This window comes from Labilibaculum euxinicum, from assembly GCF_963678175.1.
Taxonomy (GTDB): Bacteria; Bacteroidota; Bacteroidia; order Bacteroidales; family Marinifilaceae; genus Labilibaculum; species Labilibaculum euxinus.
Map to the genome: position 1 here is coordinate 3056586 of NZ_OY782756.1, position 57671 is coordinate 3114256.

Annotated in this window: 48 protein-coding genes (2 of these 48 cut by a window edge); 24 read left to right on the top strand and 24 right to left on the bottom strand. The window is 35.7% G+C overall.

The genetic code is table 11. The annotated features are described in order from the left end of the window. The 7 genes from ACY0M5_RS12115 to ACY0M5_RS12145 all read left to right on the top strand — a co-directional run. On the top strand, positions 1–179 hold the final stretch of the coding sequence (locus tag ACY0M5_RS12115; protein WP_461629308.1) for a TolC family protein. Its footprint begins 1156 nt before the window's first position; the window shows 179 of its 1335 coding nt (coding positions 1157–1335); its start codon lies beyond the left edge, outside the window; its stop codon occupies positions 177–179. Between the two features lie 26 nt (positions 180–205). Then, positions 206–1291, top strand: a complete 1086-nt coding sequence (locus ACY0M5_RS12120; protein ID WP_461629309.1) for an efflux RND transporter periplasmic adaptor subunit — start codon at positions 206–208, stop codon at positions 1289–1291. Positions 1292–1325: 34 nt separating this feature from the next. Continuing rightward, entirely contained in the window at positions 1326–4556 is a 3231-nt protein-coding gene (locus ACY0M5_RS12125; RefSeq protein ID WP_124991592.1) for an efflux RND transporter permease subunit, read from the top strand. Between the two features lie 22 nt (positions 4557–4578). Next, positions 4579–4887, top strand: a complete 309-nt coding sequence (locus ACY0M5_RS12130; protein ID WP_101309494.1) for a hypothetical protein — start codon at positions 4579–4581, stop codon at positions 4885–4887. A 19-nt stretch (positions 4888–4906) separates the two neighbouring features. After that, entirely contained in the window at positions 4907–5095 is a 189-nt protein-coding gene (locus tag ACY0M5_RS12135; protein ID WP_124991593.1) for a YgaP family membrane protein, read from the top strand. A 139-nt stretch (positions 5096–5234) separates the two neighbouring features. Further along, positions 5235–6065, top strand: a complete 831-nt coding sequence (locus tag ACY0M5_RS12140) for a YecA family protein (RefSeq protein WP_461629310.1) — start codon at positions 5235–5237, stop codon at positions 6063–6065. 15 nt (positions 6066–6080) lie between these two features. Next, positions 6081–6542: a hypothetical protein gene (locus ACY0M5_RS12145; RefSeq protein WP_461629311.1), complete on the top strand. Its 462-nt coding sequence runs from the start codon at positions 6081–6083 to the stop codon at positions 6540–6542. A 26-nt stretch (positions 6543–6568) separates the two neighbouring features. On the opposite strand, the gene ACY0M5_RS12150 is transcribed toward ACY0M5_RS12145, so the two are convergent. The 8 genes from ACY0M5_RS12150 to ACY0M5_RS12185 all read right to left on the bottom strand — a co-directional run bounded on the left by ACY0M5_RS12150 (position 6569) and on the right by ACY0M5_RS12185 (position 15849). Then, a complete protein-coding gene (locus tag ACY0M5_RS12150) occupies positions 6569–6967 on the bottom strand; it encodes a hypothetical protein (RefSeq protein ID WP_461629312.1) in 399 nt (132 codons plus the stop codon). 45 nt (positions 6968–7012) lie between these two features. Beyond that, positions 7013–7414 (bottom strand): hypothetical protein, encoded by a 402-nt coding sequence (locus tag ACY0M5_RS12155; RefSeq protein ID WP_461629313.1) that lies wholly within the window; start codon positions 7412–7414, stop codon positions 7013–7015. A gap of 228 nt (positions 7415–7642) precedes the next feature. Next, complete coding sequence (locus ACY0M5_RS12160; RefSeq protein WP_461629314.1) at positions 7643–8815, bottom strand: DUF418 domain-containing protein; 1173 nt, start codon at positions 8813–8815, stop codon at positions 7643–7645. A 177-nt stretch (positions 8816–8992) separates the two neighbouring features. Next, positions 8993–9568: a porin family protein gene (locus tag ACY0M5_RS12165; protein ID WP_156195994.1), complete on the bottom strand. Its 576-nt coding sequence runs from the start codon at positions 9566–9568 to the stop codon at positions 8993–8995. A 221-nt stretch (positions 9569–9789) separates the two neighbouring features. Then, positions 9790–11823: a tetratricopeptide repeat-containing sensor histidine kinase gene (locus ACY0M5_RS12170; protein WP_461629315.1), complete on the bottom strand. Its 2034-nt coding sequence runs from the start codon at positions 11821–11823 to the stop codon at positions 9790–9792. A gap of 526 nt (positions 11824–12349) precedes the next feature. Further along, the gene (locus ACY0M5_RS12175) at positions 12350–12922 is read right to left on the bottom strand and encodes a hypothetical protein (protein ID WP_461629316.1); all 573 of its coding nucleotides are present in this window, start codon (positions 12920–12922) and stop codon (positions 12350–12352) included. Between the two features lie 88 nt (positions 12923–13010). Further along, a complete protein-coding gene (locus ACY0M5_RS12180; protein WP_461629317.1) occupies positions 13011–13832 on the bottom strand; it encodes a metallophosphoesterase family protein in 822 nt (273 codons plus the stop codon). Between the two features lie 424 nt (positions 13833–14256). After that, a complete protein-coding gene (locus ACY0M5_RS12185; RefSeq protein WP_461629318.1) occupies positions 14257–15849 on the bottom strand; it encodes a hypothetical protein in 1593 nt (530 codons plus the stop codon). Positions 15850–16094: 245 nt separating this feature from the next. Between ACY0M5_RS12185 and ACY0M5_RS12190 the strand changes: the two genes are divergently transcribed. Together ACY0M5_RS12190 and ACY0M5_RS12195 are read left to right on the top strand one after the other, a co-directional pair. Continuing rightward, complete coding sequence (locus ACY0M5_RS12190) at positions 16095–16430, top strand: hypothetical protein (RefSeq protein WP_461629319.1); 336 nt, start codon at positions 16095–16097, stop codon at positions 16428–16430. Between the two features lie 86 nt (positions 16431–16516). Continuing rightward, positions 16517–17245 (top strand): hypothetical protein, encoded by a 729-nt coding sequence (locus ACY0M5_RS12195; protein ID WP_461629320.1) that lies wholly within the window; start codon positions 16517–16519, stop codon positions 17243–17245. 471 nt (positions 17246–17716) lie between these two features. On the opposite strand, the gene ACY0M5_RS12200 is transcribed toward ACY0M5_RS12195, so the two are convergent. Both ACY0M5_RS12200 and ACY0M5_RS12205 read right to left on the bottom strand, forming a co-directional pair. After that, entirely contained in the window at positions 17717–18421 is a 705-nt protein-coding gene (locus ACY0M5_RS12200; RefSeq protein WP_101309506.1) for a peroxiredoxin, read from the bottom strand. A 461-nt stretch (positions 18422–18882) separates the two neighbouring features. Beyond that, positions 18883–19626 (bottom strand): metallophosphoesterase family protein, encoded by a 744-nt coding sequence (locus ACY0M5_RS12205; RefSeq protein WP_461629321.1) that lies wholly within the window; start codon positions 19624–19626, stop codon positions 18883–18885. A gap of 130 nt (positions 19627–19756) precedes the next feature. On the opposite strand from ACY0M5_RS12205, the gene ACY0M5_RS12210 reads away from it, so the two are divergent. Continuing rightward, positions 19757–19903, top strand: coding sequence for a hypothetical protein (locus ACY0M5_RS12210; protein WP_461629322.1), 147 nt, complete (start codon positions 19757–19759; stop codon positions 19901–19903). Between the two features lie 101 nt (positions 19904–20004). Here the strand turns inward: ACY0M5_RS12210 and rsgA are convergent, their stop codons facing one another. The 10 genes from rsgA to ACY0M5_RS12260 all read right to left on the bottom strand — a co-directional run bounded on the left by rsgA (position 20005) and on the right by ACY0M5_RS12260 (position 32805). Continuing rightward, on the bottom strand, positions 20005–21072 hold the full coding sequence (rsgA, locus tag ACY0M5_RS12215) for a ribosome small subunit-dependent GTPase A (RefSeq protein ID WP_124991605.1): 1068 nt from the start codon (positions 21070–21072) through the stop codon (positions 20005–20007). A 77-nt stretch (positions 21073–21149) separates the two neighbouring features. Further along, positions 21150–22616, bottom strand: coding sequence for a hybrid sensor histidine kinase/response regulator (locus ACY0M5_RS12220; RefSeq protein WP_461629323.1), 1467 nt, complete (start codon positions 22614–22616; stop codon positions 21150–21152). Positions 22617–23069: 453 nt separating this feature from the next. Further along, positions 23070–23876 carry a rhamnogalacturonan acetylesterase gene (locus tag ACY0M5_RS12225; protein WP_461629324.1) on the bottom strand — a complete coding sequence of 269 codons (807 nt, stop codon included), beginning with the start codon at positions 23874–23876 and terminating at the stop codon, positions 23070–23072. Positions 23877–23936: 60 nt separating this feature from the next. Further along, positions 23937–25325, bottom strand: a complete 1389-nt coding sequence (locus ACY0M5_RS12230) for a glycoside hydrolase family 140 protein (RefSeq protein WP_461629325.1) — start codon at positions 25323–25325, stop codon at positions 23937–23939. A 74-nt stretch (positions 25326–25399) separates the two neighbouring features. Next, positions 25400–26149 carry a rhamnogalacturonan acetylesterase gene (locus tag ACY0M5_RS12235; RefSeq protein WP_461629326.1) on the bottom strand — a complete coding sequence of 250 codons (750 nt, stop codon included), beginning with the start codon at positions 26147–26149 and terminating at the stop codon, positions 25400–25402. Between the two features lie 44 nt (positions 26150–26193). Continuing rightward, positions 26194–27408 carry a pectinesterase family protein gene (locus ACY0M5_RS12240; protein WP_461629327.1) on the bottom strand — a complete coding sequence of 405 codons (1215 nt, stop codon included), beginning with the start codon at positions 27406–27408 and terminating at the stop codon, positions 26194–26196. A gap of 38 nt (positions 27409–27446) precedes the next feature. Continuing rightward, positions 27447–28412, bottom strand: coding sequence for a family 43 glycosylhydrolase (locus tag ACY0M5_RS12245; RefSeq protein WP_461629328.1), 966 nt, complete (start codon positions 28410–28412; stop codon positions 27447–27449). An 81-nt stretch (positions 28413–28493) separates the two neighbouring features. Continuing rightward, the gene (locus ACY0M5_RS12250) at positions 28494–29690 is read right to left on the bottom strand and encodes a sialidase family protein (protein ID WP_461629329.1); all 1197 of its coding nucleotides are present in this window, start codon (positions 29688–29690) and stop codon (positions 28494–28496) included. Between the two features lie 50 nt (positions 29691–29740). Beyond that, the gene (gene pelA / locus ACY0M5_RS12255; protein WP_461629330.1) at positions 29741–30844 is read right to left on the bottom strand and encodes a pectate lyase; all 1104 of its coding nucleotides are present in this window, start codon (positions 30842–30844) and stop codon (positions 29741–29743) included. A 101-nt stretch (positions 30845–30945) separates the two neighbouring features. Continuing rightward, on the bottom strand, positions 30946–32805 hold the full coding sequence (locus ACY0M5_RS12260) for a glycoside hydrolase family 28 protein (RefSeq protein WP_461629331.1): 1860 nt from the start codon (positions 32803–32805) through the stop codon (positions 30946–30948). 145 nt (positions 32806–32950) lie between these two features. On the opposite strand from ACY0M5_RS12260, the gene ACY0M5_RS12265 reads away from it, so the two are divergent. Continuing rightward, positions 32951–34165, top strand: a complete 1215-nt coding sequence (locus ACY0M5_RS12265; RefSeq protein WP_461629332.1) for a hypothetical protein — start codon at positions 32951–32953, stop codon at positions 34163–34165. 217 nt (positions 34166–34382) lie between these two features. Here the strand turns inward: ACY0M5_RS12265 and ACY0M5_RS12270 are convergent, their stop codons facing one another. The 4 genes from ACY0M5_RS12270 to ACY0M5_RS12285 all read right to left on the bottom strand — a co-directional run bounded on the left by ACY0M5_RS12270 (position 34383) and on the right by ACY0M5_RS12285 (position 40784). Continuing rightward, on the bottom strand, positions 34383–35798 hold the full coding sequence (locus tag ACY0M5_RS12270) for a TolC family protein (RefSeq protein WP_461629333.1): 1416 nt from the start codon (positions 35796–35798) through the stop codon (positions 34383–34385). Positions 35799–35811: 13 nt separating this feature from the next. After that, complete coding sequence (locus ACY0M5_RS12275; protein WP_124991616.1) at positions 35812–38964, bottom strand: efflux RND transporter permease subunit; 3153 nt, start codon at positions 38962–38964, stop codon at positions 35812–35814. Positions 38965–39001: 37 nt separating this feature from the next. Continuing rightward, positions 39002–40159, bottom strand: coding sequence for an efflux RND transporter periplasmic adaptor subunit (locus ACY0M5_RS12280; RefSeq protein WP_461629334.1), 1158 nt, complete (start codon positions 40157–40159; stop codon positions 39002–39004). Positions 40160–40274: 115 nt separating this feature from the next. Then, positions 40275–40784, bottom strand: coding sequence for a GbsR/MarR family transcriptional regulator (locus ACY0M5_RS12285; protein WP_156196013.1), 510 nt, complete (start codon positions 40782–40784; stop codon positions 40275–40277). A 1064-nt stretch (positions 40785–41848) separates the two neighbouring features. On the opposite strand from ACY0M5_RS12285, the gene ACY0M5_RS12290 reads away from it, so the two are divergent. The 13 genes from ACY0M5_RS12290 to ACY0M5_RS12350 form a co-directional block, all read left to right on the top strand. Beyond that, positions 41849–43006, top strand: a complete 1158-nt coding sequence (locus ACY0M5_RS12290) for a right-handed parallel beta-helix repeat-containing protein (protein WP_461629335.1) — start codon at positions 41849–41851, stop codon at positions 43004–43006. A 438-nt stretch (positions 43007–43444) separates the two neighbouring features. Next, the gene (locus tag ACY0M5_RS12295) at positions 43445–44659 is read left to right on the top strand and encodes a sulfatase-like hydrolase/transferase (protein ID WP_461629336.1); all 1215 of its coding nucleotides are present in this window, start codon (positions 43445–43447) and stop codon (positions 44657–44659) included. 514 nt (positions 44660–45173) lie between these two features. Further along, positions 45174–46400: a DegT/DnrJ/EryC1/StrS family aminotransferase gene (locus tag ACY0M5_RS12300; protein WP_461629337.1), complete on the top strand. Its 1227-nt coding sequence runs from the start codon at positions 45174–45176 to the stop codon at positions 46398–46400. Beyond that, entirely contained in the window at positions 46364–46942 is a 579-nt protein-coding gene (locus tag ACY0M5_RS12305) for an acyltransferase (protein WP_461629338.1), read from the top strand. Before ACY0M5_RS12300 ends, ACY0M5_RS12305 begins: the two co-directional genes overlap by 37 nt. A 118-nt stretch (positions 46943–47060) precedes the next feature. Continuing rightward, complete coding sequence (locus ACY0M5_RS12310) at positions 47061–48152, top strand: Gfo/Idh/MocA family protein (RefSeq protein WP_461629339.1); 1092 nt, start codon at positions 47061–47063, stop codon at positions 48150–48152. A 251-nt stretch (positions 48153–48403) separates the two neighbouring features. Further along, positions 48404–49666 (top strand): nucleotide sugar dehydrogenase, encoded by a 1263-nt coding sequence (locus ACY0M5_RS12315; RefSeq protein ID WP_461629340.1) that lies wholly within the window; start codon positions 48404–48406, stop codon positions 49664–49666. 94 nt (positions 49667–49760) lie between these two features. Next, positions 49761–51065 (top strand): lipopolysaccharide biosynthesis protein, encoded by a 1305-nt coding sequence (locus ACY0M5_RS12320; RefSeq protein WP_156196018.1) that lies wholly within the window; start codon positions 49761–49763, stop codon positions 51063–51065. Positions 51066–51103: 38 nt separating this feature from the next. After that, on the top strand, positions 51104–52216 hold the full coding sequence (locus ACY0M5_RS12325) for a glycosyltransferase (RefSeq protein WP_461629341.1): 1113 nt from the start codon (positions 51104–51106) through the stop codon (positions 52214–52216). A 34-nt stretch (positions 52217–52250) separates the two neighbouring features. Next, the gene (locus tag ACY0M5_RS12330) at positions 52251–53333 is read left to right on the top strand and encodes a glycosyltransferase (RefSeq protein WP_461629342.1); all 1083 of its coding nucleotides are present in this window, start codon (positions 52251–52253) and stop codon (positions 53331–53333) included. 37 nt (positions 53334–53370) lie between these two features. Further along, positions 53371–54606, top strand: a complete 1236-nt coding sequence (locus tag ACY0M5_RS12335) for a hypothetical protein (protein ID WP_461629343.1) — start codon at positions 53371–53373, stop codon at positions 54604–54606. A gap of 15 nt (positions 54607–54621) precedes the next feature. Then, the gene (locus tag ACY0M5_RS12340; RefSeq protein WP_461629344.1) at positions 54622–55776 is read left to right on the top strand and encodes a glycosyltransferase family 4 protein; all 1155 of its coding nucleotides are present in this window, start codon (positions 54622–54624) and stop codon (positions 55774–55776) included. A 24-nt stretch (positions 55777–55800) separates the two neighbouring features. After that, complete coding sequence (locus ACY0M5_RS12345; protein ID WP_461629345.1) at positions 55801–56892, top strand: glycosyltransferase family 4 protein; 1092 nt, start codon at positions 55801–55803, stop codon at positions 56890–56892. Further along, on the top strand, positions 56893–57671 hold the 5' portion of the coding sequence (locus ACY0M5_RS12350; RefSeq protein WP_461629346.1) for a lipid II:glycine glycyltransferase FemX. It continues 283 nt past the right edge of the window; 779 of the gene's 1062 nt are visible here — the first part of the coding sequence; its start codon is at positions 56893–56895; its stop codon lies off the right edge, out of view.

Sequence of the window (57671 nt, forward strand, 5' to 3'; positions counted from 1 at the left end):
CAGAAGAAGCACTTCGAATACGTACTAACAGATACAAGCAAGGATTGGAAAAAACTACTGATATTTTATATTCTGAAACGGTTTCGATGGCACGGAATCTTGATTATATAAACAGTTTATACAACTATCATGTTGCAGTTTTCCAATTGGAATTATTACTGGAAAAAGAATTACAATAAACAATCATACTAAAGAATCTACAGATATGAACTCAAGGAATTTTTTAATTATAGCACTGATCACTTTAGGTGGATTATCATTACAATCCTGTGGAAGTGAAAGCAAGGTAAAGGAGACAGAGAAAGCTGATGTTAGCGTGACGGTAGGAACAGCTAAATTAACAAATCAAGCTGAAACAATGAGTTTTTCGGGTAAACTGGAAGCTGAAACACATTCGAATCTTAGTACACGAATTATGGGTCAAATTGCTAAGATTAATGTAGAAACAGGTCAAAAAGTAAATAAAGGTCAGGTTTTGGTTGAAATTCATGCAAAAGATATTCAAGCGAAAAAAGCTCAGGTGAAAGCTAATGAACTGGAAGCAAAAGCTGCTTTTAAAAATGCAAAGAAAGATTACGATCGTTTTACTGTATTGTTTGAGCAAAAGAGTGCTTCACAGAAAGAGTTGGATGATGTAACAACACAATATAATATGGCAAAAGCCAGATTGGAAGCTGTTAAAGAAATGGGTATTGAGGTAGAGGAAATGCTTAGATACACCACTATCAAGGCTCCTTACAATGGTGTAATTACCAGAAAATATATGAACGAAGGTGATTTGGCATCTCCGGGAATGCCATTGGTTGCGATTGAAAAACAAGGCGAATTTATGGTGATGGCCCGAATTCCTGAATCTGAAATTTCGAAAATCAAACAAAATGATCCGGTATTGGTTCAAATTAGTGCATTGGGTGATGTTAAAATACCTGGTTTTGTTTCGGAAGTCAATCCATCTTCTCAGTATACAGGAAATCAGTTTGAAGCAAAAATAGTTTTGAAGCCTGCCAACGAACAAAAAAATAATTTGTACAGTGGTATGTATGCAAATGTTTTGATTGAAAAAGGGGGCATGCCATCTATAATGATTCCTGCAAGTGTTTTGATTCACAAAGGACAATTGACAGGTATATATACTGTTAGTCAGGGTGGAACAGCAATATTGCGATGGCTAAGACTGGGAAAAACTATTGGTGATCAGGTTGAAATTCTATCGGGCTTAAACGATGGTGAGAAATACATCGTCTCCTTTAAAGGAAAAATTTGGGATGGAGCAAAACTTACTATTCAATAATTACAGCTGGTAGTTACAATCAAAATACAATCATATGAAAACAGGATTTGCAGGCCAAATGGCCAAACTATTCATAAATTCTAAATTAACTCCGCTCTTGATGGTTGCCTTCATGGTGATTGGCGTGTACAGTGCTTATTTAACGCCAAGAGAAGAAGAACCACAAATTGATGTACCCATTGCTGATATTTTTTTAAGATATCCGGGTGCAAGTCCGGCTGAAATTGAGTCGAGAGTTATGCAGCCACTTGAAAAAGTAGTGGCAAATATTCCTGGTGTTGAATATGTTTATTCTACATCAATGCCGGGACAGGCGATGCTAATTGTTCAGTTTTATGTAGGTGAAGACATTGAAAGATCTTTGGTAAAGATGTACAATGAGATTATGAAACACATGGATGAAATGCCAAAAGGCACTTCCATGCCCCTAATTAAAACACGTGCAATTGATGATGTTCCGGTATTGGGATTAACATTTTGGAGTGAGAACTATGATGATTTTCAGTTAAAGAGAATAGCACAGGAAGTAAACAACGAAATAGAAAAAGTTAATGATGTTTCGGAAACCAAAATAATTGGCGGACGTTCCCGTCAAGTAAGAGTTATTCTGAATCGGGCACAAATGGCTGGCTATAATATTGATGCTTTGAGTATTGCCCGGCAAATTGAAATATCTAATCAACAAATAGGATCAGGAGCATTTAATAATCATGACACAGAATATTTAGTTGAAACAGGTCGGTTTCTTGAAAATTCAGAAGATGTTGCAAACCTGGTTGTAGGTGTATACAATGGTAGTCCAATTTATTTGAAACAAGTTGCAGAGGTTGTTGATGGTCCGGAAGTGCCTTCACAATATGTGAGTTTTGGTTATGGAAAAATAAATGAGGCTAAGGAACTTGTAAAAGGAAATTACCCTGCTGTTACCATTTCAGTGGCCAAACGACGGGGTGCTGATGCAATGAAAGTTGCGGAACAAATTTTAACAAAAACAGCCGTTTTGGAACAGGAATTAATTCCTGCCGATGTTCATGTTGAGGTTAGCAGGAACTATGGTGAAACTGCTTCAGACAAAGTCTCCGAGCTGTTGATGCACCTTTTAGGAGCAATTATTGCAGTTACATTTGTTGTGATGCTGGCCATGGGATGGCGTGGTGGATTGGTTGTGTTTTTATCAGTACCAATCACATTTGCTTTAACCATGTTTAGTTACTATTTTCTGGATTATACATTGAACCGGATTACCTTGTTTGCTTTGGTCTTTGTTACCGGAATTGTGGTTGACGACTCCATTATTATTGCGGAGAATATGCACAGGCATTTTAAAATGAAACAGTTGCCGTTTATGCAGGCGGCCTTGCGTTCAATTGATGAAGTGGGGAATCCAACAATTTTGGCAACTTTCACTGTAATTGCAGCAGTTTTGCCAATGGTATTTGTGTCTGGTTTAATGGGACCTTATATGAGCCCGATGCCGATTGGAGCATCCATTGCAATGATTTTCTCCTTACTGGTAGCTCTTACCATCACTCCTTATCTGGCTTATCGTTTGTTACGATTTAAAGAAAAAGATGATGCTGATGAGAAGGCTTTTAAGCTGGAAGACTCGATGGTGTACAAACTTTATTCAGCTACGATTTCGCCCATGCTGGAATCAAAATGGAAGAGGTGGAGTTTTATTGGTACAGTGGTTGTTCTTTTACTGGCTTCAACTACATTGGTTTATTTTAAACAGGTTGCTGTTAAAATGCTTCCCTTCGATAATAAGAACGAATTTCAGGTAGTTATTGATATGCCGGAAGGAACAACCCTTGAGCGTACCGCTGTGGTTGCTAAAGAATTGGCGGCTTACATTTCTCAGCAAGAAAATGTAGTTGACTATCAGACTTATGTGGGGACAGCCGCACCAATGAATTTTAATGGTTTGGTTCGTCATTACGATTTGCGTCGTGGTTCGAATGTTGCTGATATTCAGGTGAATTTAACTCATAAAGATGAGCGTGACGAGCAAAGTCACGATATTGCTAAGTTAATGAGACCTGCGTTGCAGGAGATTGGAAAGAAATTTAATGCCAATGTAAAGGTTGTTGAAGTTCCACCGGGACCACCGGTAATGTCGACTTTGGTGGCAGAAATTTATGGTCCTAATTTGGAGGAACAACGAAATATTGCAGCTCAGGTAAAAACTCTTTTTGAAAAAACGGATGATGTTGTTGATGTTGACTGGTTGGTTGAAGATGATCAAACCGAGTTTCAGTTTAATGTGAACAAAGAAAAGGCAATGTTGGCCGGAGTTTCGACTCAGCAAGTGGTTCATACTTTAAATATGGCATTGCAGGGACAGGAAGTTTCCCAATTGTACCAAGAGTCTGAACACAATCAGGTTGGGATTGATTTGCGGTTGCAGGAGAAAGACAGAAGTAGTGTTGCCGATCTGAAGAGAATCAATATTCTGTCACAATCGGGGCAGTTAGTTTCTTTGGGCGATATTGTTGATGTTCATGAGAGAATTAAGGAGAAAAGTATCTACCGTAAAAATCAGAAAAGGGTGGTTTACGTTACTGCGGATGTAGCCGGAAAATTGGAAAGTCCGGTTTACGGAATCATGAACATAGCTAAAAACCTAAGTGATATTAAGCTTCCTGAAGGTTATGATTTAAAAGAGGAATATACTCAACAACCGTTTTTAGAAGATAATTACAGTTTGAAGTGGGATGGGGAATGGCAAATTACATATGAAGTATTCCGCGATTTAGGAACTGCCTTTGCTGTGGTGTTGCTGGTTATCTATTTGTTGATTATTGGATGGTTTCAGAATTTTAAAGTTCCTTTTGTGATGATGATTTCAATTCCATTATCTCTTGTTGGAATTTTGGTTGGACACTGGTTGATGGGCGCTTTCTTTACCGCTACATCTATGATTGGATTGATTGCCCTTGCGGGGATCATGGTGAGGAATGCCATTTTATTGATTGACTTTATTAATCTTCGTTTGGAGGATGGTATTCCGTTAAAGGAGGCTGTTATTGAAGCTGGAGCCGTGCGTACAACACCAATTCTACTTACTGCAGGAACTGTTGTAATTGGAGCTGTTGTAATCCTGTTCGATCCCATTTTTCAAGGTTTAGCCATATCACTGATGGGAGGTTCTATTGCTTCAACATTTCTGACTTTGGTAATTGTACCACTTATCTATTATATGACTGAAAAGAAAAAATATCCTGTAATTGACCCTAAATCGAGTGAGATTAAGGACGAGGAATAAATCTTAAACTAATTTAAAACTTATGAAAGTTGTAATCATATTTTGTGTGAGTTCCTTTTATGATGATTTGAAGAAAATCTATCGAACTGCGGGTGTTGGGGCTTATAGTGAGTTTGATGTAAAAGGGTATACTCAAAAACATATTAAAGATGGTCAGGTACCAAACTGGTTTGCCTCTAATAAGGACTATTATGATTCTATCGCTTCTTTTTCCTTTTTAACTGACGAAAAAGGTTCTGAATTACTGAATCAAATTACTCTGTTCAACAATGATATAGATTGTTGCAATCCAATGCATGCTTATATGTTGGATGTTGAAAAATTTATTTAAATAATTAGTATAAAATAAGATGAGAGAGAGAATTATTAGAGGCATTGCAGGAACATTAGTTTTGGTAAGCATTTTATTGGCATTTTACGTAAATATGAACTGGTTGCTGCTGACTGCTTTTGTTGGTTTAAATCTGTTGCAATCATCAATCACCAAATGGTGCCTGATGGATGATATTTTAAAGAAAGTTTTTAAAATGGATAATTAATTCATTTTAATTCTAGTTTGGGTATAAAGCTCTGAATGTAAATTCAGGGCTTTATTTTTTTTTGAATTCTGCTGTAAAGAATAGTCTAAATTCCTGAAAAGCCTTAATATTCTATATCTTTGCCGGATAATACAGAATTATGATACGATCTACTGAACACGCATTCGAAATAATCGATACCCAGCTTAAGGGAATTCCATACGAAGCAATTGATTTCTTGAGAAATCAGGAAAATAGCGAAGAGTTAAGAAAGAAATTAGTTTTCGCCTTTACAAATGCCTACAATGGTGAAGCATACTATTCTGACGAGTACAGAGTGATGCTGCCGGCACCATTATGGTATTGTATTGTTGCAGAGAAACATTTGTCGGAGGAATTGTTTGAGCCATTATTGGAACTGTTTACTGTTGAGGAAGATTGGGATTTAATGAACGAACAGGCTGTATATTTGGCAGGACTGCTTGCCAGAAAATATCCGGAACAATTCGTAGGGAAAGTACTCGATTTTATTGAAGAAAATATTAAATCAGATAATAAAAAACCTTATCTCTATTGTTTTGAGGCATTGTATTACGCAACAGATGAACAGTTTGACCGAATTCATTCCATATTGGACAGAGATAACTTTCATTGGGTAGATCATTACATTCGTGTATTGGGTGATTTACAGCGCAATGATACTCTTCAAAAATTCAAAGAGATTCTACCAAAATTCGAAGGTAAGCACACTGCGATTGAGTTACAATATTATATTGATGTGATGGAAGGTAAAGTTTCTGATTTTCAGAAAGGAACAGCTTTTTGCGAAATGCGCGATGCGGAATGGAAGAACCATTATCAGCAGATGGAGCATATTTTTGCTTCTTCGGAATCGCCGGTTGAGCAAGGCACAAAAATCAATAGAAACGATCCATGTCCATGTGGTTCAGGGAAGAAATACAAACAGTGTTGTTTAAAGAATATGTCGTAATCAGATGTTAATTCTATGAGCAAATACTTAGAAATAAAAAAAGAGTTGTATCTGTATGTATATCAGACAATAGAAGAGAAGTTGCAGCACAATAAGATGGCTTTGCAGGAATTAAAGGAATCAGCTGGAAGCGAAACCAAAAGCAGTGCGGGTGATAAGCATGAAACCGGACGGGCAATGGTTCATTTGGAACAGGAGAAAATGGCTCAGCAATTTGCAGGCAATCAAAACATGCAAAGCGTACTGGCTAAAATTGATCCTGAAATTTTAAATTCTTCGATTTCTCTTGGATCTCTTGTAATTACTGATAAACTTCGATTTTTTGTGTCTGTTGCTTTGGGAAAAGTTGAATTAGACAAAAAGGAATACTATTTGGTTTCTCTTACATCTCCGCTTGCAAAACAATTTATTGGCAAACAAAAAGGAGATACCGTTCAATTTAATAATCAAGACTATGCAATTGAAGAGATTGTATAACTGTTTTAATGCGCATAGTAAAGTGATTATACGCTTTCTATGCATGTTTCATGTGCAATTTTGCTTATTTCCTGAATTGCTCCAAATAAGTCAACTAAATCTTCGTCGGTAGGTTCCGACCGATGATACTTTTCCAAAGAACAAATAGATTGGATGTTTTCGTATTTTAAGATGCGTTTTTTAAGCGTTGCATCAATTGACATCACCTCTTCCAGACCATAAATAAGATCACTGTAAGTGTGATTTTGAGGCATATTTTGATGATAATCCAGTATCGCCATGATGTATCCTTCTAAAGACATCGATAACATATTGTATCGAACGGTATTTCCCAAGATGCTTTTTTTACCTTTTGGAGTTGCTCCTTTTAGAAATTGATCACCATCCTGCATCCATCGGTTCCAGTTTAATTTTCTTGTTGTCATATCAGGTTATTTACGTGTAACGATTAGTGATAGAAACTAATATAACTAGCATCCGGAATTGCATGAACCACAAGATGTACTGCAATTTGAAAGGCTTACATGTGTCACATTGCCATTTACGATTGTGAGAGGATGCAATTCTTCTTTGTCGAACAGTTTAATGTTTTCTTCTAAATTATTTCCCTGAGCGGGATACAAGGCAATTCCCATTTCGGTAAATAAATGAATGGCCATAACTGGCATTTCTCTTATGATCACCGAAAGGATACCCTTACGTTTTAATGCAAAACTGATGTTGCCAATTTTGCTTGTTAATGCATTCGTAGGGAGCCATTCATAAGTTTTACTCAAGCTATCATATATGCAGTAAGAGGCAGCATCATCAAATTCTTTAGTAATCTTATTTTTTTCATTTTCATGATCAACCACTGGTATCAATACTTTCATAATCCATTTGTTTGTTAGTCGTTCTAAAAAAGATACTAGCTAACAATCAAAATAAGTACCTAAAACGGATAGGTGTTCAATTTCAGAGAATTAAGGAATTGTAAGGACATGAAAAATTTCATTTTTGTAGGGATTCATATTTAAAATCTACAAAAATGTATGATTGTAAACATGCCCAGTAAATTATGTTGGAAATTACCGTGGAATTGATCTTGCAAAGAGTAAAGCCTATTTTGCTCCCAACCAGGTTGCTTTGTGCCAGATAGCCTCCAATGGGCCGTGAGAATGTTTCTTATCCCACCAGGTGCAAAACAGACCTAGAATTAGAGCAAGGCCGATACCGATTAACAAGCTGTAAGTCGCACCTGTGTATCGATACATTCCCAAACCAAATCCGTAATAGATGCCGGCACCTAACATGGATTGAAATACATAGTTGGAAAGACTCATTTTACCTATTGCTGAAAATGGTGTCAGAACATTTCGAAATGCATTGGTGTTGAAGAGTAAAACAAATCCTGATACCAAAAATACCATGAATGAAAGGTTAGTCCATGAGGTTTCGATGGTTTGCACTGAGCGGCGAATGGCTTCACTGCCAATTAATCCGCTAAGGTTTTTTTGAAGTATAAACAGGGGAATAAATGCGATGATTGAAATGATAAAAGTCTTTGTCCAAAATTTGGTGTTTTTATCTGATTTAGTAAAAAGATTCATACGACCGGCCAGCATCCCGAATAGAAAAGTTGAAAGAATATGAAAAAAACGACCATTCTCCCAGCTCCAGGCAATAACGGCTCTTTTCCCATTTGTTAAATTACCGTATACAGTACCTAAAAATGAATCTGCTTTTACGTATTCATCCATTTTGCCGAAATAGGTCCATGATATTGGATTGGCTATTTTAATATCAGGATTTTGTATGGCTTTAAAAAGGCTAAATAATTCGTAAGGCTGAATAAACAGGAGTAAAGCTATAGCCAATATCCACTTGTTGTTTAGTTTCACCAAGGGGATCAAAAACAAACCTACAAAAGCATAAAGAGTAAGTATATCACCTTGGTAAAATGCTGAGTTTATAATCCCAAAAATGAAAAGAAGCAGCAAACGCCAGGCAAAGCGTGCTCTAAAATCATTGCCTCGTTTGTTTTGATTATTAGTCTGAATAAAAAATGTTAAGCCAAATAGTAAGGCGAATATCGCGTAGGATTTACCTCCGAAAAGGAAAAACAATGAATCCCAGATTATTTTATCTAAAGAAACCATCCATTCAGGAAGGTTTGCCGGCGAAAAATAAACATCGAAATGCTCAATATTGTGAAGGAGCATAATAGAGACAAGGGCAAAACCTCTTAAAGCATCTACAACGTGCAGGCGGTTTTTAATTGCAGGGGTATTCATTTGTACTTAGATTGGTTAAACAGAAGTTGCTAATTTAACTAAGTTTTTTGTTTATGGCAAGTAGAAAATAATGTTCGGTTGGTTGAATAACCAGCCTGAATTAGAATGTTATAAACACTAAAAAATCCGATCAATTTGGATCGGATTTTGTTTTGTATTTTAGAAAATCAGGATGAATTAGAACGATGCAGCTATTCCAATTTGAAAAACTGAATTTTTAGCATCTATTTCATAATAGTCATTATCGAATATTTTTGTTAATCCAAAATTGTAGCGGGCTTCGATGCTAAATTGTTTATTGAGGTCATATTGAAGTCCAAGAGCGACTGAGAAATCCAAAACGCTCATTGCTTTATCTAAATCAGCAGTGTCTCCGTCTTCCTCATATTCAGAACTTAAATGAATGCCTATCTGAGGTCCTGCAATTGCATATAACTTGTCTGAACCAATCATCTTTGCACGCATTAAAAGTGGAATGTTTAAGAAGTTTGTTTTAAATTTTGCATCAATTCCTTCACTATCATTAGATGATCCTTGACGGGAATAAACCAGTTCTGGCTGAAAGTCTAACCATTCAGTAAGAGTCATTCTCATAAAACCGCCAAAGTAAATGTCTGCTTTTGAATCGCCTTTCATATCATCGCCACTAAAGTTTGCAAGATTTAATCCTCCTTTTATTCCGTATTTTACATCCTGAGCAAATGAAGATGTGCCAATTGCAATAATGGCAAATAGTAGTACAATTTTTTTCATGTGATTTAGTTTAAAAAAATTAAGACATGCAAACGTACTAAAAGATATTGTTTTTGATATATGTCAAGTTTGCCAAGTCTGTTGATGTTGATCAGAGAATCTTTTTATGTTGTCAAGTTGTTCTGTTTGTTGATTAAGGGGAATGGTATACACTGCAGCGTTAAGCTTTAATAACCTGCGTGAAATAGTAAATTAATAGCTTCGGGATAGCATTGCTGAATTTATTTATTTTTGATAACAGGCAAAGAAAAATACATTTCTGTACCCACGCCAACCTTGCTTTTTACCCATATTTGGCCATCGTTTTTATGAACAAATTCCTGACAAAGAATCAAACCCAATCCGGTCCCTTTTTCTTCGTTGGTTCCTACGCGTTGAGCGTTCTTTTCAATCATAAAAAGATTATTCATTATTTGTTCACTCATGCCAATACCGGTGTCGCGTACACAAATTTCAAACACGTCATGATTCAATTTTCCGGTGAGCTTAATTACACCTCCTGCATTACAGAATTTAATGGCGTTATTAAATAAATTGGAAACGACTATTTTTATGGTTTCCTTATCGGCCCAAACTATTTGTGCATCATCAATATTATTTAGGACATTAATTTTTTTAATTTCAGCAGCAGCCATGTTTGGTAAGATGCCTTCTTCTGCCAGATTCTTTATAAGATGTACCTCTTTATTCAATTGAATAAACCCACTTTGTGATCTGGACCATGTTAATAAATTTTCAAGCAGGGAATAGGTCGATTTTGAGGCATCTCCAACGTGATTGATCATTTCCAAACGCTCATCATCGCTGTACTCATTATAATGATTGGTTAATTCATTATTAAAACCCAGAATTGCAGTAAAAGGACTTTTTAAATCATGAGCAATAATGGAGAAAAACTTGTCTTTAGTCGCATTTAGCTTTTGAAGGTTTTCTTCACTTACTTCTAATTTTTTGATATTGTCCTCCAGAAGTAATTTTTGTTCATTAATAAGTTTATGCTGTGATTTTAAAATGATATTGTTTTTTTTGGATCTTAAAAAGTAAAATGCCACAATTGAAATCGAGAGAATGAGTAGAACAATAGCAAGCAAAGCCAGTGTGTACTTGTTTTTCATGATAATAGCAGCATTTTTTGCCTGCTGATTTTTAAGTGCCAATTCAAGCTGTTGCTTCTCTATTTCATTCTTAGCCTTTTGTTCTTCAAATTCAACCAAATATTCAGCTACTTTCTCACTTTTTAAAGAATCGATGGCATTATTTGCCTTTTGCAGTGATTTGTAGGCTTGTTTATGATTTCCAATTTGTGAATAGGCTTTGGCTCTCATCTTATAAATCTCAGGATATTCTTCCTGTACACCAATAGAATCGGATAATTTTAAGCATTTATCGAGAAAATGAATGCTTTCGGAGTACCTTTTTTGTTTGAAAAGCATTTCTCCTTGTTTGCGGTATACACGCGCCAAGATGTGCCGATAATTATTTTTGATACAAATTTCGCTGGCTTTATTAATATAGTATTTTGTTGAATCAAAATTGTTGATGCCATTATAGTATCCCGATAAGGACAGGTACAAATAGGCTCGAACGTAATGACTGTCAATTGCAGGCAATAGGCTCATTATTTTTTGATAATCAGATTCGGCTTCACTAAACTTATGATGTTTGACTTTTAAAACCCCAACATTGGCATAGGAAATGGCTAAATTTCCTGCGTTAGCGGAATTTTGTTCCAAAGCAATGGATCTTTGAAAATAATTCAAAGCCAATTCGTAATTATCGAGTCGTTTGTAAATTGCACCAATGTTGTTGTAGCGAATGGACAAACTGGTTGTATCCTTTAATTTTTCTGCAATTTTAAGTGCTTTTAAATTGTAGTTAAGACTTTTTAATTGATTTGACTCATAGGAAGCCAAATAACTCATGCCACTGTAACAATCCAATAGGTTGACAGAATCTCTTTCCTGAATAAATTGACTGAGAGCCTTATTGAAATTTTCCATTGCCGGCTTTAATTTTCCGTCTTGAATTAATGCGCGTGCAGTGTATAAATGGGATACAGCCAAACCATGATCGTAATTAATTTTCTGAGCCAGCAGCATTCCTTTTTGGCTGTAATGCAGAGAGCTGTCAATACTTATATCTCCAAATAAATAGGCTATTTGGTTGTAATTATCTACAAGCTGTTCTTGATTTGCTTCAATTCGGTTCTGCTTCTGTAAAGAATCAATTTGAAATTGCTCGCTGTTTTGAGCCATTGAAGGGGATGTAATGCAAAAAAAGCAGAGACAGAACAGGGCTATTTTGAATAGAAGTACTTTTTTCATCATCAATTCTTTGGTAGGATGCGAAAATAACCAAAAAAATAAAATATATCTGATTTACAGAATATCTTTTGATCTTATATTGAGGAAACAAGCCGTTAATTCACGTATCCAGACCAAGGGGAATTTTTCATTCACAAATAATGGCTTTTCTTGTGAAAACAGTCTGCTAAAATTCCCAATCATTGGTTCATTTTAGTTCGGAAGAATTCTATATGGATGAACATTTTTTATTCATAAGAAATGGTTAAGAACTGCACTCATTGCGGAAAAAAAGAAAGAGAGTGTCTAAAAAGTATTGTTCCATTGTCATTCTGAGCCTGATGAAGAATCTTTCACTTTGAAAAACAGATGTTTCGTCCTGATAGCCATCGGAACCGCTCAACATGACAATCCAATACAAAATATTCCTTTTTGGACACCCTTTTGGTAATCAGGGGTTTATTTTAACTGAAAGGTTTTATTGTTTTTTCTTTCCGCCTCCAATTTCAATGCCCAGCTGTACGCTTAGGTAATCGCTGATGTTATTTCCTGTAAAGTTGTAAATCATTGCCAGCCTCATGTGGCCAACATTAAGACCGATTCGTGGGGCAAATCCAAAATTATTTTCAGAACCTGTGTTTATATTTACCGACCAAATATCAGTATCAATACTTTGATCGTTTCTTTTGTAAAGCCCTAGTCCAAGACCAACAAATGGGCGTGTTTTTTGGTTGTTGAAGAAGTAATCACAAGTAAACAGAACTGGTGTAACAGTAGAAGCATCTATATTTACACGACCAATTCCAACAGAAATTTCACCTGAACTAAGTCTGACCCCTTCTAAACGCAATCCAAAGGTGAAATTATCATTTAGACTGTACCTGGGTTCAATGTATGATCCGCCACCCAATCCAGATTCTTTATCAAGTGGAAATGCTAAAATTCCACCTACTTCTACTTTAAAAGGCTTAAAGGTTTGTTTCTGCGCGAAGCCCTGTTTGCCGGCAATTATTACCAACAGAAAGGCAGCGCAATAAATAAGTCGTTTCATATCTGTTTGTGTTATCAGTTAGTAATCAATTGAATAAGTTAAGGAAAAAATAATTTTCCGGTTTTTATTTAGATATCAAAACATTGGCTTACAATTTAAAGTTTCCAAATACTGTATGCCGGAGAGTGTGAAGGATTTCATTTTCATCGAGTTCAATTATAGCAGCGTAAAGTTGTTTGGCATTGCGGCCAGGATTTATGCAGTAAGATTCTCCTATTTTATCAACCCAACTGCCACTAAGCATCGGTGCTTCGTGAATGTGTCCATGCAAGCTTAAAATGGGTTGTTGCTTCCAAATTTGGTTTGTCAGCGCTTTACTGCCCAGATGATTTTGTTCCCAGCTAATATCTAGTTTACCTCCATAAGGTGGAGTATGGCAAAGCCATATTCTGCTCTTAGGATCGATATTCCGGACTTGTTCCTCTATACTTGGTTTTTTTAGAAAGTAGTTTGGAGGAATCGGTTTGATAGTACCGGAGGCAGAGGAGAGGTAATCGCCTTCCTGAGGTTGAATAGCATCAGATTCAAGATCTCGGGCTTCGTAATCTTTTCGATGAAAAGGAGTGTGGGGTACCATGGGGTAGCCCGATAGATTCATGTTTTTGTAGCGATAGCTTTTCAAGTGAAGTTGCTGGATGATGTTTGGAAGAGCCAACTGTTCCATTTTCATTATACTTGCCGGCCAGTCGTTGTTGCCCGGAATGAAAAGAATATCAAGCTTAATTTCCTTTGCGAATTGTAAAAAACAGTTATCTATAAATTGAAGCTGATCGGTGACTATCCGGGTATGGGCAAATAGGTCTCCGCCCAACAAAAGAGCATCAACATCCTTTTCCTGGTCGAGAATTGTAATCAGCTCATTGTACAGGTGATCATCTCCATGAAGATCTGAGGCATAGATCAGTTTCATGTGTGTTTCATTTCTGTTAGATCTCATTAGTTTGAGATATAAATATATCGCTTTGACATGCTAAAGTCAACCTATTCTGTAGTAGAGAATTGGTAAAAATAAGGCCACCGCGGGGTGGCTTTATTGTCAATTTGTGTTTTGATAATCATCTTTCCCATTTGCAGCAAAAAATCATAAGAAAGATATGGGCAGCTATTTTAGGTGTGGGTGAAGTGGGAGAGAACAGACACCTCAACCCCGGCTGATCCTTCTTTTAAAATTGTGTAGATATGAGGAACTGTATTCTCCTCTCCTTAAAGGAGAGGGATAGGGTGAGGTTTTTGATGTGGTATTTCGGTTTTTGATGGCAAATGAAGAAAGTGCAATTGCCTGCCTATGGTCAAACCATTTACAGCGACCTGGTACATGAAACGAATTGACCTGTCTATTCGCTTATTTTCAAACTCATAAAACGTTGGTTTTTTACATTTCCAGGAATCTGTGAAAACAGTAGAACTTCGTTTTCGTTTATCCAGGAACTTAAACTTGGACGAATGCGGTACCCCTCCGTTTCAGTAGTACTTGCAATCTCTTTTTTCATTATTTCTCCTGATTTATTTAATTCTACAAGACGAATGGATTTCCATAGATATTTGGAAAAATTAGAGTTGCGATCGATATCATCCTTCGTTTCACCGGTTTTGTCATTGAAAATCAAAATGCAGTTATCATTACTTTTTACTGATATAAAGCTGGAATATATCCAGTTACCTGTTTTTGAATTGTCTTTTTTTATCAGTTTGGACCATTGCATATTTCCTTCATTGTCAACCATTAGTGCGATAAGGTTTTCGTAGTAATATGTGGTAACATATTGTGTAAAAGTATGAACTTGCTCGGCAATCATTAGAATTGAACCATCATCATATTTTAGAATACTTTGCGGAATGTAATATGGCAATTCTTTGAATTCTTTGAATTTTTTGATTTTTCTCTTGTAACCAATTTCAGATCTTGAAATTTCAGTATGCTGATCTAATAATTCCTGATTGAATGGATTTAGTTTGTGAGTGATTATTTTCCCGTTTTTTCGATCTATTTGATGAAAAAAGATGCCATATGCATCGAATCGTCCTGTATAGGAGTACAAACCCACAAATTTCACTGATGATTTGGTAATAACCATTTTAAGATTGTTAAGCCATATATTGTCATTCGGTATTTTACCAACTAAAGTAGATTTTCCTTGTTGAAGAGAATAGAGAGAATAGTCGTAATCGGGAATGCGCTTGCTGCTCGGATTAACAGGCATTTTACTTAAATTTGCCGATAAAATCAGCATTTCGTCTTTATTCACCAAAATACCATTCATCATTGCAAATTCATCAGCCTCAAACGGAAATTCATAATTGTCATGACTGATCTCATTAAATTCTTTGTCGAATACCAGTAAACTAAATTTTCGGTTTTCCTTCTTTTTAGTTGGTATGGTGTAAAAAAGGCCCACAGAACTACTGTCCCGCGACATAACAAAAGACATGTGCGATTTGTTTACGTTACAGTCCTCTAATTCAATTGTGGCAATTTCTTTTTGGCTGGTAATTGTAAAGCTTTTTAAATCAATCGATTTTGCAAAGAATTTTCGATACTCTTTGGTTGAAATAGAAGTGATATTTAAAAGCTGGTCATCTAACTTTAGTACACCTAATGATTGTTCTCTATTCTCTGTAGGATTATAATACAAATCATCTTGCTTACTATCATTGTCTTTTGTAAGTACTATTTCCTCATTTGTAGGTAGAAAGTTCAAATCGAATTTTACAATAGAGGATACACCTTGTCCGTATTTACCTTTCGAATATAAAAAATAATGACCGTTCTCGTTACTACCAATGTATTGTTCAGGAATTTCCCGTTCATCTGTTTTAAATTCGGGATGCATTTCTACTGAATAATTCTTTGAGCTTTGAGCTAAGGAGCTTAATGCTGAGAATAGAAAAATAAATAGCAGGCTTAGTACTGAGTTTTTTGTTTTCATGTATTGTTAAAAACTATAGTCATTAGTATTAAAATTTCACGCCAATTTACAAATCTTCTCCTACTCAAACAAAAAATCATAAAAAAATATATTGTTGTGTTTCAGGTGAATAGTGTATTGTGCGTTTGAATTAAACAGTTAATGTGGGATATTGTTTTGTAGTTGTCTCTATTAATGTTAACTTGGAATTTCGATAAAAAAAACTTTGTTGAGTAGAGGGGAAGGGCAATTCCAAATTAACTTACATGTTTCATCAGGCCTGTTTTTTGGTTAAAAACAGCTGTTTCGTTTGCCATAAACGGGCATCTAATTCAGTTGATGCAGGTTTTAGCAATGCACAAACCCCTCGGAGTTTTGCAGATGCCCGTTTTAGCGGCACGCAATGCTCCCGGAGTTTCAAGAATGCCGGTTGCAGCAATACACAATCCCTTGGGAGTTTTGCAGATGCCGGTTTTATTCACACTCAAGCCTCATTTTTTTTCGTGGATGCTCATTTAAAAGACACACAAGCCTTCGGGAGTTTCAGAGATGCCACCCTTGTGTACTCTGAAAGGCTTGTAAAGAAAGAAAAGTTGCTATAATTGCATGTTAAATCATTTTAGAATTATCCGGATCAAGCGAAGACGATATTCGTTGATCCATTTGTATAACTATAATTGAAGATTAAATGGCTTATTTAGTATTTCCAACATCCGATATTAATCGGTTAAAAGTGTTGGATCGTTCCATTGCAACTGCACAGAAAGATGCAGAATTAGGAACCAGTTTTATTCCTGCTGAGTTGCTGCTCGAGGCAGAAGAGCTGAAGTTGAAATTTCAGACGGTTTACGATCTGAGCAATGCCAGCTTATCGGTCAGGCAGAAAGAGGTTCGCGAGAAAAATGAAAGTTTTGGCAAACTTGCTGTTGTAGTACGCGATTTTTTTGATGGGTTAAGAAGAAGAACCTACCGGATGGATCATCCTGCTGAAGTGCTGCGTTACTACAACATTACTGCGGGTGGCGAATTACCTACTTTCAGTAAGGATATGGATTTGGTAAGTGCTGCTGAAAACATTCTTTTGGGAGAGCAAAAAGCGGTTGAAGCTACCTATCCAGCCATGAGTAATCCCTCGGTAGAGGAGGTGGCATTGGCTTTGGAGTCTGCAAAAAAGGAATTCGACGAAATTGCTCCGGCCGATCGTGCTGTAAATAAGGTGCAGAAAGATTTGGCCGGGGTTCGCGAGCCCGTTGATGCAATGATTAAGGAGATTGCTGCTTACATTCAATTTTCGATGAGAAACCAGCCAATATCGAATGTGCGCAGATTTATGAGAACCTATGGTTTCGAATACCGATACCTGCAGGGAGAGGCAGTGGATGAAGAGCTGGTAGTTAATGAGACTGCTGAAAATTAGTTGAGACTATATGGTCTGGAGAAAAAGAAAGCCACCGAGAGGTGGCTTTTCTTGTTTTTAAAGGGGTTAGTATATGCAACGTAAATAGTTATAAATGGTTTTTGAAAAGTATTGGTGAAGTGGGAGGGAACAGACACCTCAACCCCGGCCCTTCTCCTCGAGGAGAAGGGAGCCTTCTTTCAAAAAAAATGTGCAGATACTAGGAGCTGTATTCTCCTCTCCTTAAAGGAGAGGGATAGGGTGAGGTTTTTGAAAAGTTGCGGATTCCTTAAGGTAGTTTGTGTTGGAAATTGTTTGTTTTTGTTGGTGTTCGGAAGCGCTGATGGGAAAGACATACCACTCGAAAATTTTTGGAAGAGTTGCTGGATTATTTGCTTGTTGAGATTGTGGAATTTTTGAAATAGTACAACTTGATAAAGTAAAAAGAAAAGGCATCTCTATGGAGCTGCCTTTTTCGGTATTGATTAAGAATTAATCGAGAATTTCTTCAATTGTAATGTAATCACCAACACGTCCAGTCATTTTTTCTGCATCAGTATTAACAGGAAGCGTTTTTTTGCCTGGTCTCCATCCGGCAGGACAAACTTCTCCTGTTTTAGTTGCATGTTGCCATGCCTGCACCTGACGTAGAAATTCATTTACATTTCTACCTACAGAATCAGCTTGCACTTCCTGTGCTACACAAATTCCATCAGGGTTAAATAAGAATCTACCACGCAGTGCTACACCTTCTTCTTCGATAAGTACACCAAATGCACGGCTTACTTCCTGATTTCCATCAGCACCTATGGTTAGTCTTAAACCTTTAAGGATTGGTTCAGTTTCAACAAATCTTTTGTGCGAAAATTTAGAATCAACTGATACAGCAAGGATTTCAGTATTTAATTTCTGAAATTCATCATATTTAGCATTCATTGCCGCAATTTCAGTTGGGCAAACAAAGGTAAAGTCAGCAGGATAGAAGCATATTACAGCCCATTTTCCTTTGTAATTATCACTCGATACTGTTGTGAAATGACCTGTGGCAGCATCATAAGCATCCATTGTGAAATTTGGCATTTCTTGTCTTACCATTGTTGAACTCATCGTTTTTTCCTCCTTTACTAATTGATTACTATTTTTTGCATTTTCTACTTGAACTTTTTTTCTGGGTTTTAAACCTGTGTCGCATCCCATAATTTAGCCTCCTGTTTTAAATTTTATTTATCCATTTCTTATTTGATAAAGTTATTTATTATTCTCCTCAAAAGAGAATATTCTCAATTGAAAATGTATATTTCATGATAGGGAAAATTTATAAGAATGATTTTAATTAGAAAAATGCTTCTAGATTTGTGTAGTCATTTTGTTTGTTATCAGTCGGTTGTGTTTTGATAACCATCTTTTCCATTTGCAGCAAAAAATCATAAGAAAGATATGAGCAGCTATTTTAGGTGTTGGTGTGGTGGGAGGGAACAGATACCTCAACCCCGGCCCGTTTCCTCGAGGAGAAGGGAGCCTTCTTTCAAAAAAAATGTGCAGATATTAGGAGCTGTATTTTCCTCTCCTTAAAGGTGAGGGATAGGGTTAGGTTTTTGAAAAGTTGCGGATTCCTTAAGGTGGTTTGTGTTGTTGATGTTCGTGTTGGTAAAGGAACACTATACAATTCCAGTTCTAATCCATGTTGCCCAATCATCCCGGTTGTTTAACTCAGCAAGTTTTGCAGCACTTTCAGAATCATATTTAATAGCAATTTTGTCCACTTTTATTGAATTGTCATAGAAACTCAAAATAGCATAATTGGCATAAGGATTATAATTCTCCATCTTATGGTAGATTGGCAAATCATCATCATATGCTGGTAATCCAACACTACCAGAATTGACAATTAATTTATTGTCAGTTTCAACAATCTTTGACACATGGCTATGACCGCAAATAACAATACTTTGTTTTACATGAGTAAGCAAAGCATCTATCTCATTTTTGTCCTTTATGGCTACGTAATCTTTCTCAAGACTTTCCAGTAAATAAATCGAATCATTTTGCGGGCTGGCATGACAGCAATAGATCTTGTCATCATAAATTGTATTGAATGGTAACGAATTTAGCCACTCTATTACTTTATCATCAATTTGGGACTTAACATACTCAAGAGTTATAAAATCTGTTTTCTCACTTAAATTCTCACGAATAAATCTGTCTTGATTGCCAGAAATGCTTATCACATTATGTTTCTGTAATAGTTCAAAAGTACCTTTGGGATCTAATGGGCCATATAAACTATCGCCTAAATTTATTATTGTCTTAATACCTCTATTATTGATATCTTCTAAAACTTTCTTTAATGCTAATGAGTTTCCGTGAATATCTGATATTATCGCAATTTCTTGTTTAATCATCTTAATGCTATCTGTTTTGAAGGGGTTTATACGTAGGTGTGTTTATCTTTTCGTTTTTAAAAGTAAAAAAATATTATTTAGGAACACTGAGTTTAATTGTGATAATAGTTCCATATAAAGGATAAATAGAATGGCAGCTATTTTAGATGTTGGTGAAGCGGGAGGGAATAAATACCTCAACCCCGGCCCTTCTCCCCGAGTAGAAGAGAGCCTTCTTTCAAAAAAAATGTGCAGATATCAGGAGCTGTGTTCTCCTCTCCTTAAAGGAGAGGGATAGGGTGAGGTTTTTGAAAAGTATTGGGGCGAAAAGAAACGCTGACAGGCTGGAAGAGATGATAAAAGCCACTGAGAGGTGGCTTTTCTTATTCATATTACTGTTTAGAACTTATTGTCTTTTCTTTGTTTTTTTACATTTTTCACCATCTTGCCAAAGCTTTTATCCTTGTTTTTCTTTTCCTGCACTGTCGATTCAAAATGTGTCTTTTCCCGCTGCATTTTCTGAAAGTTTGCATACGAGTTGGCATCAATTTCACCATTTTCAACAGCTTCTAAAATGGCACAGCCTTTTTCGTGTTGGTGGGTGCAGTCTTTAAACCGGCAATTTTCGGCGTATTGCATAATGCCATCGAATGTCATTTCTAAACCACTGGCCGTGTTTGCAATTCCAACTTCCCGCATTCCGGGATTATCGATTAAAATTCCGCCATTTTCAAGCACAATTAATTCTCTGTGGCTGGTAATGTGTTTCCCTCGGTCGATACTTTCGCTGATAGCGCCTGTACTCATCAGTTGCTTACCGCTTAACTTGTTGATCAGTGTTGATTTTCCAACACCAGAAGAACCAAGCAAACAATAGGTTTTCCCCGTATTTATGAGTGATGTTAATTGATCCAATCCGGCATCCGATTCATTACTAACGGCAATTACACGTACATCTTTAATGCGTTCTGCAATCAGATTAAGAAGAGTTTCCAACTCGGCAGCAGTAATTAAATCAATTTTGCTAAGAAGTATAATTGGTTCCACATTAGAAGCATAACAAATGGTTAAATACCGTTCTAATCGGTTGATATTAAAATCGCGGTTAACAGATTGTACAATCATGCCGTAATCGATATTTACTGCAATTATTTGTACCTGTCCTGATTTGCCAACCGCTTGCCGTTCAATTACTGAACTGCGGGGATAGATGGCATGAATCAGAGCTTTTTTTTCATCGTATTCGGAAAAAGCGACCCAGTCGCCAACGGCCGGAAAGTCGTATCTGCTTTCTGCCGTAAAGCGTAAATTTCCTATCAATTCAGAATCAAACTCCTTTGTTGGTGTTTTCACAACATACCTTTCCTTGTGTTCCGATATAACACGACCTACAGCAAATGAATCTAAATTTTGTTCGATTCTATAGCTTTCAAGTATGTGGTTGTATCCCAAATCTTCGTAAGTCATTATTTTTGTGTTTATTAGTGATTGTGTTTTTTTAAGGCACGAAAAAGAATAGTGCTGTGCGATTTATTACTTGTTGGTTAGTTGTCAACTAATTCAGAATTATTATTGGAATATTTTTGAATTAAAGAAAGCAGTTTCGCTTTTTTAATTGGTTTTGAAATGTATTCATCGCATCCTGCTTCTTTTATTTTAAATGCATCTCCACTTTGTGCATGAGCAGTAACCGCAACGATTGGCAAATCCTTTCGGAATGATTTAATCAGATGAGTTGCTTCAATACCATCCATTACCGGCATTTTAATATCCATTAAAACAAGAGTGATATCCGGATGCATCTTGCATAAATCAACAGCTTTTTGTCCATTGCTGGCTCTTACAATTTTGTTGTCGTTTTTCAATAAAATCTCTTCATAATAATAACAGGAATTGTCGTCTTCAGCGATTAATATGAATGGAGTTTTCTTTTCTTTGATTGGTTTTGTTATTTTCTTTGGTTTTGAAGAAACTGCTGGTGCAATGTTTGGAATGGATAAAAAAACTGTTGTTCCAATATCTTTTGTGGATTCAAGACGTATTTTCCCACCAAGCAATTGTATTATGCCTTTGGAAATAGATAAACCCAATCCACTGCCTTCATGACCACGGGTGTCAGAAATATTTTCCTGCATAAAACTCTTGTATATAATCTTTTGCGAATCTTTTTCAATCCCTGTTCCTGTATCTTTTACAAAGATTTCTATTTCATTGTTTATTAGTTCAAAGCCCAGAGTAATACTTCCTTTTGTTGTAAATTTTACCGCATTAGATACTAGTTTAGATACAGCTTTTTGCAGTAATTCTCCATCCGTATTAAGGATGAAATTATCAACATTATCGGGGAATTGCATTTTAACAGCCACATTCTTTTTCATACAGGACTCTTGAAAATTATGATAGGTGTTTGTCAGCAATGAGGAAATATTAATTGGTTGAGGGTGTACTTCCATATTTCCGGAAATTATCAGTGATATATCCATTATGGCGTTAATAGTATTAAGCAGGCGGTCGCTGCTGGAATTTAGAATTTCCAAAAATTCCTCTTTTTCTTCCATTGTAATATCCGATTGTATTATAAGGGGGGCAAACCCAAGAATACCATTGAGGGGGGTTCTTATTTCATGCGAAATATTGTTCATAAAGGCCGTTTTTAGATGATCGCTTGCTTCGGCTTTGTTTTTGGCATTCACTAATTCTACAGCCCGTTTTTCTTTTAATTTGTTTTGATAGGCAAGTTCTTCGTTGGCAACGATTAGCTCAGCAGCCCGTTTTTCTTTCAATTCATTTTGATAGACAAGTTCTTTGTTCGCAAGAACCAGCTCAGCAGCCCGTTTTTCTTTCAATTCGTTTTGATAGACAAGTTCTTTGTTGGCAAGGAGTAATTCTTGTTTCGCGAGTTTCTGTTCGGCGATATTTTTATCGTATAGTATTGTTAAGGAATTAAACTCTTGCTGCAATTTATGCAACTCTTTTATGAAATCACTTTTTGATTTTTCTTGAGTATCCATAATATGGTTGTTTTGGACGATAAATTTTTATAAATGCATCAGCATTGATCATAGTAAACGTAATTTACACTTTTATCTTCTAAAATTAACAAAACATTATTCAGAAGATTGAGTTTCGATTCTCAGAATAATTCCAAATAAAGGATGAAATAAACTTGGCCACTATTTTAGGCGTTGGCTAGATGGGAGGGAACAGACACCTCAACCCCGGCCCTTCTCCTCGAGGAGAAGGGAGCCTTCTTTCAAAAAAAAACGTGCAGATATTAGGAGCTGTATTCTCCTCTCCTTAAGGGAGATAGATAGGGTGAGGTTTTAAAGGCAGGAGTATGGTAAGAACAAAAAAATAAGGGGCTAGGGGCATGAAAAAAGCCACATTAGTGGCTTTTTGTATCTGCTAAATGAATGTCAAAAGTTTTTAATTCAGTTATGATGGAGAATTCGGATGAAATGGTTTCATTTCTTTACAGTTTTCATTGCATCAAAAACCAATTTAGCAACAACTTTTGCTCCTTCAGGTTGAAAATGTGTATTGTCTGATTGTCCTTCCGGGTATGCTTCATATATGCCGGCGGGTAAATTCATAAAATAATTATTAGTTACATATTCCTGACCTTTCCCGCTAAAAGTATCCATGGATAATTGATTTAAATCAATAAAACAGACCTGCATTTCGACAGCAACATCCAAGGCTGCTTTTGGGTATTCACCATGAACATTTTCTAAATGACTGTCTTTCCATGGGTAATTTCTGCATACAGGGGTAAGAATAATTGGAACTGCGTTCTTTTCTCTTGTTTGAGATACAAATAATCTTAGGAACTCCTTGTAACTTTCAATATCAGTATAACGCTCCGGTTTGTTCTGTGCTGCATCATTATGACCAAACTGCATGACTACAACATCGCCTTTTTTCAGGGTTTTACATACCGATCTCCATCTTCCTTCCTGAAAAAAGGTTCGCGTACTTCTACCTCCCCGTGCACGATCATCAATAACAACACTGTCTGAATCGAAAATGTTTTTGAAATCAGTTAAATCAGTTCCTGTAAATTGTTCCTGAAATACCTGTCCCCAGCCTGTTACAGGATATCTGGTTTTGTAATAATCTTTACCTTCTTCGTAATTATCAGCATAATCAGCCACGGTGGAATCTCCGATTAGATAAATAACCACTGGTTTTTCTTGTAATGAAGAGCAGCCGAACAAAAACAAAATCAATAATAAGAGATTTCGTTGATGAAAAATCAAATTCTTTTTCATTTCCTTTTAAGTTTTATTTGTTAATTATTTACCCTGTTTCAATAAACGAATCAATTCTGATCAATCATTTTCCAATACCAGTACCCAATCATTTCCATTTGTTTTATCTCCGGGAGGATCAAAGGATTTTATGCCTTTGGCCTCGAATGTTCCTATTTCAGTATAGGAACCGTTTCGGGGATTGTACCATGAGGCTTTCACTTCGCTTACATCCATTTTTTCCAGATTGATATTCATTATCCGACCAGTATAGGTGTAAACAAATGCATAATCGCTGCCTTTTGCGGCAGATAGATAATCGTATTTTTCGCCTTGCTCATCTGCAATAAGATCTTGTGCAGGAATTCGGTCGAAATAAGATTTTGATAAAATCAATTGCTTCAGGTATTTCATCTGGATGGCTCCCGGAGCATTTAGTGCCGGTTCCCAATACTCTTTCGAACCATAAGCCGGATTTTCATCACCTTTCTTATGAAATTGCATAATGGCATTATTGCCGTAGGTAAAACCGCAGCCACCTGCAAAAACCGACCAGTAAGCATATCTTCGGCAATCAGAGTCGGTCCACAAGGGTTGAGTGGTATCGTGAAGCCCCTGAGGAATGCCTTCGTAAGAAGGTTCACCGTCAAGAGTTGGTTTTACCGGAATTTTTGCATAATCATCAGCAGCATATTTCCAGTTGTCTTCACCATGATAGGGAACGTCCGTGTCCTGATCGTATCTTCGGTGTCCCGATTGAAACATGTTAAAATCAAGCCAGTCTTCGTTATGGAACCATTCTGAAGACTGCATCCGGCCAAAAGGGTGGAAGGTAATAAGCTGTTTCGGACTGTTTTGCCGAATGGCTGATCCAATAGCCTGCCAGGTTGATGTGGAGTCACAGCCCTTTGTATCACCGCCATTCATCCAAATTACATTCGAACAGTTTTTATACCTAAGGGCTAACCATGCCGCGTACTTTTGCGCCTCTTGCTCAGACACGTTACCGCTTTTTACATTCGATCCCCAAACCGGTACCAGTGCCATGTACAATCCTTTTTGATTCGCTAGATTTATCAGGTAATCGATGTGATCCCAATAGTCGTACTGTTCTGAATTTTCGGCTGAATTTCCCAAGGTGGTATCCGGTTGATCAACATGACAGTTTATCAGGGCAGAATCTCCGTAAACATTCACTGCTTTTGTAACATCATGCAATACCATTGCCTGTATTATATTAAATCCTTTTTGACGTCTGTCTTCAAAATATTTTTCTGCTTCTTCGCACGTAAGTTTTGTGAAAAGCAACCATCCGGTATCACCCAACCAAAAAAAAGGTTCCCCATTTTCAGTAGTCAGAAATCTTTTGTTTTCAGATATCTTCAGATAGGTAAGTGAGTCTGATTTTGAATTGCAGGACAAACACAATAGTAAAAATGAAAATAAAGTGAACAGTGTGGTTTTTTGCATAAATTGAGTGTTTACAATCTGGATGTGAAAAAAAGGTTTGCAAATAATTTCGAAGGATATATTCTTCCTGTTACCTACTTTTTAAAATACACGCTAAGTTCAGGCACTTTTTGTGTGATTTCACTTTTGGCAAGATCACAAATCCGAAAAGCTCCGCTTGCCGATAGATGTGTGTCGTCATTTCTACCATCAGGCAAAGACTCATATTCACCGGCATTGATATGTAAGTATAATTTTTTTGAAGCATCTTCTCCATAATTGATAAGAAGTTCTTTGGTTAATTGTTGTAAATCAAGCAGTGGAATCTGTTCTGATTCTGCAACTTCCCTAACTACCTGTGGATACATGCCATGGCTCTCTTGAAATACACCCTTCTCATCAAATTTTCGACGTACGATAGAGGTGGCTAAAACAGGAATGCCGCCTTTTTGCCGTGCTTCGCTTACAAAACGAATCAAATTTTGTCTGTAATCGGTATCTGCATTGGTATATCTGGTGCTGTCCTTTATTTTTTCATCGTTATGCCCAAACTGAATAATCACATAGTCTCCGGTTTGCATATTTTCCAAAACCTTGGCCCATTTTCCTTCATCCCGAAAGCTTTTTGAACTGCGTCCGTTTACAGCATGATTTTCTACATGTATGCCTTCATTTAAATACAGAGGGAAGATTTGACCCCAGCCTCTTTCCGGATTTCCATTTGCGAATGGTTTATTGGCCATTGTTGAGTCACCAACAAGAAAAATGGTAGTTTCTTTTTTCTGTGTGCAAGAAGATGCAAACAGAATCAGCAATAAAATGATTGTTTTGGATAGGTACTTCATTTTGAATGTTTTTAATTTTTATATGGTGTTTGGAAATAATTTATCTATTTGTCAATTTGTATTTGATTCATTTTTCGTTCGGTAAGGCTTGCCTGGCTTGCCAGTAGTTCTCCGCTTGCAACTGCAAACGATTTGGATTTTAATGCTTGTCCGTTTTTACTGAAAATGATGGTTTTCGCATCTTTTTTGTTTTTAAGAGAATAGACAGTTCCGTCGGTGGCTTTTATTTGCAAATCGCCGCGTATGGTCATTTCTTCTGCAAAAGTCAATACGAATTCGTCTCTACTTTCGTCAATTTTCAGACATTTGGGAGGAATTGCATTCTCAGGATCCCACCGACCATCAAAAGTCCATTTTGCAGAAATTGTATCCGCGTTTTGAATGTTGTCGGTTAACCAGTTAAAAGCTTGGCCTTCTTTTTTAGAGTTCGAAAAATATTTTCGCTCTCCCCAAATGTAGGGTTGATTCTTTTCAGGCTTATCGGGATATGTTACCCGATAGATTGGTTTGTCAGCCATATGTTTGGAATAGATGCAATTAATCAAATAGAATCTGGCCTCATAATGATGCCGTCCCAGATGGAATCCTTCTATACCATCAAAAAAAGAATTTTTGATTACAAATTTTTGATTTTTATCGATCGATCCGGCATGCCAGATCGCGGCTGTTTGTTTTACTTCATAAAAAGAAGAGTTGGATATAAAACACCAGCCCCGGGGACACACAAAATCCACGGCGCCTTCAAAATGGCAATTGGTATGATAGTACATTCCGTTTTCCGAATCCCAAAGAGAAACCGTATCAGCTCCCTTGCTTGTAATGGTGCAGTTGTCAATAATTGTTCTCGTGCCTCTGCCGTAAACGGCAAATGCATGAGGGCCAATTTCGGGTTGACTGTTTGCAATGGTCAGATTCTTTAGGATTACATCATCTGCATGTATATTGACAACGGCTTCGCCAATTGCATCTTTGTTTTTCATCCAATCGGTTCGTAACAGGCTGTATTTAATGATAGTAGAATCTCTGTTTTCGCCAATCAGGCTCAAATTATCATACTCAATTCTGAATTTTTCATGGTAAATGCCATTTTTAATAAAAATTACAACACGTCCGTATGTTGTGTCGGGCAGTTGTTCAATTGCCTCAGTAATTGTTTTGCAGTCTCCGCTTCCATCTTGTGCAACCGTAATATCGACATGCTGCGCCATGGAAACATTGACTAAACAAACAAAAATAAATAGAATAAAAGTTCTTGACATTGTTGTATTGGTTTAGATTTTTTAATAATCTTATATTGTTAGTCAGCCGAGGTTTCCCAAACACCTGTATCAGTTCTTTTTACTTCCTGAATGGTTCCGTCTTCGTTAAAATAAAGGTATTCAGCACAACACTGACGTTGTGTTTTATCGCAGGTTGATTTTGTTTTAAGCCAGCGGTGGTAGAATAAAATCCATTGTCCTTTAAATTCAACAATTGAATGGTGATTATTACTTTCCCCTTCCTGCTGCATAATAACGCCCTGATATTTCCAAGGGCCGATAGGCGATTTGGACATATAATAAGTAAGGATTCTGTTGTTTTCAGGCATGGTATAATAGTAATTTCCATTTCTTTTAAATACCCACGGGCCTTCTCTTTTTGGATTGTATCCGCCCATATCCATTTTAATCAGATCACCTTTAACGCTAAGCATATCGTCAGCCATTTCTGCAGCAAAATAGTCGCCTCCACCATTAAAATAGATGTAGGCTTTGTCATCATCATCTACAAAAAGACAAGGATCGTTGGCGTAAGGTTTTTTCCATAAAGGGGCTCCAATTGCATCAACAAAAGGACCTGTTGGAGAATCACTTACTGCAATTCCTAATCCCATCCATTTTGTGCTGTTTTTAGAATTTACACGATCTTTAAAACCGGTGCCGGCAGGGAAACAGAAATAATATTTGCCATTTTTATAGGCGCAATCAGGTGCCCAGGCGAAATTATCGGCCCACGAAAGATCATCAACCGATAAACAGGCACCATGATCGGTCCAATTTACCAAATCGGAGGAGGAAAACACGTGCCAGTCTTTCATGAAAAAATCAGGCTGACATTCTTCATCATGGGAAGTATAAAGGTACATTTTCCCATCTTTCCATACATGGCCTGAAGGATCTGCAGTTTTAATGCTGCTGCCAAAATTGAGTGGGTTTTGAGCAAATGATATTGATGTATTTACCAGTAAAAATATCAATGCTATTTGTATTGCAAACTGTTTCATCCTATTCTTGTTATTATTTAATAATGGTTGGTATTATTTTTTAATGCGTTTTTTTATTGAAAGTAAGTGTCGGGCATGCAGCTACTCATTAAGCAGCAGATCCTGTTGCCAGAGCAAACTGTCAATCGGAATTCTGGTTAACTCTGCATCTTCTTTATTGGTTGCATAGGATACGTAGAGGTAATCACCCCAAATCACACTTTTGGGATAACTATATCCAATTCGTTTGTATTTTCCCTTACATCTCATGGGCTGAAGATCTTCGTTACCGTTGCGCAGTAGGTAAGCATGATCAAATGTGAAACCATCTTTACTTAAAGTGATTGCAAGAGGAAACCGACTTTTGTTTCCCGAAGGATTATTAACCATAAAGGCTGTGCCGTCGGGTAAATTTCCTGCACTCTGCTTCGCCCTTGAGTCTGGTGTGTCAACAATTACAGGAGTAGTCCAGCTTAAACCATTGTCCTTGCTAATTGAAGCAAGTTTTTTAAAACTATTGTCCTGATCCCGGAAAATCATGACAATGGTGCTGTCTTTTCTGTAAAACCAACTGGGTTCAATTTCCCTGCTTATATTTTTATTGTTTGCCGGCATGTTAATCATTTTTCCGGATGTCCAACCCGATATGCCAAGCGGATCATCAGTATAAAATGGTGTAACTATCAATCCGGGCTGCATATGAAAAGCCGTAATGATCCGGCCGGTTTTTAATGCATGAACATCCTGTTCAATAATTCCTAAAACAGGTTGTCCATTACTATTTGTAAGAGGTTTTGGCGATTTCCAGTGTATCCCATCGGTTGATGTAATGTATTCGGTATAACCTTCTTTAGCTCCTTCGTTTTTATCGGGCCAATTACAAATATAAGCCACAAGGGTATTTCCGTCACTCCACCATCCGCCGTTTGTTTTTATTCCGAACTTCCATTTTTTGGTTAATGCAGAAGGTTTACTCCAATCTTTTCCATTTTTACTTCTGCTGTAAAAAACCTGAGTATCTTCACCATCTTCATCAACCGATGAACTTTGCCATTGTGCATAAAGCATTCCTTTAAACGGAAACAGTACTACTCCGTGATTGTATTTATTATCGCCGTTTTGCGGTGCAAATATTGTTATTGTTTCAAGCCCCTTGGCGAAAGGGAGTCCCAGAGTTTCGGGCTGATCAAACTTAAAGAGAGAATGTACCTTAAAAGGAACATCACATTCCTGAGCATGCAAGGACAGTACCAGAAAAAATTGAGGTAAAAGTTTAATGATATTTTTAAGTGAAATCATAATTCTCTATAAAAAGTTATTATCTGCAGAATCTGGTACTGGCTTGGTAGTTATTTTGCATTTACTTTTTTTCTCCAGTCAGGATATTCTTTCAAGAGTTTGGCAGGAGCATTTGTATACCAGCCGTAACCATTTCGGCGTTCGTAGCTAATCTCAGCCAGAGAGTTTCTTTTAATTCCATCGCGGCTGCAGAAATAAGGCTTGCCTGTTTCTAAATCGTAAAAACGGGCCCATAATGGGGAAGCATTTTTATCTTTAACAATAATTCGATTATTCTTCCCGTTTTTATCTGTTTCCTGCGTTAATTTCACTCCTTCTATTTTGTTGGCCTCGAACCATTTTACAGCTCCATTTACAGCAGCAATAATTTCCTTGGAAGGCTTATCTATCTTCATTAATAAAAGTGCTATATTGACCGATTCGCCACCACTAAACGATGCCAATTCGTATGCACGTGCATTAGCCGGAGCGAATGTTTTTTCATCGTGTTGAGCACACCATACTGTTGGTTGACCATTTACAACAATCTGGGTTTTAAGAATGCATTGAATTCCTTTGTCGAATGCTTTTTGGGCTTTGTCCTTTCGGTTTTTATTTATTTGTAAGGACGAAAATTCTTTACTGTCATCTAGTATTTGAAACAAAAATTTCATGGTATTTACCATCGCATCATCATTATAGGTAATATGGTCTGCATAATCACCTTTGTAAGGATAAAACTGTGGCCATCCGCCATTTTCGTATTGCGAAATAAAAATATAGTCAAGTCCTTTTTCAAATGCCTGTTTGTATCGGTCGTCACGAAAATGGGAGTATACTTTAGCCAGAAACCGTAGTTCTGATATTGTTGCACCGTTATCGAATGTGGCACCAATTTCAGACTTAGTCTGAATATAATGAGCTTTCTCTGATTCAGAAAATGCATGATGATAAGGCTTGTTTTTTTCCCATCCTCCAATTTCTTTTTGACTAAGCAGTACGTTTTCTGCCACCAATTTCGCATCCTTAGTTCCATACCATTCGGCAGGCATTTTGGTTGATACCTGTTTCCATTTCAGACTCAAATAATCCTGAGTTATTGTTTGCTTGTTTTTTGCTGAAACAGAAGTTATTGTCAGAACCATGATCATTGAGATCAAATAAATATTTTTCATATGTTTATGATTTGTTTTTTGTTGCCATATAAAACGCCCAAATTACACTCATTCTCCTGTGTGTAACACTTTTTACAGGGGTGTTTCATAGATTTTTGTTTTTACTTTATTTGACTAGGCGAAAAATAAGTGGTGATTATTTTCTGTTTTTCTTCAATTATATCTCCGTTATTATTGATTCCAACGGCGAATAATTTTCGGTTGTACTCTCCTTTAATTTCGAAATATGCGAAATCCTGAAAAGCAATTTTCTTTATTTCATTGATCATGAGGGGGGCAGGAGTGATCTTTAAATAGCTTTGCAAAGCTGATATAACTGCTTTTGGTAGTTCACCAAATGTAATATCTGATTTGGATCGCATGATCTTCCCGTCGGCCAGTACTAAGAGCTTTAGTTCTTTTGACGATTCGAGTTTCAAATTAATGTTGTAGATAATATTTGACTGGGTTATCATTTGGTCAATATTATTGACAGGAATCTGAGGATAATTAGCCGCAAGTGTATTTTTCACAGATTTTGGAAGATCATTGAATTTTATATTGTTGGAATTTAAAATGTCATCTTCGTTATGTTCCAGATTGATTTTTGGAATTTGAATGTTCCCAACCGTATTTGTTCCCGAATAATTTTTCTCATTTTCCCGAACATTTGAAAAGCTCATGTTTTGCAGGTTCTTTACAAATGAACCTTTAAAGGTTGAAAACTTAGAATCACGGACATTTACATTATAAATCAAATTTTTACTATGTCCGTTAAGAAGAAAAGCCCTGCCACAATTCTCGGCATTAATTTTATCGAGATGAATATTATATAACAATGGACTGGAACCGGATAGGTTTGAACTGTTGTTAATATTGCTAAGTAAAAATGAACCGGTAATATGGTTTGCCTGAATATTTTTTAAAAATATCTCGTGGAGCTTTCCCTTTAGTCTGGCATTGGCGAAAATACGCAAAGCAGTTTCGCTTGTGTCAATTTTTAAATCAGACAGGAAAATATGATTGGCTCCGGCTTGTGTTTGAGAGCTGATAATCACTGCCGAATAAAGAACATTTTCGAAAATTGAATTTTGGATTACGATATTCTTTGAAGCACGATTGTTTGGGATTTTAACCCGCCCTGAAAGAATCTTTACTCCATCGTCAACAAATTGAAATTTTGTACTGTCAACAAGAATATTTTCACTGCTTTCCAATCCAATTCCAATCTGGTCATATCCATGACTGCTGATCAAACAATTTTTAATTGTTACATGTTTGCATAAAATAGGGTGAATAACCCAAAAAGGGGCATTTTTAATTTTTACTCCCGAAATATTTATTCGGGAACATTCCAAAAAAGTAATCAAATCCGGGCGGATAGAGTGGCCATTCCCAAATTTACGGTTGATGGGTTTCACATTAGTATTTTCCAGCTCTTTCAATAATTCCCAATCCTTTCTTTCATGAAATTTCATGCTTTTCCAAACAGGATCATTTCCCTGACCGTCGATAATACCTTTGCCGCTTATCTGTATGTCGCTTGCATCTTTTGCATAAATCATGGATGAATAGTTCATGCATGGAATGCCGTTAAACCAGTTATAAGCTAACGGATATATTTCTGGTTTCGCTATAAATTTGAGTTCAGCACCTTCTTCCAAATACAAATTTATTTTACTCTTCAGAACAATAGGTCCGGTATAGTAGATTCCAGGAGGAATTAGAATTGTACCACCACCCAGTTCATAAACATGGTCGATTGCTTTCTGGATTCTTTGAGAATCATCTTCAGATCCAAAATCGATCAGACGTAAAGTATCTGTTGGGATTTTTGCAGACTGTATTTCATTTCTGACAGAATCGGCATATTCCCAGCCATTGGAACTTTCAGGAACCGATTCATTGGATGCATTTTCTTTTTGCCTGTTACAAGCCAGCAATGCCATAATAAGAGCAATACATGAAATAGGAAGTCGCATAACTTTTTTTTGCTAATATAAGCGAAAGTCTTATAAACAGGCTGTTATTTTCTGTCATTAACTGTTATTGACCTATTCGTTTTTTGTTTTTATGTGTTATTTAAAATGATTTAGTAACTTTCGCAGGACAACCGTAATATCTACCATGAGTAACAATTTCGATGACAATTTCTGGCTGAATAAAATTGCCGGCAGCAAGTATTTTACATCTGCAAACGATGTTCGATTGCTTCGTTATTTGGTAAGCGCTACACGCGAAGGTAAAATTCTGAAAGAAACGGTTATTGCCATTGACGTTTTCGGACGTGATGCTTCATTCGATCCCGGATCGGATTCTATTGTGCGTTCCAATATTTACAATCTGCGTAAAAAGCTCAATTCTTACTATCTGGATGAAGGAAATAATGATGCTGTGCGGTTTGTAATTCCGAAGGGGAGTTATCGTGTTGTATTTGAGGTGACAGAAACAAAAAAAAATGAGCAAAAACCAGAATTGAAAGAAGTAAAACCAAATTCGATTAGTCTCAAATTCTTGTTTCCGGTTTCTTTTATTCTGATGTTGATTTTTGCATTCCTTTATTTCTCAGGCAATAGAAACTTCAACACTCAAAAAATAGAAAATGAAAATCCGGTTTGGGATTACTATTTGCAATCGGAAAACCCGCTGATGATCGTTTTGGGAGATTATTTTATGATGCAAAAAACGCAATTCCCGGATAGCAGCTTCAATTATGTTCGTAATCCGGAAATAAACAGCCAAAACGACTTTATGGCATATCTGGATAAAAATCCGGAGCAAAAAGCCAGTATGAAAAAATTGGGGCAAAGTTATTTTGGTGAAGAAATCCCCAACTGTTTTTTTCAGTTGATACAAATTTTCCAAAAAGCACACAAACCATTCAGTATGAAATATGCTTCGGAATTATCATTGAGTGATGTTCGGATGAATGACCTGATTTTTGTAGGCGATTTTGGCACTTTGGGAGTACTTAATCCTTTTTTCGCAAAAACCGGGTTTCATTATTCCAACTTACCCCCGGCTATTTTTATTTTAAATGAACAACAAGATACTACAGAGTATATTTCTCTAAACAATCCTGATCGATCGGTATTCCAGAATGATTATGCAATAGTCTCCAACATTTCGGCTTACGACGGAAAAAAAATCATGTTTTTTGTTTCTTTTCTGCCATTTGGCAAATCGGAAGCATTGTATAAGTTGAGCGAAACATCATTTCTGAATGAACTGACAGATAGTGTCGCTTCTTTTCCTGATGACTGGAACCTGATAATGAAAATTTCAGGTTTGCAATCTACAGGATTCTACTATGAAATTGTAAAGTTTGGAAGTATTGAATGAACAACATTCAAGGGATGAAAACAGACTGACATCAAAAGTGAAACCAACCGTATAACTAAAAACAGCAGCATGCCAGCTTTGAGCTAAGTATACTGCTGTTTAATTGATATGCTAAATCAAATATAAAATAAGATTTGACTGGATTACTAAATTGAAGAACTAACTTCAAAATCATCCTACCGATGCAATCCAGTCAAAATCTACCCACTATTAAATCTTACTTACGATTCCATCCACCACCTAACGAAAGGTATAATTTAACGATGGCATTCAATTGTTGGAATTTTGTGTCGATGGTATTAATCTCCGAAGAAAGGGCATTGCTGCGAGCTGTCAACACTTCAATATAAGTCGTGTTTTGGTAGCCGTTGTTTAGCAATTCTTCAGAATACTCAACAGCCTTTTTTAAAGCTTCCAATTCCATTTTCTGGATCTCGTATTTCTTTTGTTCAGACTGATAGCTGTACAATGCATCCGATACTTCTTTTCCGGCATTTAGTATCGATTTTTGAAAATTGTAACGTGCTTCGGCTTGTTGTGCTTTGGCAACTTCATATCGGGTTCTGATGTTTCGTTTGTTAAAAAGTGGTTGGGTCAGATTCCCAATCACATTGCTAAATAAAGAGGACGTACTGAACCAATCATCAAAATTGATACTTTCCAAACCCGCACTTGCACTAATACTCAAACTAGGGTAGAAGTTGCTGCGGGCAACATTGGTCAGCTCAAAAGCATTCATCAAGCCATATTCAGCAACCATCACATCTGGTCGGTTTCTTAAAAGCTGTGCAGGAAAACCAGTTTGCAATTCAGCCGTAATCTTTTGATCGTCGAGTTTTCCACGAACAATAGTTCCTGCATTTTGTCCCAGCAAAAGAGAAATAGTGTTCTCTAATAGATTTACATTTTCTTCTAGATTTAAAAGAAGAATTTGAGTGCTGTACAACTGTGCTTCGGTTTGCTTCACAGCAGCTTGGGTAACTTGTCCGGCTTCTTTCAGGCTTTTCATTGTTGCCAAACTCTCAGTTCTGTTTGTTACTGTTTGTTTTGCAACATCAACCTGAGCATCTAAGGCAATTAATTGAAAATAAGCAGATGCCAAATTGCCAACTAACGAACTTTCTACAGCTCTTCGCGAAGCTTCGCTTTGTAAATAACCTGCTTGACTTGCTCTTTTGTTGCTTCTGATTTTTCCCCAGATATCGGCTTCCCATGAAATTGTACCTGTTAACTGGTAATTTTCGTATTCGGCACCATTTCCACCTGCCGCAATTCCTGTCAGGCTGTTGTCTGATGCTTCGTAATGCCCCCCATTAGCACTCATGCTAAGACTAGGCAGATAACCCATTTTTCCTTGTTTGTAATAGGCTTCGGCCGCATTTACGCGCTCAATTGCCATCAAGTAATCCAAATTGTTATCCAAAGCTTTATTAATTAAACTTTGCAGGTTCGCATCGGTAAACAATTCTTCCCAAGGCATGCTGGCAAGAGTCGCTGAATCAGTAGTTGAAACGTTGCGGTACTGATCTGAATTCTCTAGCTCCGGTTGCTGATATTTTTTGGCAACAAAACAGGATTGCAGACTGAATGCTGTTACAACCAGACTAAGTATTATATATCTTTTCTTCATCATTTCTTTCTCTATATTATTCTGCAGTTTCCAATTCGTTGTCTTCCGGTTTTGGAGCTCCTGTAATTTTTTCCTGAATTGTCTGGAAAATAACGAAGAAGGCAGGAATCACAAACACACCAAACAGGGTTCCAATTAACATTCCTCCAACTGCACCTGTACCTATTGAGCGGTTACCAACTGCACCGGCTCCATTTGCGAGCATCAATGGTACAATTCCCAGAATAAATGCGAACGAAGTCATTAAAATAGGACGTAAACGTGCTTTTGCTCCCTCAACGGCTGCCTGCATCAATTCCATTCCCTGACGTCGACGCTGTAAGGCAAATTCCACAATCAGAATCGCATTTTTTGCCAGCAAACCAATCAACATGATCAAGGCCACCTGGAAATAAATGTTGTTTTCTAATCCAATCATCTTTACAAAAAAGATGGCTCCAAATATCCCGATAGGAAGTGATAGAATAATGGAGAAGGGTAGTATGTAACTTTCATACTGCGCTGCAAGTAAGAAATACACGAATATCAAACTCAGTGCAAAAACTAAAATGGCTTGATTTCCTGCTTTTTGTTCCTCACGTGTCATTCCAGAGAATTCATACCCGTAGGTTGATGGTAATGTTTCTGCTGCAACTTCCTGAATGGCTTTAATGGCATCTCCGGTACTGTAACCCGGATTCACATTGCCGTTAATGGTTGCTGAATTGAAAAGGTTGAAACGGTTAACAACATCAGGACCACTTACTTTTTTCATGTTTACAAACTGACTTACCGAAACCAATTCACCTTGAGCATTTTTAACAAACACATTATTCATTGACTCAATTGTTTCACGATCTTCGGGAGCAGCCTGAATCATCACACGGTACTGTTTTCCGAACCGGTTAAAGTCGGCAGCATACCAACTTCCATAATATCCCTGAAGGGTTGAAAACAATGAATTTACTGAAATGCCAGCTTCTTTTACTTTCTCTACATTTATTTCCATCTCATATTGAGGAAATCCTGTATTAAAAGAAGTTCTCGCATATTTAATTTCCGGTCGTTGGTTTAATGCACCCAGAAACAGACCACTTTTGGCCATCAAGTCGTCAAATTCTCCATTCGACTTATCCTGCAAACGCATTTCAAAACCATCAGAATTACCAAAACCTCTGACTGTTGGAGGAGCAAAAAATAATATTGTTGCTTCATTTATTCCTGCTGTCATTCCAAATAATTGCCCAACTATTGCATCTACTTTTTGATTGTCCTGTTTTCGTTCTTTCCAGTTTTTTAATTTAATTACAGCGAAAGCTTTTGAGCCACCTCTGGAGCCACTTAACATACTAAAGCCAACTACAAACATTTTTTCCTGAACAACATCAATACGATTGATAATTGCTTCTACCTTGGTAACAACTTCACCTGTTCTATCCAAAGTACTTCCGGCAGGTAATGAGATGTCACAGAAAATAACTCCTTGGTCTTCGTTTGGTATAAATCCTGTTGCAGTAGTTTTGAAAAACCATCCAGCTAAGGAGATGAAAACGACTAATATTACACCAGTTAACCACTTTCTCTGAATTAAATAGCGGACCGAGTTAGCGTATCGATTAGTCATTACTTCGAATCCCGTATTGAATGAAGTGTAAAATCTTTTTTGTAAATTTTGTTTGTGCTCTTCACTTGGTTTATGTGGCTTAAGTAAAAGAGCACACAATGCAGGACTTAAGGTTAATGCATTGATTGCTGAAATTACAATAGCAACTGCAAGCGTGATTGCAAACTGTTGGTAGAAAGCTCCTGTTGATCCTTTTAAAAAGGATACCGGAATAAAGACTGCCGACATAACCAAAGTAATGGAAATAATTGCGCCGGTAATTTCGCTCATGGCCGATATAGTAGCTTTTTTAGCACTCTTCGCACCATGATCAAGCTTAGCGTGAACCGCCTCAACTACAACAATGGCATCATCTACAACTATACCAATTGCGAGTACTAAAGCAAATAGTGTCAGCATATTAACAGAGAAGCCAAAGAGGTTCAGAAAGAAGAATGTTCCAACAATTGCCACTGGTACTGCTATTGCAGGAATCAAGGTTGATCTAAAATCCTGAAGGAAAAGAAAAACCACTAAAAATACCAAAAGGAATGCTTCGATTAAGGTAGTAATTACTTTACTGATTGATGCATCTAAGAATTCATTGGTATTGAAAGGAATCACATAGTCAATACCTTTAGGAAAATTCTTTTTAGCAGATTGCAGTGTGCGTTCTACTTCTTTGATAATTTCCTGAGCATTCGATCCTGAAGTTTGATATACCGCAACTGCTACCGATGGATGACCATTGGTAATATTATTGGTAGCATAACTAAAGGCACCCAACTCAACTTTTGCAACATCTTTCAGACGAAGGAAATTACTGTTACCTTCCGAACGAAGAATAATATTATCGTATTCTTCTTTTGTGGAAAGTTTTCCTTTGTAGCGAATAACATATTCGAATGACTGAGATGAATTCTCTCCAAATTTACCTGGAGAAGCTTCCAAATTCTGCTCATTCAAGGCACTGACTACATCCTGAGGAGTAAGACCATAAGCGGCCATTTTTTCAGGTTTCAACCAAATTCTCATCGAATAATCACGTGAGCCAAAAACGTTGGCATCACCAACACCATTAACCCTTTTGATCATAGGGATTAGGTTGATACGAGCATAATTCTCAATAAATGTTGCATCTAAATCTTCGTTTTCGGTAAAAACGGAAAAGAACATCAAAACACTATTCTGAACTTTTTTTGTGGTTACTCCAGTTTGAATTACCTGTTGCGGCAATTTGCTGTTTACTGTTGCTACTTTATTTTGAACATTAACTGCTGCAATATCAGCATTGGTTCCTAATTCAAAGTAAACACTTATGGTTGCACTTCCATCGTTACTGGCAGTAGAGGACATGTAGGTCATATTTTCTACACCATTAACGGCTTCTTCTATAGGAACGACAACACTTTTTAGCAGAGTTTCTGCATTGGCACCAGGGTAAGTAGCAGAAATCTGCACGGTTGGAGGTGCAATATCAGGAAATTGCTCTCTTGGTAAAGTAGAGAGTCCTAAAACTCCCAAAATTACAATGAGTATGGATATTACAGTCGACAATACCGGCCGTTCAATAAATTTTCTTAACATGAAATGTGATTTTTATTTACAGTTTAAAAACCTGATATTATTTTTTGGAAAATGCTCTGTTGTCTGGTTGAGTTGAGGAGCCGGTTTGTGGAAGTATTTGCATTCCTTCTCTAAGTTTGATTAATCCCCCGGCAACAAATACTTGTCCTTCAGTAAGTCCTTCTTCAATAATAAAATCATTACCAAGAGTTTCTGAAACAAATACTTCTTTAGACTCTATTTTGTTTTCATTACCAAGAAGATAAATAAAATGTTTTCCCTGCAATTCGAAGGTCGATTTTTGCGGTAAAATAATTGCCTGATCTATGTTAGATGGCAGTTTTATTTTTCCACTAATACCACTTCGTAATAAATTGTCTGGATTTGAGAAAATTGCACGATAGCTAACACTTCCTGTTCTTGGGTTTACCATTCCGTTAATGGTCTCAATTTTCCCTTTTTGATTGTAAATTGATCCATCTGCAAGGATTAACTCAACTTCAGGTAATGCCTTAATCATATCTTTAACGCTATTGCCATTCAATTGTCGATTGAATTGTAATAATTGCTTCTCGTTTAAAGAGAAGTAAGCATATACATTACTAATATTGGACACTGTAGTAAGTGGTTGAGATTCTGTACGACCAACTAAGCTTCCAATTCTATAAGGTATACTTCCAACAATTCCGTCAACCGGACTCTTGATAATAGTATAGTCTAAATTTTCTTTGGCATTCATATAATCTGCTCTAGCAGCTATCAACTGAGCTTTTGCAGCATTTAAATTGCTTTCTGATGTTTCTAATTGTACCGCGCTAATGATATTTTTCTCTACCAAAGGTTTTATTTTATTCACATCAACTTGTGCTGATACCACCTGAGCTTTTGCTACTTCAACATTTGCTTCGGCAGCTTTAACTTGCTGATTTAAAGTTTTGGCAGATAATTTAAACAGAATCTGTCCTTCTTTAACCTGGCTGCCTTCATCAATATATATTTTTTCAATAAAACCATCCACTTTAGGACGAATTTCTATGTTTTGTTCTCCTTCTATATTTGCAGCATATTCTGTGTAAATAGTAATGTTTTCTTTTTTCACTGATTGTACAGGGAATGGCATTGGTCCACGAGCCATTTGTGGTTGCGATGAATCCTTACAAGATGATAAACCAAGTAGGATAATGGCCATACTTGCTAAGATGTAATTTCTTTTCATGATTTGAATAAATGTATAAATTGTTTTTAATTAGTTCCTTTAGTTCTATATATAGCGAACTTGCTGATTGTGCAAGTCCAAATATGTTTAGGTGTCAGTGTTATTTATTTCATATTTAATTAGTTATTGGACATTTCGCTTTTATTTGATCACGAAGCTGTTCCAGAAGTCTTACAGTATTTGATAAGTAGTCTAAATAGGGCGTTTCTTGATTAGAGCCATATTGCTGGTCTTCTTCCTTAATAATCCCATTGGCTGTTTTTTTGTACTCTAATATCTGTTCAACCAAAAGGTGTTCTGTTTTATAGTCAGCTATTTTTTCTTCAATTCTAGAAATGAATCCAACAGGTGATAAGGTATAGTACTTTTTCCGGTCACCAGGTTTTGTAAAATACACAATCATGTTCGATTTGGTTAGACTCTGAAGATTAGTGGAGATCGTACTTTTGCTGGCACCTAAAAAATGAACCAAATCATCAAAAGTGGCTCCATTTTCTTTATTAATGAAAAGGGTAGCGAAAATTCTCGCTCCGATAGGCGATAACTTTTCTTGCCCCTCCATAAACAGACCAAACTTTTCCACTAAATATTTCTTTTCCTCTTCCAAATCTTTCCTGTTTTTCATTTTTCTTAAATTTTTCTGGAACAAATATACATTTAGTTCGGTTTCAACCGAACTAAAAAATGTTAAAAAAATAAAAAGAATTCTATGCAATCGATGGAAGAGCAATAATAAATTTAAATGTATCAATAATTGATATTTCGTTGAGGAAAAAATGGATTCGATTTAATGAAGTTATTTAAAAATGTCTTAGTAAAATAATGATAAATGCAAAGATATTCGGAGCTAACCAATGTGTTTTTTTGTTTCAAAACGTACAGGTATCTATTTAAAAGTATTTAACCGTGCATTGATTCTTTCAACAACAAACCGTTACTTATAAAGTGATTTGTCAAAGAATGAAACGTCATTTTTACATGCGCGCTTATTTTGATCAATTACATCACAGATGTAACAATGTTTTCTAAATCCCTGTGTATTAAATCCTGTATCAGAATTAAGAAAAAGTCCATCAATGCAAATATTGCTTGATTTTAATGAATCAGTCTTATACTTAAAGTTGCTGACAAAATATTTTACCTGGAATACTTATTGATATGATAATTAGTCACTTCGATTCGTGTAGTACTTTCACGCACTGTAGATTGTTTCTACACTATATAAATGTAAATTTTTGTTGTTTAGATTGATTAAAAATACTTAAACTTTTGTAACATTCACATTTCCCGACCGTTAAATGCCTTAGGAAGTTTCAACCCAGTGAATGAAATTTTTTTTGGCACAGAATTCTCTATGTGAGTTGTGAAGTTGAAAAATGTCTAATTAATTACAGATGGCAAAATTGAAAGAGAAAGGATCATATATTGGATTCCGCTTTAAGAGCTTACAAAAGAAAGCTCATCTTGATAACCCTTCCAATAAAAAGAAAGGTTTTGAATTCCTCAAAATCATCCATTTTTTTACCCCTCACGATATTTTAATATTGAATAATCCACTGTGATTACAGCAGTTTTATTCCACAAACTTGGTTAATATTTGATTAATAATCTAAACGTATAGTTTGGAATGAGGTGTCTTTTTGCAAAAAAATATAATAAGAAAATAAACTATCTTTAATAATAATATCAATGAGAAATAAGAGTAGAGTGATTGCAGTAATGATGATATTGACCATGTGGTTTTCGTTTGCAAGTTGTGATGATGAATTAGTTGAAGAGCAGGATTCAACCGAGGTTGTTGAACCAATAGTTGACGAGAATAATGACGACACAACAGTTGCAGACACTACTGGTGGCACTAACACTGAGAATAGACCAATAATTGAAAATCAGACTTTTAATAAAACCTTGATTATTGATGGTCATGAAAATGATAGTTTGATAATACGTAACTGTACATTTGAAAACATGTCTGATATTGCACTTTTAATTAAGACTGTAGATCACGTGATTATTAGGGATTGTATTTTCAGGAATCTGCAATCGCATGCGATTTTTTTACAAGCCGGTCAAAGCTCCGATGACATTTTAATTGAAGGAAATGAGATTTATAATGTTTCAGGAATAGGAATATTTGCTGGGGAAGATCATATTAACACTAAGTGTTTGGGCAACATAATTAATGAAGTGAGTCTTGTTAATATAGACGGACACACTCCGCACGGTATTTATTTGTGCGGGAAAAATTTTATGATTGAAGGAAATACCATTTCCAAATGTGGTTCGGAAGATGGCAAAGGAGTAGGAATTAGTGTACGATCTTATGGAACCATTTCGAAAAATAAAATTTATGATGGAAAAGCCAGTGGCATATCTTTCTCAAGTGATCATTCTGCTTTTTACGGCACATTATTAATTGAAAACAATGTGATATTTGATAATTTCGAAAATGCGATTAGTCTTTACATGTCAAATGAAGACTCACCTCTTGGAAAAGTTACAGTTCGATTTAATACTTTATTATCCGGCAACAAACCTGTTATTTATGCCAATACCTGGAAAAGCATGGAAAGTGAGTTAGAATCTTTCGGAAACATACTAATTAGAACCGATGGAGATATTAATTATGTCGATGTCTCAACATCGAATCCATTTATTGAATCTCAAAATCTGGTAAGTAGCGGCGATCTTGGTTTTGCAGACTTTACAGAAAGAGATTTTCATTTGATTTCAGGTTCTAAAGCGCTCAATTTTGCAGTTGGAATTCTTGATTTCCCTCAAGAGGATATGGAAGATAAAAATAGGAGCTTGTCTGATTTAGATGCAGGAGCATACGAAGCTAAATAATTAACAAGCGCAAAATAATAGGATGGAAAAGGGCTGTATCTTGATTGATACGGCTCTTTTTGTATAAAAAAATATATGTTTGATAATTTCCATTATCAGGCTGATATTTGTTTTTTTCAATATATGTTCTGAACTTGTATGTAGCATAATTAGAAATGATTTCTAAAAATAGTTACTTAACAGAATGGAGGAATCCGAACCATGTTTTTTGCCTCTTCTGCATTTATACCGATTAGTATCTAAATTTACTCAATCATTTCTCCCAAAGAATCTGATTATGATTGAGTTTTAGTCCCGAGAACCAGGGACGGCATTATATTTCTGTACAAATTTGTCTATAGAAAGTATTATTCCCGGATATTAAATTATCTGCCATAACTTATTGCAGAAACTGATAATTATAGTGTTGCTAATTTACGAATATTAAAACGAACTGATGTGAAAGAAAAAATACTTCTGATTTCGAAAGATACGCTAAGAACAGCAGCATTAGGTTGTTATGGCAGTGAATTGTGGAAAACTAAAAATATTGATGAGTTGGCGGATAAGGGAACCATTTTTCACCGACACTACACTGCTGCAGCAACTTCAGCAATGTCATACTCTTCAATGTTCACAGGAAAATACTGTCATGAATTGGACAGAAAGGAATTTACTGAAGTTGAAGTTTTTAAAGGAGAATCATTATTTCGAATTCTTGAGAATAAGGGATATGCATGCCATATATTTTGGGGTGAAAGTTGGTTTCAAAATGTGGTTCCTTATACGAAAATATACGGAGAGAAGACGAATTTTCATAATCTGGATATTGAGCAAAAAGTTGGTTCTGAACGAATAAAGAGAATCGATGAGGAGGCTGTTATTCAGGAAACATTAAGTAAAATTGTCGATGGAGTTTTAGAAATTATTGAGACTAAAGTGTTTATTTGGGTTCATTTTCCACATGTTTTGTATGGTAAAACATGCTATGATTCAGATATTGAAGTTTTTGACGAGTTTGTTGGTGAAATGCGGAAACATTTTAGTGATGATTCCATTTACATTACTTCTGATCATGGTCATATGAATATGTCTAAAGGGATTCCGGTATATGGATTTCATCTTTATGAAAGTGCGGTTAAAGTTCCTCTGATTACACCTAGGATTGATGGCAACAAAACAATTGAATTCCCTACCAGCCATATTCAGTTAATGGATATAATTCTTGAAGGTAAAATAATTCATAATGATCATGTATTTATTGATACTCAATATTTTATGCAGGAAAACCGGAAATTAGCAGTTGTTAAGGACAATTTTAAGTATATCTTCAATAAGAGGGGTAAAAAAGAAGAACTCTATGATTTGGAAGCTGATCCTGGAGAGAATGTAAATCTTCTTCAGAGGCAAGTTGAAGAAAAGGGTAGGGGAAAACTCTATTGGTTAGATGAGATCTACTATTACAAAAAATGGGATGTGGTACATTCTGTATACAGAGACCTAAAGTCGGAGAAGGATAAAGTTTGGAGAGAAGGCAGTTTTATTGATGAATTGCTGTATAAAATTAATTTTAAACGAAAATATCTTATTAATAAATTCAGGAATAAAAGATATTTAATAAAGGGAAAAGGAATTTTAGATTCAAATCCATTTGTAATCAATTACAAAAGATGAGAAAATGGTATAAACACTATGTTTACAGAGTATTTGTTTAATTTTTCTTATGGAATGATAAGGGTGTTTTATGGATGGAAAACAATATTTTGTAAAAGAATTTATTTAAATCGACAGATTTAACAATTTTTTCATTGATTATTATTCAAAATGGTTTGAACTTGTATTACTTGCAAACAGAAAATAAATAAGATACATGAACTGCGATGATCGAAATTAAGTAATTGTTTGCTTTATAATTTTATTAAGAAATAAAATATTAGCCCAATTTTGTTTCAGTGAATTTCACCTCACAAAGCAAAGCTTTGGAGAAAGAAACAATTCAATCCCATTCTTTATCGTGGGATTGAGGAAACGAAGTAGTGCCCAAGTTCTTCCTTTATTAGGATTTTATTGCCTTAATAAACCTCTCTCTATTCCTCCCTCCCTCTTCTAAATTTAATCTAACATATTACATCATTATGCAATTTTGATGTTGTAGCTGTATACTTGAAACTTTGTAAAAAAAAATCAGATGGGTAGGGAGATTGTGATGGTTGATCTGATCGGGCAATACACCAGATTAAAAGATGAAATTGATTCAGCAATAAATAGAGTTTTACTATCAGGCAAATTTATAAATGGCCCGGATGTAAGCTGTTTTTCTGAGGAATTCGCTCAATGGATGGGCATAAAGCATGTTATTCCATGCGCCAATGGCACCGATGCTTTGCAATTGGCAATTATGGCTCTGCAATTGCAACCGGGAGATGAAGTTATTGTTCCATCATTTACTTATGTTGCAACCGTAGAAGTAATCTCATTACTTGGGTTGAAGCCTGTATTTGCGGATGTAGATCCTAACACATTTAACTTGGATGTTAATGATGTACAGAAGAAAATTACAGAAAAAACTAAATTAATTATTCCAGTACATCTCTTTGGTCAATGCGCAGATATGGAAAAAGTAACCCATATCGCAGAAAAATATAATTTAAAGATTGTTGAAGATACAGCACAGGCTGTTGGAGCTGTTTACCATTATTCTGATGGAAGGTCGGTTAAGGCTGGAACTATAGGTGATTTAGGAACAACATCTTTTTTTCCATCAAAAAATCTGGGATGCTTTGGTGATGGAGGAGCGTTATTTACAAACAGTGACGAATTAGCAGCCAGAGCCGGAATGATGGCTAATCATGGTCAAAGAATAAAATACCACCACGATGTTATTGGTTGCAATTCCAGATTGGATAGTATTCAAGCGGCCATTCTGCGAATAAAACTTCGCTGTCTGGACGAATTTACTGAAAAAAGAAGGCGTGCAGCAGCCTATTACCATAGTCAACTGAGATTTGTTCGGGGCATTTCAGCTCCTTCTTGTTCAAACTTCTCAACGCATGTTTACAATCAGTTTACTCTTAAAATTGATTTAAGTGATCGATTTCATATTAGGTATATAAGAGATAAACTGCAAAATGGACTGAAAAAAAGAGGAATTCCTTCAATGATTTATTATCCAATTCCTCTTCATCTGCAAAAAGCATATTGCAGCCCGGACTATCCAACTGGCTGTTTACCTGTGTCGGAACGACTAAGTGAAACAGTGTTATCAATCCCAATACATACGGAAATAAAAGTGGATGAATTGAAATTTATCACTGATTCCATTAAGACAATTATGAATAATATCCTGATAAATGTTCCTATTTCAAACAATAAATTTAAATGGAAGAAAACTATTTTGCCCACGAATCTGCTGTAATTGATGAAGACTGTAGAATTGGGCAAGGAACAAAAATTTGGCATTTTAGCCATGTAATGAGTGGATGCACAATTGGTCCAAATTGTAATCTTGGACAAAATGTATTGGTAGCTAAGGGGGTTATTTTGGGCGAGAATGTAAAAGTGCAAAACAATGTATCCTTATACACCGGAGTAATTTGTGAAGACAATGTGTTTTTGGGACCTTCTATGGTTTTTACGAATGTAATTAATCCGCGGTCGGCCATTATCAGAAAGAATGATTACAAAGAAACGATTATCCGCAAAGGAGCTAGTATTGGAGCCAATGCAACAATTATCTGTGGTACTGAAATTGGTAAATATGCTTTTGTAGGAGCAGGTGCGGTGGTAACAAAATCTGTTAAAGATTATGCTTTAGTTGTAGGAAACCCATCTAAACAAATTGGTTGGGTAAGTGAATATGGACATAGGTTGAATTTTGATAAAAATGGGTTCGCAACTTGCTGGGAAAGTGGTCAGGAATATCTTATTAAAGATGAAATGGTGTGGAGGAATGAGTGAGTATATTGGAATAGGATCTAAATTTATTCAATCATGAGAGAAATTAAATGATTGAATTATAGATGTTAACCAACATTATGCCTCTGTGCAGATTTGTTTGTAAAATGTGGTTTTGGTGATGATGAAAAGGAGAAAAATTCGGTTTGGAATTGTAGGGATGGGGCACATTGGGAAGCGGCATCTGGAGATGATCAGGTGCAATAATGATGCTGAAATAGTTGCTTGTTGTGACCTGTTGCCATTGGAAGAATTGGAACTTTATATTCCAGGCATTCCTTTCTATAGGAATTATGATGAGATGTTGTTAAATCATAAAGAGATGGATGTTGTTAATGTGTGTGTGCCAAATGGTTTGCATGCTAACATGTCCATAAATGCTCTTAATATGGGATATCATGTGGTTTGCGAAAAACCAATGGCGTTAAGTAAATCTGATGCTGAGCGGATGTTGTATAAGTCTCTCGAGGTTTCTCGGCATATTTTTGTTGTAAAACAAAACCGATATTCTCCACCGGCAATATGGCTAAAAGAGATTATGAATCAGGAGTGTTTAGGTCAGATTTATATGGTTCAATTGAGTTGCTTTTGGAACAGGGATGAACAATACTATCGACCAAATTCTTGGAGAGGACGGCAAAAAGAGGATGGTGGAACATTATTTACACAATTCTCACACTTTATTGATATTGTGTATTGGCTGTTTGGAGATATTAAGAATGTGAAAGGAATATTTAAGGATTTTAAACACGCCAAGCTCACGGATTTTGAGGACTCGGGTGTTGTGAGTTTCGAATTTGTTAATGGAGGAATCGGATGCTTAAATTATTCAACTGCAGTCTATAAAAGAAATTTGGAAAGTTCTATAATCATTATCGGTGAAAAGGGGACGATTAAAGTGGCTGGTCAGTATATGAATGAGGTTGTTTATTGTGACATAGAAAATTACACCATGCCGGAACTAAAACCATCTAATCCTCCAATAGATTATGGAGCTTATAAAGGATCTGCTCAAAATCATCATTACGTGATTGCAAATGTTGTTGATAAGATTCAGAATAATGGAGTTATAGCCACCAATGCACTTGAAGGTTTGAAAGTTGTTGATATTATTGAACGAATTTATCAGTTAAGAGATTTGATTGAAATAAAACAAAAAAATGAATGGGTAAGGAACTATAAATTAAATGGAGTAAATCAAAAAGATATTTAGAAACTGTTTAAAATTCATTTTTTTTTGATAAAAATTTCCAAAAAATAAGCAACGTCTTAGTTAAACGGATACAAATCACCATAAGAAATGTGTGATATTCCAGATGTTTTTTGTGTAAATAAAGTAATGGTTGAAACGTTCGTAAGTTAATAATTAGTAACTCACACACGAGCATGATTATTTACTCATGATAAGTTCTCCGGATTTATCTGAACAGGCTATCCGACAACTAAAAAATAGATTATACTCAGATGAAAAATGTGAAAATCGCCGTTATCGGACTTGGGTATGTTGGTTTGCCTTTAGCAATGGAATTTGGTAAAATATATCCAACGCTGGGATTTGATATCAACGAAAAAAGGGTGCTTGACCTGAAATTGGGTTTGGATTGGAGAAAAGATATGGGGGCTGATAATTTTAAATCATCCATTCATTTGCAATTCTCCAGCGATCCGGATCAGTTGAGAGGATATAATGTGTATATCGTTGCGGTGCCAACGCCTGTAAATAAAAATAATCATCCGGATTTAACACCTCTTTTTGATGCTTCTAAATACATTGGGAAGGTACTTAAAAGAAACGATGTTGTAATTTATGAATCTACAGTATATCCAGGTGCAACCGAAGAAGATTGTGTCCCTGTGTTGGTGGAATACAGCGGTTTAGCCTATAATAAAGATTTTTATTGCGGCTATTCTCCGGAAAGAATTAATCCAGGGGACAAAGTACACACTCTTACAACAATTTGTAAGATTACTTCCGGTTCTACACCAAAAATTGCTGATTTTGTTGATCGGCTTTACAAATCAATTATTACAGCCGGAACCTATAAGGCATCATCAATTAAAGTAGCTGAAGCGGCAAAGGTTATTGAAAATTCACAACGCGATATAAATATTGCATTTGTAAACGAGCTGGCAGTAATCTTTAACAAACTAGGGATTGATACCAATGAAGTTTTAGAAGCCGCTTCCACCAAATGGAATTTTTTATCATTTAAACCAGGTTTAGTTGGCGGGCACTGTATTGGTGTTGATCCATACTATTTAGCTCACAAGGCTTTGGAAGTGGGGTATAATCCTCAAATTTTGCTGGCAGGAAGAAGATTAAATGATGATATGGGATTGTTCATTGCATTTAATGTTATCAAGGAAATGGTTAAGAAAGGTTTCCGTATTCCCGGATCAAATGTTTTGGTGATGGGAATAACTTTTAAGGAAAATTGCCCGGATATCAGAAATTCGAAAGTGATAGGTTTAATTAAGGAACTTAAGGAGTTCGGCTGTAATGTTGAGGTTTATGATCCTTGGGCCAATCCGATTGAGGTTAGGGAAAGATATGATTTGAAAATAATACCTTACCTGAATGGGAATAAGTACGATGCTATTGTTGCTGCGGTTGCTCACGATGAAATTCGGAAGGTAGATATAAAGAACCTGAAAAATGGCCACGATTCTGTTGTTTATGATGTTAAAGCAATCTATCCACGTCATCTTGTAGACGGGCGGTTATAAAAACAATCAACAGGAGAAAGTGCGATGACTGTTTTATTCTCCTCAATAAAATAATTGTATTGATTTTGAATTGGAAATTTTTGAATTTGATGAGATGTATACAAGAATCTTAAAGGGAGGAGCCATACTTTTATCATCAAATATAGTAGCCTCATTTTTGGGATTTCTGGTTCTTGCAGTTGTTGCTAAAAATATAAGTATTGATGAATTTGGAGTTATTGGTATTATTCAGTCTTACACGCTGACTGTTGCAGCATTATTAAATTTTCAAACCTGGCAAACAATAATTAAATACTATCCAAGAATAAAGGATGATAAAGATCTTATTCAATCCTTATTAAAATTTTCTTTTCGGCTCGATTTAATTACCGCAATTATAGCCTTTGTTTTTGGAATTATATTTCTGGAAATTATTTTCCGTACAATTAATTTGCCGGAGATGTATAAGTATTGTGCCCAAATTCATTTGCTAAGCATTTTAACAAAACTTAATGGAACAGCAACAGGTTATCTTCGTGTTCATGACAAGTATAATTTGTTTTTTAAATCACAGTTCGTTGCCGGATTCGTTAAATTAATCCTTGTATTGATCGTTTTTTGGCTCGATCTTGGTTTTGTTTATATTATAATTGCCTTTGCATTTGGAGAAATTGTTTACGATTTTACATTAAATCTATTTTTTTACAAGGTTTTAAAATCCGACTCTTTAACTGGATTTTTAAGAAAAAGCACTAAGCTAATTAAAAATAAATACAAAGATATTTTCGAATTTTCATTCTATTCCAATTTAATTTCATCTTTCGATACGATTATATTTCAGGCTGATATAATGATTGTTTCGGGTTTTTTTGGGGTAAGTTATGCGGGTTGTTTTAAAATGATTAAAGTCATTACTGGATTAATCAATAGAATGGCAGGACCGGTTTCAATTACAATTTCACCAATAATCAGCGAATTAATTGCTGAAAATAATTTAAAAGAACTCAGGTCTAAATTGCTAAAATCCTTCTTATTCCTAGCTCTTTTTTTTAGTGCAGGTTATATAATTTTTATTGCTTTAGATGAATTTATGGTTCGAATAGTATTTAACGAAGAGTACTTGAAATATATTTTCTATTTGGATTTTGCCATTTTTAATCTCTTTGTGGGATTAATATTTATGGGTATTCATCCTGCAGCCAATTTTTTGGGGTACCACAGACAAATACTCTATATTATTATTGTTTTGTCCCTAATTTATTTGCTGCTGATTTTTCTGTTTTACGAAAGTGCCGGATTCGAAATTATTTTTATTGCCCAGTTGGTACAAATATCTTTAGTAGTAATTTCAAAACTGTATCTCACCAATAAAAAACTTAATCTTATTGCTTTTCAGAAATCAAGAATAATACATTCTTAATCAATTAATTGAGTTGTTTTTTGTGAATTTATGTTGTTATGAAAAAAATAGTTCATGTAATATTTTCGCTGAGAGTTGCCGGGGCAGAGAATGTTTGTGTTACTATTTGTAACCATTTAAACAAGCAAAAATATAAGGTGTATATTATCACAATTTTCGATGCTGTTCCGTTGGCTGAAAAGCTAAAGAATAATACAAGTGTAACGGTGATTTCTATGGGTGTACCTTTGAACTCGAGATTCTGGCTTTTTTCCCCGAAAGTGTTTATAAAATTTAGAAGAATACTTAAGGAGATTGCACCGGATACAATACATTCTCATTTTTGGGGAGTTGGAACATGGATTCTGTCCGTTATTAAAGACCTGCCTATAAAAAATAGAATTGCTACTATTCACACTTCGGGAGGGCATTACAAATCATCCTATTGGTTTTCCCGTATTGACAGGAATGTAGAGATGTTAACATACAAATTGTTGAATTTTAAATTGGTTTGTGTTAGTGAAGAAGTTCGAAAAACAATGAAGGAAAAATTAAAACTTTCGAATTCCTCTGTCATTTTAAATGGAATTGACATTGATTATTTTATACCTGTTAATGGCAATGCGGAAAAGAGTACAAATTATCCGGTGTTAATTCATGTTGGTCGGTTTTTACCTGCAAAAAACCACTGGGATATTATTCGTTCATTGCCTGTACTAAAAAAGAAATTTCCGAATTTTAGAATGTATTTTCTGGGCGTTGGAGTTAAGGAGCAATTAGAGGAATATTGTAAAGAAAATCATTTGATCGATAATGTATATTTTCATGGTGTGCAGGATAATGTTTTGAAATATTTGCATCAAGCAGATATCGGAATTTTCCCATCTTCTTATGAAGGTCTTGGATTGGCTTTATTGGAAATGATGAGTTGTGAATTACCTGTTATAATTTCAGATATACCCGTTTTTAGGGAGATTACCAAAAATGGTACTTGTGCAAAAATTGTAGGTTTGCATCAAATTGAAGAGCTTTCAAATTGCATTGTCGAATTGGCTGGCGATAAAAAACAGATGAGCGATTTAGGTAAAACCGGTAGAAAGATTGTTATGGAGAAATTCTCTCATAAACAAATGATTTCGTCTTATGAAGCTATGTATGATATGATATACTAGTTCATATTTTAAGTTGTTCTTGTATAAATATTAGATGACAAAGAAGAAGTTGCTCCTTATTTCACCAAGTCAGTTTGGATATCTTACTGATTATTATTTCTACTGCAAATACTTGAAAGATGAGTACGTAATTACATTTTTGTGTTTTGATGAAGGTTTAGAGAAAATAAGCATATCAGGTGTTACGGTTAAATATTTACCTGTTGATGGCAACCGGATTTTACGATATATCCTGTGGCTGAAATTTATATTCAGAGAATTCAGACAACAGAATTACGACATTACTTTTTTGTATAGTTTTAAGTTTTGTTCTCTGCTTAAAATATTTTCAGGAAGTAGATTATTGGTTTTAGATATAAGAACCGGATCAGTTAAAGAAAACTATTTAGTCAATACAATTCAGAATTGGCGGCTTCGTTTTGAAAGTTATTTCTTCAATCATATCACAATTATTTCCAAAGGTCTTATTAATCATCTAAAAATCAATTCTTCAAAATGTCACTGGTTGCCGTTAGGAGCTGAGATTTTGAAGGATAGCAATTGTGGATATAATAAGCTTAAGTTGTTGTATGTAGGAACTTTAAATCACCGGAGATTGCAGGAAACAGTGATTGGGTTTTCAATGTTTTATGAGGAATATGGCGATGAGATTGAATGCTCCTACAACATTTTTGGTTTTGGATCTGAAAAAGAAGAACGTTTGCTTCAGGATGCAATTAAAGAGTTAAACCTTTCTAAAATTGTACACTTCCATGGGAGGAAAAACTTAACTGAAATTCTTGATTATTATAGAGAATCCAACATTGGAGTCTGTTACATTCCTATTACTCCATATTTTGATTTTCAGCCTCCAACTAAAACTTTTGAGTACATTCTTGCAGGCATGGTTTGCATAGGTACTGCCACTGTCGAGAATTCCAATTTAATAAATGAGGAAAATGGGATTCTTTGCCGCGACACACCTGAGTCATTTTATGAAGCACTTCAGGAATATCACCAAAAAAGACATCTCTTCAAATATGATTCTGTTGTAAGTTCTTTGGAGGATTACCGTTGGGACAAAATCGTAAATGGAAACTTTAAACCGTATCTAAACAGATTGATGGACAATGCTTAAATTAGCGTTTCATAATCTTTACTGGACGTTGATTTTTATGACTGGAATCTTTCAGTTGTTGGGAATTAATTCCGGAATTTATAAAATAGGAATACCTTTTGTCAGCGGAGTCTTATTTATTTACACATTTGTGTCTAAAGGCAATCAGTTAAAATACCCTTTTGTATGGTGGTTTGTTGGATTTACAGGACTAGCGGTAATCAGTTCATTTGTGAATAAAATTGATACTTTTTCCTTACTCTATTTTTTGGTATATACTAGCTTGTCCTATTTGTATTTTATTGTTCTGATCAATGAAAACAGCATTTTGGTAATTTCAAAGGTGATTTCCTTTATCAAACTGCTTATTGCAATTCAAATTCCTGCAGTAATTATAAAATTCTTTTTGATAGGACAATCCGAACATGGAGGAATTGGAACCTTATCTATAAATGCTGGAAGTGTGTCTGCAATTTTCCCTCTATTTGTCATTACAATTTTATTCAGTCTGTATCTCTTCGAAAACAAGAAAAAATATCTGATATATATTATCTGCTTTTGCATTCTTGGGGTAATTGGAAGCAAGCGGGCAATTCTCATTTTTATTCCATTAGTCCTGATAATTTGTGGTTTTCTATTTGTTAAGTTAGAGAGAAGGGTTTATTCCGGAAAATTTATAAGTAAGGTATTGGTGGCCTGTTTAATGGGAGCCGGTATATTTTACTTTACAGCAAAAACCAATAAAACCTTAAATCCTGAACAAAGTAATTGGGGCAGTTTTGATTTGAATTACATTGCAAATTATGTGAATAATTACACCAGCTCCGGAGGTCGTGATAAATCAGAGATGAGAAGAAAAGATGGTTTGATCTATTTCATCAATTATACATTAAATGCAGATTCACATAAAATGCTTTTGGGAGATGGAGCAGGTAAGCTCATTGAGTCGAAATACAATCCCCGGGAAGGATCAATGGAGAATGAATATGGAGTGAGGTATGGGGGAAGAATGACATTAGTATGGTTGCTTCTGCAGGTTGGCATCCTTGGTACCATAGTGTTTTTGCTATTCTATTTGCGGTTATTTTCTCTGATTTTAAAAAAATACAGAAGCAATCCTGTCGATTTGTCTTTTTTGGTACTAACCATTGTCTTTTTTATTGATACAGTGAGTTATTCGAATGTGTTTCTTCGTTACGAATATTTAAAGGGCTTATACTTTGTTTTGCTTGCTTTAATTTTACTTGATCATAAGTACGCCACTACTTATTTTACCGATCTGGTTTCATTATAGATAAATATACCCTGAATGAAAGTTTTAATGATAAGTTCGCTGCCAGTAAATCTTAATTCAATTCAAGGCGGGGTTGATGCTGTGGTTGTGAATTTGCTAAAGGGTTTTGAGTCTTTTCCAGAGGTAAATCTGCTAATTCTTTCATTAGGGAAGTCGGATTGCAGAAAAACTGTAAAATATGCCGGCAATATCACAATTGAATATTTATTCAGAAAAAGTCAATTTGGAGGCAAATTATTCAATAGTTTTTTTCAAATGAGGAAGGATGTCCATAACCATATCCGAGAGTTTAATCCGGATATTGTGCACATTCAAGGGGCTTCTCCAATGCTGTTTTGTTTATTGGGATTGAATAAGAAAAATCTTGTAATCACACAACATGGAATAATGGCGGAGGAAATTAATTACCAAAAAAATAAAACAGACAAGTTAAAATTTTGGTTTAAAATGATTGTTGAACGTTATTTTTATCCAAGGTTTGAGAATTATATATTCATTTCCAGTTATAATCGAAAGTTTTTAGAGCAGTTGAAAGGAAATCAGAACTATTATGGGAAATTAATTTTTAATCCTGTAAATCCAATTTTTTTTGATTTGAAAACCCATTCAAAATTTGGAAATCGGATCTTATATGTTGGAGTCATCAATCAACGAAAAAACCTCCTATGCTTACTAAAAGCGATGCTTAGATTAAAAAATAAGACCGGGGGATTTAAATTGGATGTGATCGGTGGGTTTAAAGATGAATTTTATAAGAACTTGATATTTAGTTTTATTAAAGACCATAACCTGGAGAATGAAGTCAGCTTTTTGGGGTGGAAAAGTCAAAGTGAGTTGTTGGACTTGTATAAGAAGGCTGACCTTTTTGTTTTGCCCTCTCTTCAGGAATCATTGCCGGTTAGTATAGCCGAAGCCATGGCTGGGGGTCGACCTGTAATTGCGGCGGATGTTGGTGGTGTTGCTGAAATGATTACCGCCAATAAATCAGGTTTTGTTTTTAATGCAGATAATTCGCAGGAGTTGGAAGAATGCCTGTTAAAATTTTGTAATGAGGATGGACTCTATTCCAGGTTTTCTGAACATGCACGAGAAGAGGCAATGAGAAAGTTTCACCCTAGTAAGGTAGTTAATCAAACAATTGAATTTTATAAAATGATTCTCGAAAGTTAGGCTTATTTCCGGTATCTGTGTTTCATGAAAAAAGTTGATAAATTCAAAATTGGTGTTATCGGATTAAAAGGGCTTCCAGCTTATGGAGGAGCGGCAGCGGTAGGAGAGAATATTATTGCTCAGCTGGCTAATGATTTTGATTTTACAATCTATTCAGTTAGTTCCCATACCAATTTGAAATCAGGATGTTATCAAAAAAGTTTTCAAATTGTGATTCGTAAGTTGCCTTTCGGAAGCATTAATTCTCTTTTTTATTACGTTCGGTCTGCCTTGGATGCGCTTTTGTTTCGAAAATATGATTTGATTCATTTACATCATCGCGATGCCAGTTTTGTGATTCCTCTTCTCAAATTGCGCTATCCTGTGGTAGTGACAACGCATGGAATGGTTCTGACATCCAAATGGATGCGATACAAACTTTTTTTTGATTTTGAAGATCGGCACTTTCTTAAGTACGCCAATTTTATTACTACTGTTTCATTAAAAGATCAAAGAAAAGTTGAGAAACTGATATCCTCTGAAAAGGTGAAATACATTCCAAACGGGATAAATTCCGAAATTGAAATTACAGCAAAAAAGGAAGAGTATATCTCTTTTGCAGCAGGAAGAATGTTACCGGATAAAGGTTGCCACACATTTCTGGAGGCAATGGATTTACTCGAAAAAAGAGAAAGCGCTGTAATTATGGGCGATTTAAAGCAAAATTTAGATTACGAAAAAAAGTTGCTGCAATTGCAGAAAAAAGTAGGCAACATTCTTTTTACAGGATTAATCAAGGAGAAGAAAAAGCTGTTTAAAATCATATGCAGCAGTAAATTTTTTGTGTTTTCTTCTGAGAATGAATCCATGTCGATGATGTTATTGGAAGTTGCGGCTCTTAAGGTTCCAATAATTTGTTCTGATATTCCAGAGAACAGAGATGTTTTTAACGATGAGGAAGTTCTGTTTTTTAAGGTAAAAGATGCAATGGATCTTTCAGAGAAAATTAAGTATGCATCGTATCATCCTGATGAAATGAAGATTTTTGCCCTAAAAGCGTATGATCGATTGCAAAAGAGTTATTTATGGAAGAATATTGCGGAAGAATACAAAACCATATTCAAGAAATTTATTTAAATGACATTCAACACAACGGAACAGGAGTCTCTTGGTAAGGTAGCCGAAGATCTTGAAATCATCACTGATTCTTCAATGATCGATAGAAAATCCTGGAGCGATTTTGTTCGAAATAACTTGCATGGGAATGTATTCCAAACGCCGCAAATGTATGACGTATTTGAGCAAGCAGAAGGCTTTACTCCAATTTTGATTGCTGCACGTAAGAATGGAAAAATAAGCGGGGTTCTGTTAGCAGTAATCCAAAAGGAAATAAAAGGAGTTCCAGGAATTCTAGCCAATCGTGCAATTATTAGAGGGGCTCCATTAATTGATAATGAAGATGGGGAGGTGCTGAATCAGATCTTGACAAAATTCAATGAAAAGATTCAAACTAAAGCTCTGATAATTCAAATTCGGAATTGGGCTGATACATCGAATTACAAATCGGTTTTCCTGCAATGTGGTTACAGGTATCAAGATCATCTGAATATACTATTGGATCTGGAACAATCGGAAGAAGTTATTTGGAAAAATATTAACAGGGAAAAACGAAAGAGTATAAATAAAGCTTACCGCGAGGGCGTGAGAGTTGAATTGGAAAGTCCGCATGGAGATTTAACTGCCACATATTCGATTCTACAGCAGCTATACAAGAGAATTCAATTGCCATATCCAGATATTGACTTCTTTAAAAAATGGCAGAGGAATTTAGATGTAGAACCAAGATTTTTAGTATTTGCTGCTAAATGGGACAAAGAAACAATAGCTTTTCGTTATGTATTGGCCTATAAAAATGT

Coding starts and splice junctions, on each gene's coding strand:
- ACY0M5_RS12120 (WP_461629309.1), top strand. CDS start 206: ATGAACTCAAGGAATTTTTTAATTATAGCACTGATCACTTTAGGTGGA.
- ACY0M5_RS12125 (WP_124991592.1), top strand. CDS start 1,326: ATGAAAACAGGATTTGCAGGCCAAATGGCCAAACTATTCATAAATTCT.
- ACY0M5_RS12130 (WP_101309494.1), top strand. CDS start 4,579: ATGAAAGTTGTAATCATATTTTGTGTGAGTTCCTTTTATGATGATTTG.
- ACY0M5_RS12135 (WP_124991593.1), top strand. CDS start 4,907: ATGAGAGAGAGAATTATTAGAGGCATTGCAGGAACATTAGTTTTGGTA.
- ACY0M5_RS12140 (WP_461629310.1), top strand. CDS start 5,235: ATGATACGATCTACTGAACACGCATTCGAAATAATCGATACCCAGCTT.
- ACY0M5_RS12145 (WP_461629311.1), top strand. CDS start 6,081: ATGAGCAAATACTTAGAAATAAAAAAAGAGTTGTATCTGTATGTATAT.
- ACY0M5_RS12150 (WP_461629312.1), bottom strand. CDS start 6,967: ATGACAACAAGAAAATTAAACTGGAACCGATGGATGCAGGATGGTGAT.
- ACY0M5_RS12155 (WP_461629313.1), bottom strand. CDS start 7,414: ATGAAAGTATTGATACCAGTGGTTGATCATGAAAATGAAAAAAATAAG.
- ACY0M5_RS12160 (WP_461629314.1), bottom strand. CDS start 8,815: ATGAATACCCCTGCAATTAAAAACCGCCTGCACGTTGTAGATGCTTTA.
- ACY0M5_RS12165 (WP_156195994.1), bottom strand. CDS start 9,568: ATGAAAAAAATTGTACTACTATTTGCCATTATTGCAATTGGCACATCT.
- ACY0M5_RS12170 (WP_461629315.1), bottom strand. CDS start 11,823: ATGGCTCAAAACAGCGAGCAATTTCAAATTGATTCTTTACAGAAGCAG.
- ACY0M5_RS12175 (WP_461629316.1), bottom strand. CDS start 12,922: ATGAAACGACTTATTTATTGCGCTGCCTTTCTGTTGGTAATAATTGCC.
- ACY0M5_RS12180 (WP_461629317.1), bottom strand. CDS start 13,832: ATGAAACTGATCTATGCCTCAGATCTTCATGGAGATGATCACCTGTAC.
- ACY0M5_RS12185 (WP_461629318.1), bottom strand. CDS start 15,849: ATGAAAACAAAAAACTCAGTACTAAGCCTGCTATTTATTTTTCTATTC.
- ACY0M5_RS12190 (WP_461629319.1), top strand. CDS start 16,095: ATGTTTCATCAGGCCTGTTTTTTGGTTAAAAACAGCTGTTTCGTTTGC.
- ACY0M5_RS12195 (WP_461629320.1), top strand. CDS start 16,517: ATGGCTTATTTAGTATTTCCAACATCCGATATTAATCGGTTAAAAGTG.
- ACY0M5_RS12200 (WP_101309506.1), bottom strand. CDS start 18,421: ATGGGATGCGACACAGGTTTAAAACCCAGAAAAAAAGTTCAAGTAGAA.
- ACY0M5_RS12205 (WP_461629321.1), bottom strand. CDS start 19,626: ATGATTAAACAAGAAATTGCGATAATATCAGATATTCACGGAAACTCA.
- ACY0M5_RS12210 (WP_461629322.1), top strand. CDS start 19,757: ATGGCAGCTATTTTAGATGTTGGTGAAGCGGGAGGGAATAAATACCTC.
- rsgA (WP_124991605.1), bottom strand. CDS start 21,072: ATGACTTACGAAGATTTGGGATACAACCACATACTTGAAAGCTATAGA.
- ACY0M5_RS12220 (WP_461629323.1), bottom strand. CDS start 22,616: ATGGATACTCAAGAAAAATCAAAAAGTGATTTCATAAAAGAGTTGCAT.
- ACY0M5_RS12225 (WP_461629324.1), bottom strand. CDS start 23,876: ATGAAAAAGAATTTGATTTTTCATCAACGAAATCTCTTATTATTGATT.
- ACY0M5_RS12230 (WP_461629325.1), bottom strand. CDS start 25,325: ATGCAAAAAACCACACTGTTCACTTTATTTTCATTTTTACTATTGTGT.
- ACY0M5_RS12235 (WP_461629326.1), bottom strand. CDS start 26,149: ATGAAGTACCTATCCAAAACAATCATTTTATTGCTGATTCTGTTTGCA.
- ACY0M5_RS12240 (WP_461629327.1), bottom strand. CDS start 27,408: ATGTCAAGAACTTTTATTCTATTTATTTTTGTTTGTTTAGTCAATGTT.
- ACY0M5_RS12245 (WP_461629328.1), bottom strand. CDS start 28,412: ATGAAACAGTTTGCAATACAAATAGCATTGATATTTTTACTGGTAAAT.
- ACY0M5_RS12250 (WP_461629329.1), bottom strand. CDS start 29,690: ATGATTTCACTTAAAAATATCATTAAACTTTTACCTCAATTTTTTCTG.
- pelA (WP_461629330.1), bottom strand. CDS start 30,844: ATGAAAAATATTTATTTGATCTCAATGATCATGGTTCTGACAATAACT.
- ACY0M5_RS12260 (WP_461629331.1), bottom strand. CDS start 32,805: ATGCGACTTCCTATTTCATGTATTGCTCTTATTATGGCATTGCTGGCT.
- ACY0M5_RS12265 (WP_461629332.1), top strand. CDS start 32,951: ATGAGTAACAATTTCGATGACAATTTCTGGCTGAATAAAATTGCCGGC.
- ACY0M5_RS12270 (WP_461629333.1), bottom strand. CDS start 35,798: ATGATGAAGAAAAGATATATAATACTTAGTCTGGTTGTAACAGCATTC.
- ACY0M5_RS12275 (WP_124991616.1), bottom strand. CDS start 38,964: ATGTTAAGAAAATTTATTGAACGGCCGGTATTGTCGACTGTAATATCC.
- ACY0M5_RS12280 (WP_461629334.1), bottom strand. CDS start 40,159: ATGAAAAGAAATTACATCTTAGCAAGTATGGCCATTATCCTACTTGGT.
- ACY0M5_RS12285 (WP_156196013.1), bottom strand. CDS start 40,784: ATGAAAAACAGGAAAGATTTGGAAGAGGAAAAGAAATATTTAGTGGAA.
- ACY0M5_RS12290 (WP_461629335.1), top strand. CDS start 41,849: ATGAGAAATAAGAGTAGAGTGATTGCAGTAATGATGATATTGACCATG.
- ACY0M5_RS12300 (WP_461629337.1), top strand. CDS start 45,174: ATGGGTAGGGAGATTGTGATGGTTGATCTGATCGGGCAATACACCAGA.
- ACY0M5_RS12305 (WP_461629338.1), top strand. CDS start 46,364: ATGGAAGAAAACTATTTTGCCCACGAATCTGCTGTAATTGATGAAGAC.
- ACY0M5_RS12310 (WP_461629339.1), top strand. CDS start 47,061: ATGATGAAAAGGAGAAAAATTCGGTTTGGAATTGTAGGGATGGGGCAC.
- ACY0M5_RS12315 (WP_461629340.1), top strand. CDS start 48,404: ATGAAAAATGTGAAAATCGCCGTTATCGGACTTGGGTATGTTGGTTTG.
- ACY0M5_RS12320 (WP_156196018.1), top strand. CDS start 49,761: ATGTATACAAGAATCTTAAAGGGAGGAGCCATACTTTTATCATCAAAT.
- ACY0M5_RS12325 (WP_461629341.1), top strand. CDS start 51,104: ATGAAAAAAATAGTTCATGTAATATTTTCGCTGAGAGTTGCCGGGGCA.
- ACY0M5_RS12330 (WP_461629342.1), top strand. CDS start 52,251: ATGACAAAGAAGAAGTTGCTCCTTATTTCACCAAGTCAGTTTGGATAT.
- ACY0M5_RS12335 (WP_461629343.1), top strand. CDS start 53,371: ATGACTGGAATCTTTCAGTTGTTGGGAATTAATTCCGGAATTTATAAA.
- ACY0M5_RS12340 (WP_461629344.1), top strand. CDS start 54,622: ATGAAAGTTTTAATGATAAGTTCGCTGCCAGTAAATCTTAATTCAATT.
- ACY0M5_RS12345 (WP_461629345.1), top strand. CDS start 55,801: ATGAAAAAAGTTGATAAATTCAAAATTGGTGTTATCGGATTAAAAGGG.